Source organism: Variovorax sp. 05T418 (assembly GCF_056396385.1).
The window spans coordinates 1-54,156 of record NZ_JBFTLJ010000026.1 but is presented as its reverse complement, the minus strand read 5'-3'; the positions used below and the strand labels follow the sequence as shown (position 1 = coordinate 54,156).

Genomic DNA, 54,156 nt, shown 5'->3' with positions numbered 1-54,156 from the left:
TTCACGATGTCCACCGAGCCGTCGGCCTTCTTCACCAGCCAGGTCCAGCCCGAGCCGAAGTTGCCCACGGCCGACTTCACGAAGGCTTCCTTGAAGGCGTCGTAGTTGCCCCACTTGGCATCGATGGCCTTGGCCAGCGCGCCCGTGGGGGCACCGCCGCCCTGGGGCTTCATGCAGCTCCAGAAGAAGGTGTGGTTCCAGATCTGGGCGGCGTTGTTGTAGATGCCGCCGCTGGACTTCTTGACGATGTCCTCGAGAGGCATCGACTCGAACTCGGTGCCCTTTTGCAGGTTGTTGAGGTTCACCACGTAGGCATTGTGGTGCTTGCCGTAGTGGTACTCGAGGGTCTCCTTCGAGTACTCGGGTGCCAGCGCGTCAAGGGCGTATGGCAGGGGTGGGAGCACATGTTCCATGGTTTTTTCTCGTGGGTTGGTTGTGGGGAATAAAGGATTCTAGAAAGGAATTACGCGCCCGGCGTCGGACGCGTTCCCGTTTTGCCGGGCACGACGGCCAGGTCGACCGAACCATCGGCGAGCCGCGCGACCACGGCATCGCCCGGGCTCAGCTTCTTGGCGCTGACGATCGCGCGGCCGTCGGGATCGGTGAGCCAGGCATAGCCGCGCTGGAGCACCAGCGCAGGATCGAGCAGCCGCAGGCGCAGGGCGACGCGTTCCAGCCGCTCGCGCCGCTGCGCCATCGCGCGCTCGAGCCTGAGCGGAAAATCGGCAGCAATCGCGCGCGGCACCTGGGCCAGGCGCTCGGCCCTGGACAGCAGCGCATAGCGCAGCCGCTGCGAATGATGCGCGAGCCGCAGCTGCTGGCGCGCCACCAGCCCGGAGGGCCGGCCCAGGCGCGCTGCCGCCTGGTCGAGGCGCTGCCCCAGTACATCGAGGCGCGCACCCAGTGCGCTGTCGAGCCGTTCATCCAGCAGATCGATCGCACCGAGCCACATCGCCTGGGGCGCGCTGACGAGCTCCGCCGCGGCCGTGGGCGTGGGCGCGCGCAGGTCGGCGCAGAAGTCGGCGATGGTGAAGTCGGTTTCGTGGCCGACGCCGCAGATCAGCGGAACCGGGCTTTGGACGATGGTGCGCGCCAGGGCTTCATCATTGAACGCCCAGAGATCCTCGATGGAGCCGCCGCCGCGCACCAGCAGGATCACGTCGACGGCCGGTTCCAGTGCGTACAGCGATTGCAGCGCGCGCACGAGTTCCGCCGGCGCGTTGGCGCCCTGCACCGCCGCCGGCGCCAGCACCACGGGAATGTGCGGCACGCGGCGCCGCAGCGCCGTGACCACGTCGTGCAGCGCCGCGGCGCCGAGCGAGGTGACGAGGCCGACCGCGCGCGGCATGACCGGCAGCGCCCGCTTGCGCTCCGGATCGAAGAGCCCTTCGGCCTCGAGCCGCGCCTTGCGCTGCAGGAATTGCTCGAACAGCGCGCCCTGGCCGGCGCGCTGCAGGCTTTCGACCACCAGTTGCAGGTCGCCGCGCGGTTCGTACACCGCGAGCCGCCCGCGCACTTCGACCTGGTCGCCGTCGCGCGGCGAAAAATCGAGCAGGCCCGCGGCGCGCCGGAACATCGCGCAGCGCAGCTGGCCGGACGAATCCTTGAGCGCGAAGTAACAATGTCCGCTCGACGCGCGCGAGAAGCCGGAAATCTCGCCGCGCACCGCGACCGGGTTGAAGCGCGCATCGAGCGCGTCGGCCACCGCCCGGCACAGCGCGCCCACAGCCCAGATCCGCGGGCCCGGCGTTGGATTCGAGTCACGCAGGTTCACAGGACACCCGCGCGGCCGGCGGCCACTCTTCCACAGTGGGTTGCCCCGCCTTGGTGCCGCGGTCCGGGCACGGAACAGGTGCACGGTTTGTCGTGCAAGCTGTTGATTTCATTGGAAAAAGAACTGCTCAAAATTCAATCGATCTAGCGGGAGGCCCGTCCCATGCGGGTCCGGACAACTTGCGCAGCGGGTTAATCACAAAGTTATCCACAGAATCTGTGCGTCTTCGCTGACATGCAAACAAGCCGCGTGGCGATGGTGGCCTCGGTGGATAATCGCCGCGCATTTGCAGTCTACGGGGCCGGAGGATTCCTTGTTTTCCATCATAGTTGCCGCGGGCTGGCCGATTTGGCCATTGCTCGCCTGTTCGATCATTGCGCTCGCCTTGGTTATCGAACGTTTCACAAGCCTCAAGACCGTGAGGGTCCTGCCGCCCAAGCTGCTCGACGAAGCCATCACCGTGTCGCACGGTTCCGTGCCGGGGCCCGACGTGGTGACCAAGCTCGAACGCAATTCGATGCTCGGCCAGGTGCTGGCCGCCGGCCTGCGGGCGCTCAACGCCAATCCGCGCTGCACCGAGGACGACCTGCGCGCCGCCATGGAGGCCTCGGGCCGCACCGTGGCGCACAAGCTGGAACGCTACCTGCCGGCGCTGGCCACCATTGCATCGGCGGCACCGCTGCTCGGCCTGTTGGGCACGGTCATCGGCATGATCGAGATCTTCGGCTCGCAGTCGCCCGGCAGCGGCGCGGTGGGCTCCGGGAACCCCGCGCAGTTGGCGCACGGCATTTCGATTGCGCTGTACAACACGGCTTTCGGCCTGATCGTGGCCATTCCGACGCTGATCTTCTGGCGCTATTTCCGCAGCCGGGTCGACGAATACCTGCTGAACCTCGAACTGTCGGGCGAGCGCTTCGCGCGCCATTTGAACGCATTGCGCAAATGATGGGCTTCGCATCGCTTGCAACTGCCTGCGCCACGCCGCCTCGCGGAGGCTTGCCATGAGCCGCGGCCGCATGCAGTTTCGCCACGGTGCGCGCGACGAGCCGGAGATCAACCTGATCCCGTTCATCGACGTGCTGCTGGTCATCCTGATCTTCCTGATGCTGTCGACCACCTACAGCAAGTTCACCGAAATGCAGCTTCGGCTGCCGACGGCGGACGTGGATTCGCAGCGCGACTATCCCAAGGAGGTGATCGTGGCGGTCTCCGCCGACGGCCGCTACTCGATCAACAAGAAGCCGGTGGCCGACCGCAACGTGGACACCGTGGCCGCCGCACTGGGCGCGGCCGCCACGGGCGGCAAGGACAGCGTGGTCATCATCAGCGCCGACGCCAGCAGCCCGCACCAGGCTGTGATCACGGTGATGGAAGCCGCTCGCCGCGTGGGACTGGTGCAGATCACGTTCGCAGCCCAGTCTTCGGCGCAGCAAGCAGGGCACTGAGTGCCGTCGCAGGGCCGCAGCACCATCGGCACGACCGGCCCGATCGCTGTGCCGGCCTCGCGGCTGCAGCGCGCCTGGCTGCATCGCGGCGCGCTGGCTTGCCTGCTGTGGCCCCTGTCGCTGCTCTACGCGGCGCTTTTCGGGCTGCGGCGCTGGCTCTACCGGATGGGATGGCGCACGACCGAACGCGTCCCGGTGCCGGTGATCGTGGTTGGCAACGTGGTTGCCGGCGGCGCGGGCAAGACGCCGGTCGTGATGGCGGTCGTGCGGCACCTGCAGGCCCGCGGGCTACAGGTTGGCGTGGTGTCGCGCGGCTACGGCCGCCGCACCGGCGACTGCCGCGAAGTGCTCGCCGAGAGCAACGCCCATGATGTCGGCGATGAACCGCTGCTGATTCGCCGCGCCACCGGCGTACCGGTGTTCGTGGCGCGGCGCCGCATCGAGGCCGCGCGCGCCCTGCTCGCCCGGCACCCGGCCACGCAGGTCATCGTGAGCGACGACGGGCTGCAGCACCTGGCGCTGGCGCGCGACATCGAGATCTGCGTGTTCGACGACCGCGGCGTGGGCAACGGCTGGCGGCTGCCCGCGGGTCCGCTGCGCGAGCGCTGGCCGCGCCCGTGCGACCTGGTGCTCCACAGCGGGGAACGTCCCGCCTTCAAGGGCGGCTACACCGCCACCCGTTCGCTCGCGCGCGACGCCGTGGCGAGCGACGGCAGACGCACGCCACTCGACGCTCTCGCCGGCGAACCGCTGATCGCGCTGGCGGCCATTGCGCGGCCCGAAGCGTTCTTCGGCATGCTGCGGGCACGCGGGCTGACGCTTGCCGAGACGATCGCCCTGCCGGACCACTACGATTTCGAAGGCTGGCAGCGCCCCGCCGGCACCGGGCAGCGCCTCGTCTGCACCGAAAAAGATGCCGTCAAGCTGTGGCCCAGGGCCCCCGACGCGCTGGCGGTGCCGCTGGACTTCGCACCCTCGCCGGAATTCTTCGCGGCGCTCGACGCAAAGCTATCATCGCTCGATGGATACCAAGCTGCTTGAACTGCTCGTCTGCCCCGTCACCAAGGGCCCGCTGACCTGGAACCCGGAGAAGCAGGAGCTCTGCTCGCGCAGCGCACGCCTGGCCTATCCGGTGCGCGACGGCATCCCCGTGCTGCTCGAGAACGAGGCCCGCACCCTGTCCGACGAAGAGCTGGGGCTGTGAGCTTCACCGTCCTGGTGCCGGCCCGGCTGGCTTCGACGCGGCTGCCCAACAAGCCGCTGGCCGACATTGCCGGCCTGCCCATGGTGGTGCGCGTGGCCCGGCGTGCCAGCCAATCCGGCGCCGCGCGCGTGGTGGTGGCGGGCGACGACGCGGCCATCGTCGAGGCCTGCGCAAGGCATGGCGTGGAAGCCATCCTGACCCGCCAGGACCACCCGAGCGGCTCCGACCGCCTGGCCGAAGCCTGCGAGCAACTGGGGCTGGACGGCAGCGACATCATCGTCAATGTCCAGGGCGACGAGCCGCTGATCGACCCTGCGCTCATCGACGCCGTGGCCTCCGCGCTGGCCGCCCACCCGGAAGCCGCCATGAGCACCGCGGCCCACGAGATCGACTCGCTCGACGACTTCCTGAACCCGAACGTGGTGAAGGCGGTGCTCGATGCGCAGGGCAATGCGCTGTACTTCAGCCGCGCGCCCATTCCGTGGTGGCGCGACGGTTCCGCCAACGGTGCGCCGCCTTCCGTGCTGCCCGCACCGGCGCCGCTGCGGCACATCGGCATCTATGGCTACCGCGCCGGCTTCGTGCGCAGCTTTCCTTCGCTGGCACCCGCACCCGTCGAGGCCACCGAAGCGCTCGAACAACTGCGCGCGCTGTGGCACGGGCATCGCATCGCGGTGCACGTCAGCCATGTCGCGCCGGGGCCTGGCGTCGATACTCCCGCAGACCTCGAGCGCGTGCGCGCGGTCTTCGCCGCCGATCCGGCGCGCTGAAAAAGTGCGCTGCTGCGAGGGCGGCAGCGGAAATTCTTCACGCTGTCGCATGCTATCCTCGACGCAATTCCGCCTTGCCCCGCTCCCGGGCTGACGCTGGGCGCGACACAAGATCGAAGAACCCTCCGAGGACACCATGAGACTAATTTTGCTGGGCGCGCCCGGGGCGGGCAAAGGCACGCAAGCAGCCTTCATCTGCCAGAAATACGGCATTCCTCAGATTTCGACCGGCGACATGCTGCGCGCCGCCGTCAAGGCCGGCACCCCGCTCGGGCAGCAGGCCAAGGCCGTCATGGAGTCCGGCGGGCTCGTGAGCGACGACCTGATCATCAACCTTGTGAAGGAACGCATCGCGCAGCCCGATTGCGCCGGCGGTTTCCTGTTCGACGGCTTCCCGCGCACCATTCCGCAGGCCGACGCCATGAAGGCGGCCGGCGTCAAGCTCGACTACGTGCTCGAAATCGACGTGCCGTTCAGCGACATCATCGAACGCATGAGCGGCCGCCGCTCGCATCCTGCGTCGGGCCGTACCTACCACGTCAAGTTCAATCCGCCCAAGGTCGAAGGCAAGGACGACATCACGGGCGAAGACCTGATCCAGCGCAAGGACGACGAGGAAGAAACCGTGCGCAAGCGGCTCGAGGTCTACAGCCAGCAGACGCGTCCGCTGGTCGACTACTACTCGGCCTGGGCCAAGGCCGATCCGGCCTCGGCGCCGAAGTACCGCGCCATCCAGGGCGTGGGCAGCGTCGAAGAGATCAAGCAGCGCGCACTCGCGGCCCTCAGCAGCTGAATCTCGTCGGCTGCGCGCGGCCGCCGTTCAGGCGGCCACCGTTTCCATCAGTTCCAGCATCAGCGCGATGCGCGCCTTGACGGGCGTGAGCGCACCGGCGTCCCGCAGCGGATCGCCGGACTTCGGCAGGATGCGTCCGTTTGCGCAGCGGGTGGCACGCAGCACCGCCACGCCGGCATCCTGAGCCCGCAGCGCCGCAGCCTCCAGCGCATGGTGCACCGTGCCATTGCCGGTCGCGGCCACGACCAGCCCGCGAACCGGCTCGGCAACGCCCGATGCCCGCTCCTGCAGCAGCAGGTCGACGAGCGCGCCGCTTGCACCCGCATGGCTGGTGACGATCTCGACCCGGGGCCAGCGCACCGCCGCGCCTGCCTTTGGCTCAGGAATTTTCGGGACCGCGCCCATCGGCTGCGGCCAGTCGCGCAGGCGCCGCACTGCCCCCTCTTCCACATAGCCGACCGGCCCGGCATCGCCCGATGAAAACGCGTCGGGGCGGTAGGTGTGCACCTTCTGCACATCGAGCGCGCCGTGGATGGCACCCGCGCAGACCACCGTCACGCCGTGCGCCGCCGGCGTGGCCGCCACGGCGATGGCATCGCGCAGGTTCTGCGGACCGTCGGGCGAAAGCGAACTGGCCGGGCGCATGGCGCAGGTCAGCACCACGGGCTTGCCGGCCGCAAGCACCGCCTGGAGGAAGAAAGCCGTTTCCTCGATGGTGTCGGTGCCGTGCGTGATCACCACGCCCGCCACGTCGGCCTCGGCCAGCCAGGAGGCGCAGCGCCTGGCGAGCTGCAGCCAGACGTCGAAAGCCATGTCCTTGCTGTCGAGCTGCGCCACCTGCTCCGCCACGAGCGCCAGCCCTGCGGGCGCATCGATGCCGCCGAGCAGGTCCGCCACACCCACTTCTCCGGCGGTGTAGCCGATGTTGTCGGCACCGCTCGCGGCCCGGCCTGCGATGGTGCCGCCGGTGCCCAGGACCACGATGCGCCGCAGGCCGGAGGAAAGGGAATTAACCATGGGTTGCCAACTTTTAAAAACTGGTTAAAAATACAGGTACTGGATATTCAGCCAGTGCCGCAAGGAACCACATATGCAGTTCGCCGTGAAGCTTACCGCCCGCCAGCAGCAGATCCTGGACTTGATCCAGAGCGCCATCGCCCGTACCGGCGCGCCGCCTACGCGGGCCGAAATCGCCAATGAGCTGGGTTTCAAGTCGGCCAATGCCGCCGAGGAGCACCTGCAGGCCCTGGCCCGCAAGGGCGTGATCGAACTCGTGAGCGGCACTTCGCGCGGCATCCGGCTCAAGGGCGACGCGCTGCGTTCGCTCAACGAGTCGCGCCACCGCGAAGGCGGCCAGTTCTCCCTCTCGCTGCCCGGCATGTCGCAGCTCGCGCTGCCCCTCATCGGCCGTGTGGCGGCGGGCTCGCCAATCCTCGCGCAAGAGCACGTCGACCAGACCTACTACGTCGAGAACACGCTGTTCCAGCGCCAGCCCGACTACCTGCTCAAGGTGCGCGGCATGTCCATGCGCGATGCCGGCATCATGGACGGCGACCTGCTCGCGGTCCAGGCCACCAAGGAGGCGCGCAACGGCCAGATCGTGGTGGCACGCCTGGGCGACGAGGTCACGGTCAAGCGCCTCAAGCGCAACAAGCAGGTCATCGAGCTGCACGCTGAAAACCCCGACTACCCGACCATCGTGGTCCAGCCCGGCGAGCCCTTCGAGATCGAAGGCCTGGCGGTGGGCCTCATCCGCAACACCATGCTGATGTAGGCCGCGCGGCCTGCACCCCATCCGGCCGCAACAGGTGGCGGGCGTATGGCGCTTTGTCGCCATCACCCTGTTGCGTCCATTCAAAGAAATCCTGCCTGTGTTCAACCTCAGACTTTTTTGGAGTTCACATGGGAATCGCCCTCCTCGCCATCGCTGATTTGTGGATGCCGCTGCAATCGCTTGCAAGCCGGCTGCTGCCAGCGCGCCGCCCGGCCCGTCGCGACGCCGCCGGCACATCCGCCGGGTTGCGCTACGTCGCGGTCCGGCCGGCCTGCACGGCCCGCGCGCAGGCGGCAGCGCCCAGCGCAGCGCCGGCGCCCGTGCGGCCGCTGCGCGTCATCCGGGTGGTCGACGGCCGCCAAGGCGACAAACGCAGCACCAACCGCATGGTGATCTCGGGCCGCATGGCCGATGTCTGCGCCGAGCTCGACCGGCTGGCGGCACTCGAGGCGATGGAAGCCATCAGCCCCTCGCCCCGCTCCACCCAGCTGCACTGAACCCGTGCACCCCCGGTGACCGCTACCCGGGGTGGGTATCCAAACGTTCACACGCGCGCCATGCCAATGCTGCGAGGCACAATGGCACGCCATGAACATTGTGATCCTCGACGATTACCAGGACGCCGTGCGCAAGCTGCGCTGCGCCGCCAAGCTGGACGCGTATGCAGCCAAGGTCTACACCAACACGGTCAAGGGCATCGGGCAGCTCTCGGTGCGGCTGAAGGATGCCGACGTGATCGTGCTGATCCGCGAGCGCACCCACATCTCTCGCCAGCTGATCGAAAAGCTCCCCAAGCTCAAGCTCATTTCGCAGACCGGGCGCGTGGGCGGCCATATCGATGTCACGGCCTGCACGGAGCGCGGCGTGGCGGTGGCCGAGGGCACCGGCTCGCCGCAGGCGCCTGCCGAGCTGACCTGGGCACTGATCATGGCGGCCATGCGCCGCCTGCCGCAGTACATCAGCAACCTCAAGCACGGGGCCTGGCAGCAATCGGGGCTCAAGTCGGCCTCCATGCCGCCCAATTTCGGGCTGGGCTCGGTGCTCAAGGGCAAGACGCTCTGCATCTGGGGCTACGGCCGCATCGGCCAGCTGGTGGCGCGCTACGGACAGGCCTTCGGCATGCAGGTGGTGATCTGGGGGCGCGAGGCAAGCTGTGCCAAGGCACGCTCCGACGGCTTCCAGGTGGCGCAGAACCGCCACGAGTTCTTCGCCGCGGCCGACGTGCTGTCGGTGCATCTGCGGCTCAACGAGGAAACCACCGGTCTGGTCAAGCTCGAGGATCTTTCGCGCATGAAGCCGACCGCGCTCTTCGTCAACACCTCGCGCGCCGAACTGGTCGAGGCCGATGCGCTGCTTGCTGCGCTCAACCGCGGCCGGCCCGGACTGGCGGCGGTCGACGTGTTCGAGAGCGAGCCGCCGCTGCAGGGCCATGCGCTGCTGCGGCTGGAGAACTGCATCTGCACGCCGCACATCGGCTATGTCGAGCAGGACAGCTACGAAAGCTATTTCGGCCAGGCTTTCGACAATGTCGTGAGCTTCATCAAGGGCAACCCCACCAACATCGTGAACCCCGGCGCGCTGCAGGTTCGCCGGTGAATCCATGAGCCGCCGGGCCGCGCCCCGGGGCGCACTGTGGGCCTTGCTGGCCGGCAATTTCGTGATCGGCACGGGCGTGATGGTGGTGCCCGGCACGCTCAATGAAATCAGCGCGTCGCTGTCTGTCTCTGTGGCGACTGCGGGCCAGCTGATCACGGTGGCCGCGGTCGTGATGTGCCTGGGCGCGCCGCTGCTGGCGGCAGCTGTCGCAGGCTGGGACCGCCGCCAGCTGCTCGCCCTCACCCTGCTCTGGTACGCGGCCGGGCATGCCATTGCGGCGCTGATGCCGAGCTTCGGTGCCCTGCTGCCGGTGCGCATGCTCACGGTGGTGGCGCCCGCCATCTTCACGCCCCAGGCTGCGGCCTGCGCCGGCATGCTGGTGCCGCCGGAGCATCGCGGCCGCGCCGTGACTTTCGTCTTCCTGGGCTGGTCGCTGGCCTCGGTGCTCGGGCTGCCCATCGGTGCGCTGGTGGGCGGCCATCTCGGCTGGCGCATGGCTTTCGGAGCGATCGCGCTGCTGAGCATCGCCAGTGCGGCATCGATCTGGCTGACCCTGCCGCAGGGCATCCGCCCCGCGGCGCTGACGGCGGCCGCCTGGGCGCGCGTGCTGCGCAGCCCGGTGCTGATGGGCATCGTCTCGGTCACAGCGCTGCAGGGGGCTGGCCAGTTCGTGCTGTTCAGCTATTTCGGGCCGATCCTGAAGCGGGACTTCGGCGCGGACCCCACCATGCTGAGCCTGATGTGGGCGCTGTTCGGCGTGTTCGGCCTTGCGGGCAACATGCTCGTGAGCCGGTTCATCGACCGCGTGGGCGCGGGCCGCATGGTGCTGCTGACGAGTTCGCTGATCGCGCTGAGCCTCTTCCTTTGGCCATGGGCCGGTACGCTGCCGTGGCTGGCGGCGGTGCTCGTGCCCTGGGGGCTGGGCTGCTTCGCGACCAATTCGGCGCAGCAGGCGCGGCTGGTCGGCCTGGCCCCCGCGCTCGCGCCGGGCTCGGTGGCGCTGAACAGTTCCGGCATCTATGTCGGCCAGGCGGTGGGTGCCGGGCTGGGTGGATGGCTGCTTGCCAACGACGCGGTCGCGTGGATGAACTGGGCCGGTTTTGCCCTGCTGCTCGCGGCCATCGGCCTGAGCGTGGCCATCGACCGCAGCCGCCGGCCGGCCTGACCGCGCGGCGGCCCCGCGTAAAACCCGGCATGCCCCTGCGGCCGATGGCTGCAAAATCGAAGGCTGCGCAAACTCCGGGCCCGGTGCCTGCAGGCGGCCCCGGACACCCTCCAACCAGCGAAGATCTTTTCCAATGACAGTCAACTACACCCGGATCGGCGTCGTCGGCGCCGGCGCCATGGGCCGAGGCATCGCACAGATCGCGGCCCAGGCGGGCAGCGAAGTGCTGCTGCTCGACAGTTTTGCAGGTGCCGCCGAACGCGGGCGCGAAGCCCTCGCGGCCCAATGGAACAAGCTGCACGAGAAGGGCAAGATCGACGCCGCGGCGCGCGATGCGCAAATCGCCCGCGTGAAGGCGGTCGACTCGGTCGGGGCACTGGCCCAGTGCGACCTGGTCATCGAAGCGGTGGTCGAAGACCTCGAAGTCAAGCGCAAGCTGTTCCGCGAACTCGAAACAGTGGTCGCGCCCACGACCACGCTGGCCACCAACACCTCGTCGCTGTCGGTCACGGCCATTGCGGCCGGGCTCGCGCATCCGGAGCGCGTGGCGGGCTTTCACTTCTTCAACCCGGTGCCGCTGATGAAGGTGGTCGAGGTGGTGGCCGGCTTCAAGACTTCGGCCGAGGTCTGCAAGCAGCTCGCGGGCTATGCGGTGCAGATGGGCCACAGCGCCGTGCAGGCGCAGGACACGCCGGGCTTCATCGTCAACCACGCGGGCCGCGGCTACGGCACGGAAGCACTGCGCATCGTCGGCGAAGGCGTGGCCGATTTCGCCACCATCGACCGCATCCTGAAGGAGCAGGCCGGCTTTCGCCTGGGCCCCTTCGAGCTGATGGACCTGACCGCGCTCGATGTGTCGCATCCGGTGATGGAATCGATCTACCACCAGTACTACGAGGAGCCGCGCTTCCGTCCGAGCGTGATCACCGCCCAGCGGCTGGCGGCCGGCGTGCTGGGCCGCAAGACCAATGAAGGCTTCTACCGCTACAACGACGGCGTGATGCAGCAGCCCGCCGAGCCGGCGGTGCCGGTGGTGGCGGCGATGCCCTCGGTCTGGGTTTCGCCGCGCGCTGCGCGCCGGGCCGAGCTGCTGCGGCTGGTGAACGCACTGGGCGCGCAGATCGACAGCGGCGCCACGGCGGCGCCCACGTCGCTGATCCTGGTGGCCCCGCTGGGCTTCGACGTGACCACGGTGGCCGCGGTCGAGCGGCTGGACGCCACGCGCACGATGGGCATCGACATGCTGATCGACGATGCCGCCACCAAGCGCCGCGTGCTCGCCACCAACCCCGCCACGCGGCGCGACATCCGCGATGCGGCGCATGCGCTCTTCGCGCGCGATGCAAAGGCGGTGAGCGTGATCCGCGACAGCGGCGGCTTCGTGACGCAGCGCGTGATCGGCACCATCGTGAACATTGCCGCCGACATGTGCCAGCAGCGCGTCTGCTCGCCGGCCGACCTCGAAACCGCGGTCCAGCTGGGCCTGGGCTATCCGCGCGGCCCGCTGGCCATGGGCAACCTGTACGGCCCGACCAACATGCTCGAAGTGCTGTTCAACCTGCAGACCGTCTACGGCGATCCGCGCTACCGCCCCAGCCCCTGGCTGCGCCGCCGCGGTGCGATCGGCCTGAGCCTGCTGCACGAAGAAGAATAAGCAGACCAACACCAAAAAACGAAAGCATCACAGCGATGACCGCCGAACTGAAGAGCACCAGCGAGGGACGCACCATGGTGCTGACGATCGCCAACCCGACCCAGCGCAATGCCCTGGGCCCCGAGATCTACGCCGCAGGCATCGAGGCGCTCAACGGCGCCGAGAGCAGCGATGAGATCCGCAGCGTCGTCATCGTGGGCGAAGCCGCATGGTTCTGCGCCGGCGGCTCGCTGCAGCGGCTGTCCGACAACCGGCAGCGCGATCCTTCGGTGCAGGCCGAAAGCATCGAGGGCCTGCACAACTGGATCGACTCGATCCGCGCCTTCCCCAAGCCCATCATCGCGGCGGTCGAAGGCGCGGCCGCAGGTGCCGGCTTCTCGCTGGCACTGGCCTGCGATTTCGTGGTGGCCGCGCGCGACGCGGTCTTTGCGGCGTCGTACAGCAACGTGGCGCTCTCGCCCGACGGCGGCCTGAGCTGGCAGCTCGCGCGTGCATTGCCGCGCCAGCTGGCCAGCGAGTGGCTGATGTGCGGCGAGCGCATCGGCGCGCCGCGGCTGCATGCGCTCGGGCTGGTCAACGAACTGAGCGAGCACGGCCAGGCGCTTGCAAGCGCCCTGGCGCTGGCGGCCCGGCTCAATGCACGCGCGCCCAATTCGCTGGCCAGCATCAAGGAGCTGCTGAGCGAAGCGCCCGGCGCCACCTTCGCGTCGCAGCTCTCGCAGGAGCGCGACCATTTCGTTCGCAACCTGCACCACCCGAATGCGGGCGTCGGCATTGCCGCGTTCATCGACAAGAAACCACCGCACTACGAGTAGCGGCACGCCGTCGCTCCTGCGACACCCCTCAGTTTTTCAGTCGCCGACAGGACAGACCAATGGACGACCCCATTCTTACCATCGAAGAACGTGAAGCGATCAACAGTGGTCGCTGGTTTTCTTCTCTTTCTCCATCGCTACGGCACGACATCCTCCGATGTGCTTTCGTCAAACGCTTCAAGGACGGCGACCTGATCGCTGCCCGCGGCGACCCTCCCGACCACTGGATCGCCTGCGCCAAGGGCGCGGTGCGCGTCAGCTCGACGGCCGTCTCGGGCAAGCAGGTGACGCTGACCTACGTGGAGCCGGGCATCTGGTTCGGCGACGTGGCGATGTTCGACGGGGACCGGCGCACGCACGATGCCTATGCGCATGGGGACACCACCATCCTGTGCGTGGCGCGGGCCGACTTCCAGAAGATCCTGGCTGCGCACGTGGAGCTGTACGAAGCGCTGATGCGGCTGCAGGCGCGCCGCATCCGCACGCTGTTCGGGCTGGTGGAAGACCTCAACACCCTGCCCCTGCGTGCACGCCTGGCCAAGCAGCTCATCCACCTGGTGCGCAGCTACGGCGTGCCCAACCTGGAAGACGGCAGCCAGATGCGCATCGGCCTGCAGCTGGCGCAGGAAGAACTCGCCCAGCTGCTCGGCGCCTCGCGCCAGCGCGTCAACCAGGAACTCAAGACCATGGAACGCGAGGGCACCATCCGCATCGAGCCGGGCGGCCTGGTCGTATTGGACCGCGCAGCATTGATGCGCGTCTCGGAAGCAGATCATTGACATGAGCCAGGACTTCTCCAACTTCATCGGCACCCGTGCGGTCTCGCAGCAGCATGCCTTCGACGTCGAGGCGCTCGCCGCGTGGCTGGCGAAGAACCTCGACGGCTTCCAGGGACCGCTGACGGTCGAGATGTTCAAGGGCGGGCAATCGAACCCGACCTACAAGCTCGTCACGCCCACGCAGAGCTACGTGATGCGCGCCAAGCCGGGCCCGGTTGCCAAGCTGCTGCCCTCGGCCCATGCGGTGGAGCGTGAATTCAAGGTCATGAGCGGCCTGGCCGGCACCGGCGTGCCCGTGCCGCGCATGCATTGCCTGTGCGAGGACGAAGCCGTGATCGGCCGCGCTTTCTACGTGATGGAGTTCATGCAGGGCCGCGTGCTGTGGGACCAGGCCCTGCCCGGCATGGACAACGCCGGGCGCGCGGCCATCTACGACGAGATGAACCGCGTCATCGCGGCGCTGCACACCGTGAAGTTCGCCGAGCGCGGCCTTGCGGACTACGGCAAGCCCGGCAACTACTTCGAGCGCCAGATCGGCCGCTGGAGCAAGCAGTACAAGGCCTCGGCCGATGGCGCCGGTGAACTGTCGCAGCCGATCGAGGCCATGGAGCGCCTGATCGACTGGCTTCCCGCCCATATGCCGGCGAGCGCGCGCGACGAGACCAAGGTTTCGATCGTCCATGGCGACTACCGCCTGGACAACGTGATGTTCCATGCCACGGAGCCGCGGATCATCGCGGTGCTCGACTGGGAGCTCTCCACGCTGGGCCATCCGCTGGCGGACTTCAGCTACCACTGCATGTCCTGGCACATGCCCCCCACCACGGGCCGCGGCATCGGCGGCGTGGATGTCGCGGCGCTGGGCATACCCACCGAGAGCGAATACATCCGCCGCTACTGCGAGCGCACGCGCATCACCACGCCCGAGGCGCTGGCGCCCGACTGGAATTTCTACCAGGCCTACAACCTGTTCCGCATGGCCGCGATCCTGCAAGGCATTGCCAAGCGGGTCGAGGCAGGCACCGCATCGAGCGAGCAGGCCGTGGCTTCGGCCCGCGGCGCGCGCCCCATGGCCGAAATGGCCTGGCAGTTTGCCCAGAAGGCATAACCGCCCCCACACCCCACCAGGAGACAGACGATGGACTTCGAATACTCGGCAAAAACCAAGGAGCTCCAGAAGCGCGTGAGCGCATTCATGGATGCGCACATCTATCCGGCCGAAGCCGAGTATTCCGCCGAGCTGGCCGCCAACACGGCCGCAGGCAAGCGCTGGACCGCGCTCAAGACCGTCGAGAAGCTCAAGGAAAAGGCCAAGGCCCAGGGCCTGTGGAACCTGTTCCTGCCGGTCGACAGCGCGGCCGCCTCGGGCTACGAAGGCGCCGGCCTCACCAACCAGGAATACGCGCCGCTGGCCGAGATCATGGGCCGCGTGCCATGGGCCTCGGAAGCCTTCAACTGCTCGGCGCCGGACACGGGCAACATGGAGACCATTGCCCGCTACGGCTCCGAAGCCATCAAGGCGCGCTGGCTCAAGCCGCTGCTCGAAGGCCAGATCCGCTCGGCCTTCGCCATGACCGAACCCGATGTCGCCTCCAGCGACGCGACCAACATCTCGACCCGCATCGAGCGCCAGGGCGACGAGTACGTCATCAACGGCCGCAAGTGGTGGATCTCGGGCGCTGCCGATCCGCGCTGCGCCGTCTTCATCACCATGGGCAAGAGCGACCCCGACGCGCCGCGGCATTCGCAGCAGAGCATGATCATCGTGCCGGCCGACGCCAAGGGCATCCGCATCGTGCGGCCGCTCAACGTGATGGGCTACGACGACGCGCCGCACGGCCACGTCGAGATGTACTTCGAGAACGTGCGCGTGCCGGCCGACAACATGCTGCTCGGCGAAGGCCGCGGCTTCGAAATTGCCCAGGGCCGCCTCGGCCCCGGACGCATCCACCACTGCATGCGCCTGATCGGCCTGGCCGAGCGCGCGCTCGAGCTGATGTGCAAGCGCGCCTCCTCGCGCGTGGCCTTCGGCAAGACCGTCGCCTCGCAGACCGTCACGCAGGAGCGCATCGCCGAAGCGCGCTGCAAGATCGACATGGCGCGCCTGCTCACGCTCAAGGCCGCATGGCTGATGGACGTGGCCGGCAACAAGGTCGCCAAGAACGAGATCGCGATGATCAAGGTGGTCGCGCCCAGCATGGCCTGCCAGGTGATCGACTGGGCCATGCAGGTCCACGGCGGCGGCGGCATGTCCGATGACTTCCCGCTCGCCTACGCCTATGCCGGCGCGCGCACGCTGCGCTTCGCGGACGGCCCGGACGAAGTGCACCGCAATGCGATCGCCAAGTGGGAGCTGGGCAAGTACGCGCCGAACAAGGGCGATGCCGACATGCCCGTCACGCGCTTCTGATTTGTGAGGGCCGACGGCGAACCATGCGCCTCGGCCCTTTTCTCTTTCAGAGCTTCTTCTGCAAAAAGACGGCGTGCCCGAACGCCGGATCGAGCTGATAGCCGGCGAAGCCCTCGCGTTCATAGCTGCGCAGCGCCGGCGCATTGCCCGACAGCACCTCGAGCGTGAGCTTGCAGGCGCCGCGCGCGCGGGCCTCCTGCTCCACCCGCGCAAGCATGCGCTGCGCGATGCGCCGGCCGCGATGGCTGGGCAGCACGACCACGTCGTGCACATTGACCAGCGGCTTGCAGGCGAAGGTCGAGAAGCCTTCGATGCAGTTGACCAGGCCCACGGGCGTTGGCCCGTCGTACGCGAGCACGCTGAAGGCTTGCGGCCTCGCGGCCAGCGCCGCAGGCAGCTCGGCCAGCACACCCGCTTCGAGCGGCGTGCCGCCGCCCGCGGGATCGCGTGCGTAGGCGTCGAGCAGGCCGACCAGCGCAGCCGCGTGCGCGGCGTTGCGGTAGTCCGCCAGCACGACCTCGACCATCGTCACCGTGCAGGTTCCAGGGTGGCGGCAAGCCGCTGCGCGCAAGACTGCGCCTGCTTCGCATCGCGCGCCTCGACCATCACGCGCACCAGCGGTTCGGTGCCGCTCGCACGGATCAGCACACGGCCGCTGTCGCCGAGCTCGGCTTCGATGCGGCGCGTTTCGCCGGCCAGCGCATCGTTGTTCTTCCAGTCCTGTCCCGGCGTCAGGCGGACATTGATCAGCACCTGCGGAAACAGCGTGATCTCCGCGAGCAGCTGCGCCACCGTCTTGCCGCTGCGCACGCAGGCCTGCAGCACCTGCAGCGCGCTCACGATGCCGTCCCCGGTGGTGTGGCGGTCGAGCGCCAGCAGGTGGCCCGAGCCCTCGCCGCCCAGGAGCCAGCCGCGCTTTTCGAGTTCCTCGAGCACATAGCGGTCGCCCACCTTGGCGCGCACCAGCTCGATGCCCTGCCCGCGCAGCGCCACCTCGATCGCCTTGTTGGTCATGAGCGTGCCGACCACGCCTGCCGGCTTGTCGCCGCGCGCGATGCGCTCCGCCACCATGAGGTAGAGCAGCTCGTCGCCATTGAACAGCCGCCCGCTGGCGTCGACCAGTTGCAGGCGATCGGCGTCGCCGTCGAGCGCGATGCCGTAGTCGGCCTTCTGCGCCGTGACGGCCTCGACCAGCGCGGCCGGATGGGTCGCGCCGAAGCCCTTGTTGATGTTGAGGCCGTCGGGTGCGCAGCCGATGCTGCTGACCTCGGCACCCAGTTCGTGGAACACATTCGGCGCCACCTGGTAGGCCGCGCCATGCGCCGCATCGACCACGAGCTTCATGCCGCGCAGCGTCAGGTCGTTGGCGAAGGTGCTCTTGCAGAACTCGATGTAGCGGCCCGGCGCGTCGTTGAGGCGGCGTGCCTTGCCGAGATTGGCGGAGTCGACCCACACGGGAGCCTCCTCGAGCGCGGCTTCCACTGCAAGCTCCCATGCATCGTCGAGCTTGGTTCCCTGCGCGCTGAAGAACTTGATGCCGTTATCTGGATAGGCGTTGTGGCTGGCGCTGATCACCACGCCCAGGCTCGCGCGCTGGGCGCGGGTCAGGTAGGCGACGCCGGGCGTCGGCAGCGGCCCCAGCAGCACCACGTCGACCCCCGCGGAGTTGAAGCCCGACTCCAGCGCGGACTCGAGCATGTAGCCCGAGATGCGCGTGTCCTTGCCGATCAGCACCGTGGGGCGCGCCTCGCTCTTCTTGAGCACGCGGCCCACGGCATGCGCGAGGCGCAGCACGAAATCGGGCGTGATGGGCGACTGGCCGACCGTGCCGCGGATGCCGTCGGTGCCAAAGTATTTGCGGGTCATGGATTCGTTCTTGTTCTCGGGTTTTGTTATGGATGTGTCTCTTCGGCCTTCATGGCGCGCCACACGGCGATGGCCGCCACGGTGTCGCGCACGTCGTGCACCCGCACGATGGCCGCGCCGCGGTCCACGGCCAGCACCGCCGCAGTCACGCTGGGCACCAGGCGCTCGGCGGCCGCCGGAATGCCGCTGACCGTGCCGATCGACGATTTGCGCGACCAGCCCAGCAGCAGCGGACAGCCGGCATCGAGCAGTTCGCGCTGGCGCGCCAGCAGCGCAAAATTCTGCGCCACGGTCTTGCCGAAGCCGATGCCCGGGTCCAGCGTGATCCGCGACGGATCGACCTTCAGCGCCTGCAACCGGGCCACCTGCTCCGCCCAGAACGACAGCACCTGGGGCACCACGTCGCCCTGCATGGGCGCGGTCTGCATGGTCTGCGGATCCCGATGCATGTGCATCAGGCAGATGCCGCACGAGGGATGCGCCGCCACCGTTTCGCGCGCACCGGGCCGGCGCAGCGCCCAGACGTCGTTGACGATGTCGGCGCCCAGTTCGAGCACCGCGCGCATGACTTCCGGCTTGTAGGTGTCGATGGACAGCGGCACGTTGAGCTTGACGGCTTCCCGGACCACCGGCAACACGCGTGCAAGTTCCGCATCGAGCGGCACGGCCGGGCTGCCGGGGCGGGTCGACTCGCCCCCAATGTCGAGGATGTCGGCGCCCTCCTTCAGCAACTGCTCGCAATGCCGCAGCGCGGCCTCGGTGGAAGCATGCGCGCCGCCGTCGGAGAAGGAGTCGGGGGTGACGTTGACGATGCCCATCACGCGCGGCTGCGCGAGATCGATTGCAAAACGGCCGGCCTGCCAGACCACCGCGGGGGCCATCGTCATGCGGCACCTTCATCATCGAAAACGGGGCCCATGGCCCCGTTGGTGTTGAACACCGGATTCACTTCAGGCCACTGTGGGTGCCGGATCCGGATTGACTGCCGGCGTGCCGCCGCTGCCGCCACTGCCCGAAGGCGGAATGCGCGGCGTCCAGTCCTTGGGCGGGCGCGGTGCGCGGCCGGCCATGATGTCGTCGAGCTGTTCCGTGTCGATGGTTTCCCATTCGAGCAGGGCCTTGGCCATGACGTGCATCTTGTCGCTGTTTTCCTCGATCAGGCGGCGCGCCAGGGCGTACTGCTCGTCGATGATGCGGCGCACTTCGGCGTCGACCTTTTCCATGGTCTGCTCGCTCATGTTGGTGGTCTTGGTGACCGAGCGGCCGAGGAACACTTCGCCTTCGTTCTCGGCATAGACCATCGGTCCCAGCGCGTCGGTCATGCCGTAGCGCGTGACCATGTCGCGGGCGATGGAGGTCGCGCGCTCGAAGTCGTTGCTGGCGCCGGTGGTCATCTGGTGCATGAACACTTCTTCGGCGATGCGGCCGCCGAACAGCATGCTGATCTGGTTCAGCATGTATTCGCGGTCATAGCTGTAGCGGTCCTGCGCCGGCAGGCTCATGGTCACGCCCAGGGCCCGGCCACGCGGGATGATGGTGACCTTGTGGACCGGATCGCACTTGGGCAGCAGCTTGCCGATGAGCGCGTGGCCGGACTCGTGGTAGGCCGTGTTGCGGCGCTCTTCCTCGGGCATGACCATGCTCTTGCGCTCGGGGCCCATGAAGATCTTGTCCTTGGCCTTCTCGAAGTCCTGCATCTCGACCACGCGCGCATTGCGGCGTGCAGCCATCAGTGCGGCTTCGTTGCAGAGGTTGGCCAGGTCGGCGCCGGACATGCCGGGCGTGCCGCGCGCAATGACGCTCGGGTTCACGTCCTGGCCGAGCGGCACCTTGCGCATGTGAACGCCCAGGATCTGCTCGCGGCCGCGGATGTCGGGCAGCGTCACGTACACCTGGCGGTCGAAGCGGCCCGGGCGCAGCAGCGCGGCGTCCAGGATGTCCGGGCGGTTGGTGGCAGCCACCACGATCACGCCCAGGTTAGTTTCGAAGCCGTCCATCTCCACCAGCATCTGGTTCAGCGTTTGCTCGCGCTCGTCGTTGCCGCCACCCAGGCCGGCACCGCGCTGGCGGCCCACCGCATCGATTTCGTCGATGAAGATGATGCAGGGCGCGTTCTTCTTGGCGTTCTCGAACATGTCGCGCACGCGCGCCGCGCCCACGCCGACGAACATTTCGACGAAGTCCGAACCCGAGATCGAGAAGAACGGCACCTTGGCTTCACCTGCAATCGACTTGGCCAGCAAGGTCTTGCCGGTGCCCGGAGGGCCGACCAGCAGCAGGCCGCGCGGAATGCGGCCGCCAAGCTTCTGGAAGCGCTGCGGGTCCTTCAGGAAGTCGACCACCTCGCGGACCTCCTCCTTGGCCTCGTCGCAGCCCGCGACGTCGGCAAAAGTGACCGTGTTGTTGTTCTCGTCCATCATGCGGGCCTTGCTCTTGCCGAAGCTGAACGCCCCGCCCTTGCCGCCGCCCTGCATCTGCCGCATGAAGTAGATCCAGACCCCGATCAGGAGCAGCATCGGCCCCCAGCTCACCAAGAGCGTCATGAGGAGCGAGCCCTCTTCGCGCGGCTTGACGTCGAACTTGACGTTGTGGTCGATCAGGTCGCCCACCAGGCCGCGGTCGAGCACGGTGGCGGTCGTGCGGATCTTGCGATCCTCGTTGGTGACGGCCACGATCTCTCCGCCGCCCGCACCTTCAGGAATGACGGCGCTCTTGATCTGGTTGTTTCGGACCTGATCCAGGAACTCCGAATAGCTCACCGTCCCTGAGCCGACGCCGCCGCGGGTGTCGAACTGCTTGAACACAGTGAACAACACCATGGCAATGACGAGCCATACGGCAACTTTGGAAAACCACTGATTGTTCAAACGAAGCTCCAGTCGAAAGCGCGTGACAAGATTGTGAAAAGAACGCGCTATGGATACGCAATTGCGCCCCATTTTAGGCTTTTCAAGCTGCGAAAAGCGGGCATTTCCCTAAAGCAGCCATAGCCGGACAAGGGTTTGCGCCCCATGGGCACGCTTTGCGGGGCCCGGCGTCAAGGTATCAAAGCGTTTCCTGAGCCTTCAGACCCATGCCGACAAGGAAGGTTTCCGATGATTTGTCACGCGAGGCCTTGGGTTTGAAGGGCTTCACGGTGCGGAAGTTCGCCTTGAACAGCTTCACCAGCTCGTCATAGCCGCTGCCATGGAAGAGCTTGGCCACCAGTGCCCCCTCGGGCTTCAGGTGGTGCTGGGCAAAGTCGATGGCCAGCTCGATCAGGTGCGCCACGCGGGCCGCATCGGCCGAATGGATGCCCGACAGGTTCGGGGCCATGTCGGAAACCACCAGGTCGGCCTTCCGGCCGGCCAGCACGCCCAGCACCTGTTCCAGCAGTTCCGCCTCGCGGAAATCGCCCTGCAGGAAGGTCACGCCCTCGATCGGCTCCATCGGCAGGATGTCCAGCGCAATGATGGTGCCGTTCAGCTCGCCGGCCGCGGCGCCCTCGGGCGACATGCGCCGGCGCAGGTACTGGCTCCAGGCTCCGGGCGTGGAACCCAGGTCGACCACCAGCTGGCCCGGCTTGACCAGCCCGAGCGATTCGTCGATTTCCTTGAGCTTGTAGGCGGCGCGTGCGCGGTATCCCTCGCGCGTGGCCAGTTTCACATACGGGTCGTTGATGTGGTCGTGCAGCCAGGCTTTGTTGACTTTTTTGCTTTTGGCTTTGGTGCTCATGGAGGTCTTTGTAACGCGTCGATAATACGGGGATGCCCGCCATTCAACTTACCCCTGCCGAGCGCAAGGTGCACCGCGCCGAAGCTCACCACCTGGATCCGATCGTCATGGTCGGTGGAGACGGGCTCACCCCTGCCGTGAAGAAAGAAGCCGACGCGGCGCTCAAGGCCCATGGCCTGATCAAGATCCGCGTCTTCTCCGACGACCGCCTGGCCCGCGATGCCATGCTGCAAGAGCTCGCCGACGAGCTCGGTGCCGCCCCCATCCAGCACATCGGCAAGCTGCTGGTGCTGTGGCGCCCCAAGCCCGAGAAGGAGCGCGTGGTCGATGAAGACCGCATGCCCGGCCCGCGCGACATCAAGGTGCTGAAGTACAGCAAGCGCGGCGGCCAGCGGCCCGAGATCAAGACCCTGCGCGTGCTCGGCAACCAGCGCCTCACGCCCGGCGGCACCATCAAGCGCGCCAAGGCCAAGCGGCCGCTCTCGGCCAAGAAACGCAACCAGGCAGACTGAACTTGGTGCCAGCGCAAGGCGCACAGCGCCACATTCTCTGCATGAAGTGGGGCACGAAATACGGCCCCGAGTACGTCAACCGCCTCTACGCGATGGTGCGCCGCAATCTCAGCGGCGACTTCAAGTTCGTGTGCCTGACGGACGACGGCACCGGCATCCGCCCCGAAGTGACCTGCCTGCCGATCCCGCCGCTCAACCTGCAGCTGGCGCCCGGCCAGCGCGATGGCGCCTGGAAGAAGCTCACCACCTTCGAAAAAGACCTGCACGGCCTGCGCGGCACCGCCCTGTTCCTGGATGTGGACGTGGTCGTGGTCGGCAGCCTCGATGCCTTCTTCGAATACCCCGGCGAGTTCCTGATCATCCACGACTACGCGCGCCCCTGGCGGCGCGAGCGGATCACGGGAAACTCGTCGGTCTACCGCTTCGAGCTCGGCGCCCATGCCGACATCCTGGCGTATTTCCGCGACAACATGGACAAGGTCCAGGCCGAGTACCGCAACGAGCAGACGTACCTGTCCGCCATGCTGCACAAGCAAGGCAAGCTGGGCTACTGGCCCGCGGCCTGGTGTCCGAGCTTCAAGTACCACGGCATCCCGATGTGGCCGGCCAACTACTGGGAAGAGCCCTTCGTGCCCGAGGGTGCGCGCATCATGGTGTTCCACGGCGAATGCAATCCGCCCGACGCGCTGGCGGGCCGGCGCAACCGGGCTTTCCGCTACATCCGGCCGGCGAACTGGGTCGCCAGGTTCTGGAAGGAATGAACGGGAGATAGCGGCAGGGACGGTGCAAGTCGTCCTGCCGCCGTAGGCGTTCAGGCCGTGGCAGGCGCCCGGCCGCCCATGCGCCACAGCAGCGCGCCGGTACAGAGCCACTGGACCACGTACATGCCGCTTCCCACGGCGTGCCATAGCTTGAGGTTGTCGCGCGCGAGTATGCGCGGCGCCACGGCATATTGCTGGAGCAAAGCCAGCAGCAGCGCACCCAGGATCAAAAAGATGGCGGCCATCGAGGCGCTGTCGATGCGCTGGTCCATCTTCGTGCGGAAGTGAACCAAAAGCAGCAGGCCGCAGCCAATCGCGATCCAGCTCTGCGCCTCGAACAGCTGGCCCGCGAAATTGCCGGCCACCGCGGGGTTGCCGAGCCGCGCGAAGAGCATCGGCACCACAATGAAACCGATCGTCGTGAGGCTGCCCCACCAGAAGGCGGCCAGCAGCAGCGCGAGGCGGTCTTTCATCCTGCCTGTCAGATGTAGCGCACCGCCACGATCTCGTAGCGCTTGAGGCCGCCGGGCGCCTGCACCTCGGCGGTGTCGCCTTCTTCCTTGCCGATGAGCGCGCGCGCGATCGGGCTGGAGATGTTGATCAGGCCCAGCTTCAGGTCGGCCTCGTCCTCGCCGACGATCTGGTACTTGACGGCCTCGCCCGATTCTTCTTCCTCGAGTTCCACCGTGGAGCCGAACACCACCTTGCCGCCGGCGTCGAGCTCGGCCGGGTCGATGATCTGGGCGGCCGAAAGCTTGCCCTCGACTTCCTGGATGCGGCCCTCGATGAAGCCCTGGCGGTCCTTGGCGACTTCGTATTCGGCGTTCTCGCTCAGGTCGCCCTGCGCGCGGGCTTCGGAGATGGCATTGATGACCCAGGGGCGGTCCACGGTCTTGAGCTGATGCAGCTCGGCGCGCAGCTTCTCGGCACCGCGCTTGGTAATTGGAATGGTGGCCATGTTTGGTTCTCCATAAAGCGAAACCGCCGAACGCTGCCGTTCGGCGGTCGATTGGGGGACAGGATCAGACGAGTGTGCGTCCGGTCAGCCGGCTCAGGATGGCGAGCGGGCTCGAATCAGGATTGTATTGCTTCGACGCGGGCAGATGAAGGGTCTGCTCGAGCATGTACTGGCCCGCCATGACGGCGTGCGAGGTCTGGTCCGAGAAGCACACCCACACCGACCCCGGCGGAAATTCGGCCCTCTCCTGCGGCGAATTCTCCTGGTAGGCCATGTCCGACTTCATGCCATCGTGCAGCTGCAGCATCAGGTGGTCGTATTCGCTGCGAAACGACTTGGTCACGTGCAGCGCCTGCAGCAGCCTGGCCTGCCAGCGCACATAGGGCTTGGCACGCGGCAGGAAGCGCCTGGCGATGTCCTCGAAAGGCTCGCCCACGCGCCACACGCGCGGTGCGCCCTCGGGGTTGACGTTGGTGAAGACGCGCAGGATGCGCTCGCCGTAGTTGGGCCGCGACGGAAAGGCGTCGACGTGCAGGCGCCGGTCGTCGGCGCGCCACGACTGCACGCGCGTCTCGACCTGTGCCGGCCGGTAGCTGGTCGGCGCCAGGCGCAGTGCCGGCGTGTAGTGCGGCAGCAGGCCGTGGATCAGCTGCTGCGCCTGCGCGCGAAACCGCCCTACCATCGCCGCCGCCGTGCGCTGCACCGCCTCGTCGCCGACGGCGCCCTTGAGCTTGCCGTTGGCATCGAGGCTGATGTTGCGCACGTCGGGCGACAGCAGGCTGGGCGTCAGCAGGCTGCGCTCTTCGGGCAGCAGCTCGAAACCCAGGCGCGGAAAATACAGCACCTTGCCCGCTTCCAGCTGCGCGATCCACGCCTCGTTGGGCGTGGCCGCGCGCCAGTCGCTCAGATCCAGTTCGACGAGCTGCGTTTCCATGGCCACGCTCAGGCGGCAGCCAGCTGCGCGTGCATCTCCTGCACCGAGATCACGCCGAGCTCGTCCATGAAGCCCATGCCCTCGACCGCGGCTTCGGCGCCGAAGATCGTGGTGAAGGTGGTCACGCGGGCCAGCAGCGCCGAGGTGCGGATCTGGCGCGAATCGTTGATCGCGTTGCGGCGCTCTTCCACCGTGTTGATGACCAGCGCAATCTCGTTGTTCTTGATCATGTCCACGATGTGCGGGCGGCCCTCGGTCACCTTGTTCACCGTCGCGCATTCAATGCCCGCGGCACCGATGGCGGCGGCCGTGCCCTTGGTCGCGATGATCTCGAAGCCCAGCTTGACCAGGCCGCGCGCCACTTCCACGGCGCGCGCCTTGTCGTTGTTCTTCACCGAGATGAAGACCTTGCCCGACTTCGGCAGCAGCGTGCCGGCACCGAGCTGCGACTTCACGAAGGCCTCGCCGAAGGTCCTGCCCACGCCCATGACTTCGCCGGTCGACTTCATCTCGGGGCCGAGGATGGTGTCCACGCCAGGGAACTTGACGAACGGGAACACGGCTTCCTTCACGCTGAAGTACGGCGGCGTGACTTCCTTGGTCACGCCCTGCGACTTGAGCGACTGGCCGGCCATGCAGCGCGCCGCCACCTTGGCGAGCTGGATGCCGGTGGCCTTGCTCACGTAGGGCACGGTGCGCGAAGCCCGCGGGTTCACTTCGAGCACGTAGATGACGTCCTTGCCGTCCTTCTGCTGGATCGCGAACTGCACGTTCATCAGGCCCACCACGTTGAGCGCGGCGGCCATCGCGGCGCTCTGGCGCTTCAGTTCGGCAATGGTTTCGGCGCTCAGGCTGTAGGGCGGCAGCGAGCAGGCGGAGTCGCCCGAGTGCACGCCGGCCTGTTCGATGTGCTCCATCACGCCGCCGATCAGGGTCTGGCCCTCGGCGTCGCGGATGCAGTCGACGTCGCATTCGACGGCGTCGTTGAGGAAGCGGTCGAGCAGCACCGGCGAATCGTTGCTGACCTTCACCGCCTCGCGCATGTAGCGCTCGAGGTCGCGCTGCTCGTGCACGATTTCCATCGCGCGGCCGCCGAGCACGTAGCTCGGGCGCACCACCAGCGGATAGCCCAGCGCCGCGGCCTTTTCGAGCGCCTCGGGCTCGGTGCGCGCCGTGGCGTTCGGCGGCTGGCGCAGGCCCAGCTCGTGCAGCAGCTTCTGGAAGCGCTCGCGGTCTTCGGCCGCGTCGATCATGTCGGGCGAGGTGCCGATGATCGGCACGCCGTTGGCCTCGAGGTCGAGCGCGAGCTTCAGCGGCGTCTGGCCGCCGTACTGCACGATCACGCCGAGCGGCTTTTCCTTGTCGACGATCTCGAGCACGTCCTCGAGCGTGAGCGGCTCGAAGTACAGGCGGTCGGAGGTGTCGTAGTCGGTCGACACGGTCTCGGGGTTGCAGTTGACCATGATGGTCTCGTAGCCGTCCTCGCGCATCGCGAGCGCGGCATGCACGCAGCAGTAGTCGAACTCGATGCCTTGGCCGATGCGGTTGGGGCCGCCGCCGAGCACCATGATCTTCTTCTTGTCGGTGGGATCGGCTTCGCACTCGTCCTCGTAGGTCGAGTACATGTAGGCCGTGTTGGTCGCGAACTCGGCCGCGCAGGTATCCACGCGCTTGTAGACCGGGCGCACGCCGAGGGCGCGGCGCTTTTCGCGCACGGCCGTGTCGGTGGTCTTGAGCTGCTTGGCGAGTCGGCGGTCCGAGAAGCCCTTCTTCTTGAGCGCGAGCAGCGTGTCGCGGTCGATGTCGGCCAGCGACTTGGTTTCGAGCTCGAGCTCGATCTTCACGATCTCCTCGATCTGCACCAGGAACCACGGGTCGATCTTGGTCAGCGCGAACACTTCATCGACGCTCAGGCCCATGGCGAAGGCATCGCCCACGTACCAGATGCGCTCAGGGCCGGGCTCGCCCAGTTCCTTCTCGAGCACTTCGCGGTCCTGCGTCTTCTCGTTGAGGCCGTCCACGCCCACTTCGAGGCCGCGCAGCGCCTTCTGGAACGACTCCTGGAAGGTGCGGCCCATGGCCATCACCTCGCCCACCGACTTCATCTGCGTGGTCAGGCGCGAATCGGCCTGCGGGAATTTCTCGAAAGCGAAGCGCGGGATCTTGGTGACCACGTAGTCGATCGACGGCTCGAACGACGCGGGCGTGGCGCCGCCCGTGATTTCGTTGCGCAGCTCGTCGAGCGTGTAGCCCACGGCCAGCTTGGCCGCGACCTTGGCGATCGGGAAGCCCGTGGCCTTGGAGGCCAGCGCCGACGAACGCGACACGCGCGGATTCATCTCGATGACGACCATGCGGCCGTCCTTCGGGTTGATCGAGAACTGCACGTTCGAGCCGCCGGTATCGACGCCGATCTCGCGCAGCACGGCCAGCGAGGCGTTGCGCAGGATCTGGTATTCCTTGTCGGAGAGCGTCTGCGCAGGGGCCACGGTGATCGAGTCGCCGGTGTGCACGCCCATGGGGTCGAGGTTCTCGATCGAGCAGACGATGATGCAGTTGTCGGCCTTGTCGCGCACGACTTCCATCTCATACTCTTTCCAGCCGAGCAGCGACTCTTCGATCAGCAGCTCGTTGGTCGGCGAGGCTTCGATGCCGCGCTTGCAGATGGTCTCGAACTCTTCCGGGTTGTAGGCGATGCCGCCGCCGGTGCCGCCGAGCGTGAAGCTGGGGCGGATCACCGTCGGGAAGCCGACCGACTTCTGCACGGCCCAGGCTTCGTCCATCGAGTGGGCGATGCCGGAGCGCGCCGAGCCGAGGCCGATCTTGGTCATCGCGTCCTTGAACTTCAGGCGGTCCTCGGCCTTGTCGATGGCTTCGGGCGTGGCGCCGATCAGTTCGACCGGCTTGTTGGTGGCCGCGCCGGTGTACTTGTCGAGCACGCCGTGACGCCAGAGGTCGAGCGCGCAGTTCAGCGCCGTCTGGCCGCCCATGGTCGGCAGGATCGCGTCGGGGCGCTCCTTGGCGATGATCTTCTCGACCGTCTGCCAGGTGATCGGCTCGATGTAGGTCACGTCGGCCGTGGCCGGGTCGGTCATGATCGTGGCGGGGTTGCTGTTGATCAGGATGACCTTGTAGCCCTCCTCGCGCAGTGCCTTGCAAGCCTGCACGCCGGAGTAGTCGAACTCGCAGGCCTGGCCGATGATGATCGGGCCGGCGCCGATGATGAGAATGGATTGGAGGTCTGAGCGCTTGGGCATCTTATTTGTCCTTGGTGAAACCGATGCCGCGGCCGCTGTAGGCGCCCGGCTTCGGCTCATCCATCAATTGATGGATCGCGTTGAATACATCGCGAAAGTTCTGGTCGTATCGCTGTTCCAGCGCATTCAGCTTGCGCTTGAGATCGGCATGCTCCGACAGCATGCTGCGCAGCTTGACGAAGGTCCGCATGATCTCGATGTTGACGGCCACCGCGCGTTCGCTGCGCAGCACGCTCGACAGCATGGCCACGCCCTGCTCGGTGAAGGCCACGCTGCGGTAGCGCGCGCCGCCGGAGCCGGGCCTCTCGGGTTTTGAGATCACAAGCTGTGATCTCAAAGCCTCGAGGTCGTGGTTCTCGAGGGTGAAGGCGAAGTCCGCCGGAAAACGATCGAGGTTGCGGCGCATGGCCTGCAACAGCACCCGGGTCTCGACGCCGTAGAGCGCGGCAAGGTCCTGCGCCAGCATGACCTTGAGGCCGCGCAGCACATAGATCTTGCCCTCGGCATCGCGCAATGCGGCGATGACCGAGACGTCGAGCACCGCGGGTGCATCAGCCACGTGCCTGCTCCATGAGCGCGGTGAAGCGGTCGAACAGGTAGCCGATGTCGTGCGGGCCGGGCGAGGCTTCCGGGTGGCCCTGGAAGCAGAACGCCGGCTTGTCGGTGCGCGCAAGGCCCTGCAGCGTGTTGTCGAACAGGCTGATGTGGGTCGCGCGCAGGTTGGCGGGCAGCGACTTCTCGTCGACCGCGAAGCCGTGGTTCTGGCTGGTGATGCTCACTCGGCCGTCGTCCAGGTCCTTCACCGGATGGTTCGCGCCATGGTGGCCGAACTTCATCTTGAAGGTCTTTGCGCCCGAGGCCAGCGCCATGATCTGGTGGCCCAGGCAGATGCCGAAGGTGGGAATGCCGGTCTCGATCAGTTCCTTGACCGCGCTGATGGCGTAGTCGCAGGGCTCCGGGTCGCCCGGGCCATTGGCCAGGAAGATGCCGTCGGGCTTGAGCTTGAGCACGTCGGCCGCGGGCGTCTGCGCCGGCACCACGGTGATGCGCGCACCGCGCTGCGCGATCATGCGCAGGATGTTCTTCTTGACGCCGTAGTCGAAGGCCACCACGTGGAACTTGGGCGTGATCTGCACGCCGTAGCCCGCGCCCAGCTTCCATTCGGTCTCGGTCCATTCGTAGGTCTGCGTGACCGACACCACCTTGGCGAGGTCGAGCCCGGCCATGCTGGGCGCGGCCTTGGCGGCGGCAATGGCCTTGTCGACCAGCGCCTGCGTCACGGCCTCGCCCGCGGCCAGGCCCAGGATGCAGCCGTTCTGCGCGCCGTGGGTGCGCAGGTGGCGCGTGAGCTTGCGGGTGTCGATGTTCGCGATGGCCACCGTCTTGCCGGCCACGAGGTATTCGCTCAGCGTGGCGGTCTTGCGGAAGTTGGAGGCGACGAGGGGCAGGTCCTTGATGATCAGGCCCGCGGCATGGATCTTGTCGGCTTCGATGTCTTCCCCGTTGACGCCGTAGTTGCCGATGTGCGGATACGTGAGCGTCACGATCTGCTGGCAGTAACTCGGGTCGGTGAGGATTTCCTGGTAACCGGTCATGGCGGTGTTGAACACCACTTCGCCGGTCGTGGAGCCGGCGGCTCCGATCGAATTGCCTTGAAAGACCGTGCCGTCTGCGAGCGCCAGGATGGCGGGCGGGAAACTTCCCTTGAGAGACAAAAGCACTGGGTTCTCCGGATGGTTACGGTCGCCCGGAGCCCCAGGCGCGTTGCCTGCGGACTGCTGCTTAAGGGGATTTTGGCGTTAAAGGCGGCCGGGCGACGCTATTGCGAGTAAGCCCCCGATTGTAGCCCGGCGGCATCGCCCTCTCGGGCCTCGGGGGCGGAAAACATTCGCGCCTCATGCCTATGCGGCATTCGAGGATCAGGAAGCCGCCTGGACAAGCGCCGCGGCGCCGCTCGCGTGCAGGCAGATCGCCGCCGCAGCCGCCACGTTCAGCGACTCCTCGCCGCCCGGCTGCGCAATCCGGATGTGATGGCTGGCGCGGGCTTCCAGCGCCGCTGAAACGCCCTGCCCTTCGTGCCCCAGCAGCCATGCGCAGGGATGCGGCAGCCTCGCCTCATGCAGCCAGTCGCCCCGGTGGGAACTGGTGGCCACGAGCGGCACCTTGAGTTCGTCGAGCGCATCGGCCTCCACGCCTTCGATCAGCCGCAGCCCGAAATGCGCGCCCATGCCGGCGCGCAGCACCTTCGGCGCCCACAGGGCGGCCGTGCCCTTGAGCGCGATCACCTGCTTGAACCCGAAAGCCGCCGCGCTGCGCAGGATGGAGCCGGCGTTGCCGGCGTCCTGCAGGCGGTCGAGCACCACGCTGGGCGCATCGGGAAGCAGTTCCGGCCGCGCCGGCAGATCGAGCACGAAGCCCATTGGCGCAGGCGACTCCAGGCCGCTGACGGCCCGCAGCAGATCGTCGTCGACAACTACCGTTTTGATAGCAGAACTCGCCCATTCGGCGGGCGCCGACGGCCAGAAGGACTCCGAAAAGACCGCGACCGCAGGCCGGATGCCGCGCGCAAGCGCCGCCCGGCAGAGATGGTCGCCTTCGAGCCAGACCCGGCCGAGCCTGCGGTAGGCGCCCGGGTCCTGGGCCAGCTTGCGCAGCTCCTTGAGCAGGGGGTTGTCGCGCGAACTGATGTGATTCGCGCCGGTGGGACTGGTCATGCTTCGGCTCAAGGCGCGGTGCGCAGGTCGAGGTGCACAGTCTCGGCCGCCGGAAATTCGGCCGGAACCTGCATCGAGGCCTCGAGCACGAGCGCCGCGGCGCCCTCCGCCGTGCGCGCCAGCGCCGCGGCCACCGGGCTGAACGACCTGCGGTGATGAATGCACGCGCCATGGCGCTGCAGCGCCTCCAGGTGCTCCGGCGTGCCGTAGCCCTTGTGGCCGGCAAAGCCGTAGTGCGGAAACTCCAGGTGCAGTTGCTCGCACAGCCGGTCGCGATGGACCTTGGCCAGGATCGAGGCGGCGGAAATCGCCTTGATCCGCGCGTCGCCCTTGACGATGGCCTCGGCCAGCACGTCGAGCGTGGGCAGGCGGTTGCCGTCGACCAGCACCTTGGCGGGCTTCAGGCGCAGGCCCTCGACTGCGCGGCGCATCGCGAGCATGGTGGCCTGCAGGATGTTGTGGGTGTCGATTTCCTCGACCGTGGCCTGGGCCACCGAGCAGCACAGCGCCTTGGCAAGGATCTGGTCGTTCAGGCGTTCACGCTGCAAGGCCGTGAGCGTCTTGGAATCGGCCAGGCCGCGGATCGGCCGCTGGTCGTCCAGGATGACCGCTGCCGCGACGACCGGGCCGGCCAGTGGCCCGCGGCCCGCCTCGTCGACGCCCGCAACGAGGCCCGGCGCGTCCCACACGAGGGCCGCCTGCTCAGCCTTCAAGAACTTTCTGGATCGCATCGGCGCAAAGTGTGGGCGTATCGCGCTGCAGTTGCACGTGCAGCTCTGAAAATTTTTGTTGCAGCGCCTGCGTTTTCTCGGGCGCGTCGAGCCAGGCGAGCGTGGCGTCGGCCAGCGCCTGCGGCGTGGCGGCCTCCTGCAGCAGCTCGGGCACCACGAATTCACGCGACAGGATGTTGGGCAGGCCGACCCATGGCTGGAGCTGCTTGCGCTGCATCAGGCGCCATGACAGCGCATTCATGTTGTACGCGATGACCATCGGCCGCTTGAACAGCGCCGCCTCGAGCGTGGCGGTGCCGCTGGCGATCAGGGTGGCGTCGCAGGCGGCCAGCGCTGCATGCGACTGGCCGTCGAGCAGTTGCACCCGCCCCGCTGCGCCGCTGGCCTGCAGCAGCGCCTCGACCTCGACGCGCAGCCCCGGCAGGATGGGGGCGACGAAGCGGAGTGCGGGCCGCGCCTTCAGCATCTGCGCCGCGGCGGCGAAGAACCGCGCAGCGAGGTAGCGCACTTCCGAACGGCGGCTGCCCGGCAGCAGGGCCACGACCTGCGCATCCGGCGCAAGGCCGAGGGCCGCGCGCGCCCCGGCGCGGTCGGGCACCATCGGAATCACATTGGCCAGCGGATGGCCGACGTAGCTGCCCTGCACGTCATGTTCGGCCAGCAGTGCCGGCTCGAACGGAAAGATGCACAGCACGTGGTCGGCCGCGGCCCGGATCTTTTCGATGCGGTCGGCGCGCCAGGCCCAGATCGACGGGCAGACGAAGTGCACGGTCTTCATGCCGCGGCTGCGCAGCCCGGCTTCGAGATCGAGATTGAAATCGGGCGCGTCGACGCCGATGAAGAGTTCGGGCCATTCGCGCAGCAGCCGCGCCTTGAGCTGCCGGCGGATGCCCGCGATCTCGGCGTAGTGGCGCAGCACTTCGATGTAGCCGCGCACCGCAAGCTTTTCCTGCGGCCACCAGCTCTGCAGCCCGTGCGCGAGCATGCGGGGCCCGCCGATGCCCATGGTCTGGAGCGAGGGCCAACGCGCCTGCAGGCCGTCGAGAAGAAGGCCTGCGAGCAGGTCGCCGGAAGCTTCTCCCGCGACCAGCGCGAAGCGTCGCTGTTCGTCCTTGCCCATGGCGGCTGTCTCGCTTACTTCAACGCGCGATGCCGCGAGTCGATGTGGCCAGGAACTGCTCCATCAGCGCCACGTCGGCGGCCGCTTCCGGCATTTCGGTGGCCAGGGCGGCGATGCCGGCGCGCGCTTCTTCGAGCGTCTTGCCCTGCCGGTACAGCAGGCGGTGCATCTGCTTGACCGCGGCCAGGCGGGGCGCCGAAAAATCGCGCCGGCGCAGGCCCACCACGTTGAAGCCGCGCACCGCCAGCGGATTGCCGTCGACCAGCATGAAGGGAGGCACGTCCTGCGACACGGCGCTGGCAAAGCCGACCATGGCATGCGCGCCGACCGAGACGAACTGGTGGATGCCCGTCAGCCCGCCGATCGTGACCCAGTCGGCCAGGTGCACGTGGCCGGCCAGCGTGGTGTTGTTGGCCAGCGTGGTGTGGTTGTCGACATGGCAGTCATGCGCAATGTGCGTGTACGCCATGATCCAGTTGTCGTTGCCCACGGTCGTCACGCCCCCCGCCCCCGGCACGCCGAGGTTGAAGGTGCAGAACTCGCGGATGACGTTGCGGTCGCCGATGACCAGCTCGGTGGGCTCACCCGCGTATTTCTTGTCCTGCGGAATGGCGCCGAGCGAGGAAAACTGAAAGATCCGGTTGTCGCGGCCGATGGTGGTGCGCCCTTCGATCACGCAATGCGCACCGATGGTCGTGCCGGCGCCGACCCGCACGTGCGGACCGATCACGGTGTAGGGCCCGACCGAAACGGAGGCGTCCAGCTGTGCCTTCGGGTCGACGAGCGCTGTGGGATGAACCTGCGTCATGCCTTGTCGTAACCGCCGCAGGATCAGTTGATCTGGCGCATCGCGCACATCAGCGTGGCCTCGCAGGCCAGCTCGCTGCCCACCAGCGCGCGGCCCTTGAACTTGGAGATGCCGGCCTTCATGCGCTCGATCTCGACTTCGAGCGTGAGCTGGTCGCCCGGCTCCACGGGGCGCTTGAAGCGCGCGCCGTCGATGGCCGCGAAGTAGTAGACCGTGTTGTCGTCAGGCACGATGTCCAGCGAATGAAACGACAGCAGCGCGGCCGCCTGCGCCATGGCTTCGAGCATGAGCACGCCCGGCATCACCGGACGGTGCGGGAAGTGGCCGTTGAAGAACGGCTCGTTCATTGTCACGTTCTTGAGCGCCGTGATGCGCTTGCCCTTTTCCATGTCCAGCACGCGATCCACCAGCAGGAACGGGTAGCGGTGGGGCAGCAGCTTGAGGATTTGATGGATATCGAGCGTCGTCGTCGTCATGATTTTCTGTTCCTGCATCGTCTTCACTTTTTCTGAGGGGCCTTTTCGAGCGCCTTGAGTCGTTCGCGCAGGCTGTGCAACTGCTTGAGCGTTGCCGCGTTCTTTTCCCAGTTCGCATTGTCGTCGATGGGGAACATGCCGGTGTACTGGCCGGCCTTGCGGATCGAGCGGGTCACCACGGTGGCCGCGGACACGTGCACCCCGTCGGCCACCGTGAGATGGCCGAGCACGATCGCACCGCCGCCGAAGGTGCAGTGCGCACCGATGGTGGCGCTGCCCGCCACGCCAACGCAGCCGGCCATGGCGGTGTGCTTGCCGACACGCACGTTGTGGCCGATCTGGATCAGGTTGTCGAGCTTGACGCCGTCCTCGATGACGGTGTCGTCGAGCGCGCCGCGGTCGATGCAGGTGTTGGCGCCGATCTCGACGTCGTTGCCGATGCGCACCGCGCCCAGCTGCTCGATCTTGACCCAGGCGCCTTCGTGCGGCGCCAGGCCGAAGCCGTCGGCGCCGATCACCACGCCCGGATGCAGCAGGCAGCGCTCGCCGACCACGCAGTCTTCGCTGATCGTCACGCGCGACTTGAGGACCGTGCCGGCGCCGATGCGCGCGCCCCGCTCCACCACGCACAAGGCGCCGATGCGCGCCGTGGCGTCCACCACGGCCTCGGGATGGATCACCGCGGAGGGATGGATGCGGTCAGCCTCGGGCCGCGCATGATGCGCCTTCCACAGCTGCGTGAGGCGCGCGAAATAAAGGTAGGGATCGGCCGCGACGATGAACGCCCCGCGCGAGGCCGCGGCCTCGCGCATGGCCGGCGCGACGATCACGCAGGCAGCCTTGGAGGCCGCCAGTTCCTGCTGGTATTTGGGATGGCTCAGGAAGCTGAGCGCATCGGGCTGCGCATTCTGCAGCGGCGCAAGCCGTTCGATGGACAGCGCCGGGTCCCCGTGAAGCTCGCCCCCAAGGGCGCTGACGATGGCTCCGAGCTGCAGTCCCACGCCGATTCGCGGCGTTACTTGCCGGCCGAAGGAGCAGCGGTCGAGGCGTTCAGGGCCTTGATCACCTTGTCAGTGATGTCGTGCTTGGGATTGATGTAGATCGCTTCCTGCAGGATGGCGTCGTACTTTTCAGCCTCGGCCACCTGCTTCACGACGCGGTTGGCGCGTTCGTAGACCTGCTGGAGTTCTTCGTTCTTGCGCGCGTTCAGGTCTTCCTGGAACTCGCGGCGGCGGCGCTGGAAATCGCGGTCCTGGTCGACCAGCGCCCGCTGGCGCGCGGTGCGCTGGCTTTCGGACAGGGTGGGCGCTTCGCGCTCGAACCGTTCGGAGGCCGTCTTCAGTGCTTCGCCCTGGGCCGTGAGATCCTTTTCGCGCTTGAGGAATTCAGCCTCGAGCTTGGCTTGCGCAACCTTGGCCGGCTGCGCCTCGCGCAGCACGCGGTCCGGATTCACGAAGCCGATGCGAAAGGTTTCCTGCGCCTGGGCGGCAGGCGCCGCAGCCAGCGCGAAAACGGGGACCAACAACGCGCCAACGGCGGCGCGAATCAAATGCTTCATTTAGAAAGACGTTCCGATCTGGAATTGCAAGCGCTGGATTCTATCCTTCGGGATCACAGTGAGGCCGGTATTCGGATCCAGCACTTCCTTTTGGGACTTGATGGGGAAGGCGTAGGCGATGCGCAGCGGGCCCAGCGGCGAGATCCAGCTGATCCCGAGACCCACCGAGGCGCGCAGCTTCTTCTGCGCCTTGTACTGCTCGTCGGTGAGGCCCGGGGCGCGCGAACCGAACACGTTGCCGACATCGAAGAAGGTGTACAGCCGCAGCGTGCGGTCGTTGCCCGCACCGGGGAACGGCGTGCTGAGCTCGGCGTTGAAGACGGCCTTCTTGGTGCCACCCAGCGCGGCGCCTTCGGTCTGGCCGAGGAGCGGCACGTCGCGCGGGCCGAGCGAGTTCTGCTCGAAGCCGCGGATGGAACCCAGGCCGCCGGCATAGAAGTTCTTGAAGATCGGGTAGACCTTGCCGCCCAGGGGCTTGGCATAGCCCACGTCGGCGTTGATCGCAAAGGTGTACTGCTTGTTGATCGCGAAGAACTGCTGGTACTGGTAGTTCGTCTTGACGTACTTCATGTCGCCGGCGGCGCCCAGTTCCAGGTTGGCACGCTGCAGCCGGCCGGTGGTCGGAACCAGCGCGCTGTCGCGGCTGTCGCGGCCCCAGCCGACAGTGAGCGGCACGCCCCACACGCTCTTCTGGTCGCACCCGGTCACGAACAAGCCGGTCGCATCCTTCGAGCACTGGAAGTAGCGCAGGTAGGACGCCGGCGTGAAGAGTCCCGAGAACGAGGTCGACGTGTTCGGATCGAAGGCGTAGCGCTCGAGCCCGACACCGAAGAAGACCGTGTCGACTTCGCTGAACGGCACGCCGAAGCGGATCGAGGCGCCCTGGTTCACCAGCTTGTAGTCGCCGTCGATGTTGGTCGAATACGGGCGCGTGGTGGTGTGATAGACGCTGATCGTGCGCGAGATGCCGTCCTTCGTGAAGTACGGATCGGTGGTGGTCAGCGACAGCGTGCGGTTGTACTTGCTGGTGTTGACCTGCACGCCCAGGAAGTTGCCCGAACCGAAGACGTTCTCCTGCGAGATGCCGAAGGTGAGAGCCACCTTTTCCGCGCTCGAGTAGCCGGCGCCCAGCTGCAGGCTGCCGGTGGGCTTTTCCGCCACGTTGACGACCAGGTCGACCTGGTCGGGCGAGCCCGGGATTTCCTGGGTTTCGACGTTCACTTCGGTGAAGAAGCCCAGGCGGTCCACGCGGTCGCGCGAGAGCTTGATCTTGTCGCCGTCGTACCACGAGGCCTCGAACTGGCGGAACTCGCGCCGGATCACTTCGTCGCGCGTCTTGGCGTTGCCGCCCACCGCCACGCGGCGCACATAGACGCGGCGCGAGGGCTCGGCTTGCAGGGTCAGGGTGACGCGGTTGTTGACGCGGTCGATTTCCGGGCGTGCCTGCACGCGCGCGAACGCATAGCCGAAGGTGCCGAAATAGTCGGTGAAGGCCTTGGTGGTTTCGGTGACCTGCTCGCCGTTGTAGGGCTCGCCGGGCTTGATGGTCACGAGGGACTTGAACTCCTCGTCGCGGCCGAGATAGTTGCCGTCGAGCTTGACGCCGGCCACCACGAACTTCTCGCCTTCCGTGATGTTGACGGTCACCGACAGGTCCTTGCGGTCCGGCGAGATGGCGACCTGGGTCGAATCGATGCGGAACTCGAGGTAGCCGCGCGTGATGTAGTACGAGCGCAGCGTTTCGAGGTCGGCGTTGAGCTTGGAGCGCGAGTACTGGTTGGACTTGGTGTACCAGCTCATGAAGCCGCCGCTGTCCTGGTCGAACAGGCTCAGGAGCGTCGATTCGCTGAAGGCCTTGTTGCCGACCACGCGCACTTCGCGGATGCGTGCGGAATCGCCTTCGGTGACGGTGAACGTGAGATTGACGCGGTTGCGCTCGATGGGCGTGACCGTGGTCACGACCTGCGCGTTGTAGAGGCTGCGGCTCACGTACTGGCGCTTGAGCTCCTGCTCGGCGCGGTCGGCCAGCGCCTTGTCGTAGGGTCGGCCATCGGCCAGGCCCACTTCGCGCAGCGCCTTCTGGAGCGCGGCTTTGTCGAATTCCTTGGCGCCGACGAAATCGACGTCGGCAATGGTGGGACGCTCCTCGACGATCACCACCAGCACGTTGCCGTTGACGTCGATGCGCACATCCTTGAACAACCCCAGGTCGAACAGCGCACGGATGGCGGCCGATCCGCGCTCGTCGCTGTAGGTATCGCCCACTCGCAGCGGCAGCGATGCGAAGATCGTGCCGGGCTCGACGCGTTGGAGGCCCTCGACGCGAATGTCACGCACCGTGAAGGGCTCGACGGCCCAGGCTGCCGTGGCCGCCAACGCGCTGGCCACCACCGCGGCAACGCTACGCAGGCGAAAGCGACTGAAGTTTGTGTTCATCTGTGAATTGGGCCGGCGCGGAAAGGGCCGGCAGAAAGTTAACCAAAGAGCCGCGTGACGTCGTTGAAGAGCGCAACCGACATCATGACCAGCAGCAAAGCGACACCGCCGCGCTGAAGCCGTTCCATCCAGGCGTCAGAGACGCTCTTGCCGGTCAGGCCCTCCCAAAGATAATACATCAGGTGTCCCCCATCGAGGACCGGCAGCGGCATGAGATTGAGCACGCCAAGGCTCACGCTGATCAGTGCAAGGAACACCAGGTACTGGGTCAGCCCGAGGCTCGCGGACTTGCCGGCGTAGTCGGCAATCGTGAGCGGCCCGCTCAGATTCTTGAGCGAGGCTTCGCCGATCACCATCTTGCCCATCATGCGGACGGTCAGCGCCGACACCTCCCAGGTGCGCACGATGCCGCGCCAGACGCCGTCGATCGGGCCTTGGCGCACCGTCACCATTTCGGGAGGCGCACCGACATAGGCGCCGATGCGGCCGACCTTCGCGGCGCCCTCCTCGCGCAGTTCGGGCCTGACTTCCAATTCGATCGACTGGCTGCCGCGCTGCACCTGCCAGGTCTGCGTGCGCGGCTGGTCGCCATCGATCGAGGTGCGGATCGCCTCGCGCAGCTGCTGTCCATCGACGATGGGCACATTGCCGACGCTGCGGACCACATCGCCGCTGCGAAGGCCCGCGCGTTCTGCCGCGCTGCCGGCCATCACCTGGCCGATCTCGGGGCGCGTCAGCGGTGCGAGCACGCCGATCTTGCGGAACATCTGCGGGTCGGCGTCCTTGGCCTCCATGAGGCCGAGCGGCAGCACGACCTGGCGGCCGGGCCGGCCGCCCTCGCCCGCCACTTCGAGCGTCAGGTCGCGGCCGTCGAGCGCGCCGCGCGTCATGCGCCAGCGCAGGTCCTCGAACGACTGCACGGGCTCCAGCTCGCCTTCGAAGCCGGCGCGCGTGATGTGCTCGCCGCCGCGCAGGCCCGCCGCTTCCGCCAGCGATGCCGCCACCGGACGCGCCAGCTTGGCAACAGGCTCCTCGACCCCGATCCAGTTGACGGCCGTGTAGAGCACCACGGCGAGCAGCAGATTGGCAATGGGCCCGGCAGCGACGATGGCCGCGCGGGAGCGCAGCGGCTGCGTGTTGAAGGCGCGGTGCCGCTCCTCGGGCGCCACCGGCCCCTCGCGCTCGTCGAGCATCTTGACGTAGCCGCCGAAGGGAAACGCGCCGATGACGAACTCGGTTTCCTGCCCCGGATGCTGGCGCCTGGGCTGCCAGCGGTAGAGCGTCTTGCCGAAGCCCACCGAAAACCGCAGCACCTTGACGCCGCAGGCGACGGCAACGCGGTAGTGGCCGTATTCATGCACGGCGATCAGGAGGCCGAGTGCAACCACGAAAGCGATGACGGTAAGCATCCGGATCCTCTGTTGGCGGGAGTGTCAGGCCGCGAAGCGCAGCGCCGCGGCATTGGCCGCCGCCCGGGCGCTGGCGTCGAGCGCCAGCAGGTCGGCCAGCGATGCGGGCTTGGAGGGGCTGACGGTTTCCAAAGTTTCCATGTTGACCGCATGAATGCGGTCGAAGCGCAGGCGCCGATCAAGAAAGGCCTCGACCGCGACTTCATTGGCGGCATTGAGCACCGCCGTGGTCCCCGGCGCCGCGCGCAGCGCATGCCAGGCCAGGCCGAGCCCTGGAAACAGCGCCGCATCGGGCGCGTCGAAGCTCAGCGACGCCATCCGGCGGAAATCCAGCCGCGCCGCGCCGCTCTCGATGCGCTCGGGCCAGGCCAGTCCGACCGCGATGGGCACCCGCATGTCGGGCGTTCCCAGTTGGGCAATGACCGATGCATCGGTGAACTGGACCATCGAATGCACCACGCTCTGGGGATGGATCACCACCTCGATCTGCTCGGGCAGCACGCCGAACAGATGGCGCGCCTCGATCACCTCGAGCGCCTTGTTCATCATGGTGGCGGAATCGACCGAGATCTTGCGGCCCATGACCCAGTTCGGATGCGCGCAGGCCTGCTCGGGCGTGACCGTGCCCAGCGTGTCGGGCGCGCGCGTGCGGAACGGGCCGCCCGATGCCGTGAGAATGATCTTGTCGATGCGGCGCGGCCAGGTCGACGGATCTTCGGGCAGCGACTGGAAGATGGCCGAGTGTTCGCTGTCGATCGGCAGCAGCGTGGCACCGCCTTCGCGCACGGTGCGCATGAAGAGCTCGCCGCCGACCACCAGCGCCTCCTTGTTGGCCAGCAGGAGCCGCTTGCCGGCGCGCGCCGCGGCCAGGCAGGGCCCGAGGCCGGCCGCCCCCACGATGGCCGCCATCACGGCATCGACCTCTTCGTGGGATGCTATTTTTTCAATAGCATCGCCGCCACTCAGGACGGTAGTCTTGAGATTGTTCTGTTCTATCTTTTCGGCCAGCAGCGCCGCATGCGGCGCGCTCGCCATGACCGCATAGCGCGGCGAAAACCGCGCGCACTGCGCCAGCAGCTCGTCGACCTTGGTCGACGCGGAAAGCGCGAAGACCTCGAAACGCTCCGGGTGCCGCGAAATGACATCGAGCGTGCTGACGCCGACCGATCCGGTCGAGCCCAGCACCGTGATGCGTTGTTTGGGTGTGTTCACAGGAAAGCCAGCATCATTGCAATGGGAAGCGCCGGCAAGAGGGCATCCACGCGGTCGAGCACGCCGCCGTGGCCCGGCAGCAGGCTGCTGCTGTCCTTGGCGCCGGCACTGCGCTTGATCAGCGATTCGACGAGGTCGCCCACGACGCTGATGGCGGCGAGAAACAGCACGCCGACCAGCAGCAGCCACCAGCCGCGCTCGTACAGCCGGGTGTAGAGGCTGGCCACCGTCGCGCCGGCGGCCCTGTCGGCCCACACCCACGCAAAGGCCAGCACCACGACGCCCGCCATGCCGCCCCACACGCCTTCCCAGCTCTTGCCGGGGCTGATGGCGGGCGCGAGCTTGCTGCGCGTGAACTTGAGGCCGAAGGCGCGGCCCGCGAAGTACGCGAAGACGTCCGCCACCCAGACCAGCACGAGGATCGACAGCAGGAAGTTGATGCCGACCATGCGCGCCTGCACGGCCGCGAGCCACGCCACCCAGAGTGCCAGCAGCCCGCCCACCAGCCGCAGCCCGCGGGGAATGCGGGGCCAGCCCGGCACGGCCACACGCAGCAGCGCGGCACCGCCGAGCACCCAGGCCGCACTGGCCAGCAGCCACATGAGCAGCAGCGATCGATCGAGCAGCCCGAGCCACCAGGAGAGCGCACACAGCGCCACGGTTTCCACGCCGAGGAAGACCGACAGCCGCTGGCCATAGCCGTTGAGGCGGCCCCACTCCCATGCCCCGGCACCGATCAGCACCAGCATCACGCAGGCAAAGGGAACGTGCGACGGGTAGAAGAGCGCCGGCAGCAGGATCGCCAGCAGGACGATGGCCGTGAGGATGCGTTGTTTGAGCATGCGCTGGAGGGTCGGACCGTGAGGCCCTCAGGCCAACTGGCGATCGGGTGCGGAGCCGCTGCCGGCCGTGAGTTGTGCGGAGGTCTTGCCGAAGCGGCGCTCGCGCGCCTGGAAGGCGGCGATTCCCGCATCCAGTTCGGCCTGGTCGAACTCGGGCCAGAGCTTGTCGCTGAAGAAAAGCTCCGCGTAGGCGCTTTGCCACAGCAGGAAGTTCGACAGGCGCTGCTCGCCGCCGGTGCGGATGAGAAGGTCGGGATCGGGCACGTGCGCGAGAGCCATGGCGCGGTCGAGATTCGCTTCGGTGAGCGCCTCGCCCTGCTCGGCCAGCCTGGCCGCGGCGCGGGCAATGTCCCAGCGGCCACCGTAGTTGAAGCAGACGTTCAGGATCAGCTTGGTGTTCTGCGCGGTGGCGCTCTCGGCGTCGACCAGGCCCTGCACCATTTTCTTGGAGAGCCCGGCGCGCTCGCCGACGAAATGCAGCTGCACGCCGTCGCGGCTCAGCTTGGGCACTTCGCGCGCGAGTGCGCCCACCATGATTTCCATCAGGCCCGAAACTTCTTCGGGCGGACGGTTCCAGTTCTCCGACGAAAAGGCGAAGACCGTGAGAATGCCCACCCCGCGGTCGACACAGGCCTTGACGCAGCGCCTGAGCGACTCGACGCCCTGCTTGTGCCCCGCCACGCGAGGCAGGAATCGCCGCGTGGCCCAGCGTCCGTTGCCATCCATGACGATGGCAATGTGGTGGGGAATCTGCAGCGAAGACGAGGCCATGCGCAGCCTCAAACGGCCATGATCTCCGCTTCCTTGGCCGCGACCAGGCGGTCGATTTCCGCGATGTGGCGGTCCGTGACCTTCTGGATCTCGGCTTCGGCGCGCTTCTGGTCGTCCTCGGAGGCGAGCTTTTCCTTCACCAGCTTCTTGACCGATTCGTTCGCATCGCGGCGCAGGTTGCGCGTGGCGATCTTGGCGCTTTCGCCTTCGTTGCGGACCAGCTTGGTCATTTCCTTGCGGCGCTCCTCGCTCATCGCGGGAAGCGGCACGCGGATCAGGTCGCCCATGGAGGCCGGGTTCAGGCCCAGGTCGCTTTCGCGGATGGCCTTCTCGATCTTGGCGCCCATGCCCTTTTCCCAGGGCTGCACGCTGATCGTGCGCGAGTCGAGCACCGACACATTGGCCACCTGGCTCAGCGGAACCTGCGAGCCGTAGTACTCGACGTGGATCGAGTCGAGCAGCGCCGAATTCGCACGGCCGGTACGGATCTTGGTGAGGTTGTTCTGGAACGCGGCAAGCGACTGATTCATCTTGGCATCGGTCGCACTGCGGATTTCTGCAATGGTGGGGGTCGTCATCTCAAATTACTCCTCAGGCATGCACCAGCGTGCCTTCGTCCTCGCCCATGACGACGCGCTTGAGCGCGCCGTTCTTGAAGATCGAGAACACCTTGATCGGCAGCTTCTGGTCGCGGCACAGCGCAAAGGCCGTGGCGTCCATGATGCCGAGATTCTGCGCGATTGCCTCGTCGAAAGTGAGCGTCGAATAGCGCGTTGCGTCCGGATGGGTCTTCGGATCGGCGGAATATACGCCGTCGACCTTGGTGGCCTTGAGCACCAGCTCGGCACCGATTTCGGCACCGCGCAGCGCGGCGGCCGTGTCGGTGGTGAAGAACGGATTGCCGGTGCCCGCGGCAAACACCACGACCTTGCCCTCTTCGAGGTACTGCAGCGCCTTGGGCCGCACGTAGGGCTCGACCACCTGCTCGATGGCGATGGCGGACATGACGCGCGCCACCAGCCCCTGCTTGTTCATGGCGTCGGCCAGGGCCAGCGAATTCATGACGGTGGCCAGCATGCCCATGTAGTCGGCCGTGGCGCGATCCATGCCCACCGAGCCTCCCGCAACGCCGCGGAAGATGTTGCCGCCGCCGATCACGACGGCGACTTCCACACCCATGTTCACCACTTCGGCCACCTCTTCGACCATGCGGACGATGGTGGCGCGGTTAATACCAAAGGCATCGTCTCCCATCAACGCCTCACCCGACAGCTTCAACAAGATTCGCTTGTGGGCTGGGCGGGGATCAGACATGGGCAATTTCCTTACTTGGGTTGGCGGGGGCGAGTGTAGAACGAGGCGGTGAAAAAGCGGCGGCACACACGCGTGCACCTCCGCTTTGGGGCGTAACAGTTTTTACGCGGCGGCCTTGGCGGCAGCCACCTGGGCTGCAACTTCGGCGGCAAAGTCGTCGACCTTCTTTTCGATGCCTTCGCCGACCACATACAGGGTGAAGCCCTTGATGCTGGTGTTGGCGGCCTTGAGCATCTGCTCGACGGTCTGCTTGTCGTTCTTCACGAACGGCTGGTTGTGCAGCGAGACTTCCTTGAGGTACTTCTGCACGCCGCCTTCGATGCGCTTGGCAACGATCTCGGCCGGCTGCGGCTTCTTGCCTTCGGCTTCGGCCGTCTTGCGGTCTTCCTCGGCCTTGCCGGCGGCCACTGCGCGCTCTTTTTCGATCAGGTCGGCAGGCACGTCCGATGCCTGGATGGCGACCGGCTTCATGGCGGCGATGTGCATCGCCACATCCTTGGCCGAGGTGTCGTCGCCTTCGAACTCGACCATCACGCCGATGCGCGTGCCGTGCAGGTACGAAGCCAGCTTGCCGTTGCCGGCAAAGTGCTTGAAGCGGCGGAAGCTCATGTTCTCGCCGATCTTGCCGATCAGGCCCTTGCGCACGTCCTCGAGCGTGGGGCCGAAGCCGTCCTGCTCATAGGGCAGCGCGCCGAGCGCGGCGATGTCCGCGGGGTTGTGCTTGGCGACCAGCATCGCGGCAGCGTTGGCCATGGCCAGGAAGCTGTCGTTCTTGGTGACGAAGTCGGTTTCGCAATTGATCTCGATCATGCCGCCGGCAGCGCCGTCGACGAACGCCGTGACCACGCCTTCGGCGGTGATGCGGCCCGATGCCTTGCCAGCCTTGTTGCCGAGCTTGATGCGCAGCAGCTCTTCGGCCTTTTCCATGTTGCCGTCGGCCTCGGTCAGGGCCTTCTTGCATTCCATCATCGGCGCGTCGGTCTTTGCGCGCAGTTCGCCGACCATGCTTGCGGTGATTGCAGCCATTGTTCTATCTCCGTGTCCAAAAAATCAGATTAAAAAAAAGGGGCACCAAGCCCCTTCTTCAGGCGCGTGAGAGCACTCGATCAGGCCGAGGCGCCCTCTTCGACTTCGACGAATTCATCGCTGCCTTCGGCAATGGCCTTGACCACGTCGCCGGTGGCGCTGTTGCGGCCTTCGATGATCGCGTCGGCGATGCCGCGGGCGTAGAGCGTGACGGCCTTCGACGAGTCGTCGTTGCCCGGGATCACGTAGTCGATGCCTTCGGGCGAGTGGTTGGAGTCGACCACGCCGATCAGCGGGATGCCCAGCTTCTTGGCTTCGGCCACGGCGATCTTGTGGAAGCCCACGTCGATCACGAAGATGGCGTCGGGCAGCGCGGTCATGTCCTGGATGCCGCCGATGTCTTTCTCGAGCTTCTCGATTTCACGGGTGAAGGTGAGCTGCTCTTTCTTGCTCAGGCTGTCGAGGCCGGCTTCCTGCTGGGCCTTCATGTCCTTCAGGCGCTTGATCGAGGTCTTGACCGTCTTGAAGTTGGTCAGCATGCCGCCGAGCCAGCGGGTGTCGACGAAAGGCACGCCGGCGCGGCGGGCTTCGGCAGCCACGATTTCACGGGCCTGGCGCTTGGTGCCGACCATCAGGATCGTGCCGCGGTTGGCGGTGAGCTGCTTGGCGTACTTCATCGCGTCCTGGAACATCGGGAGCGACTTTTCCAGGTTGATGATGTGAATCTTGTTGCGATGGCCGAAGATGAACGGGGCCATCTTGGGGTTCCAGAAGCGGGTTTGGTGACCGAAGTGGACACCGGCTTCCAGCATTTCGCGCATGGTGGTAGACATTGAAAATTACTCCAAAGGTTGGGTCTAAAATCCAGCCCGTTTTGTGCTTCCTTCGAATGGAATCACAACACCTTGATTGGGCCGGTTTGCGGATGTGTTTGGCTGGGTGCGACGAAAGCCGTCACATGTTCAGCGAAACCCAAAGAGTATAGCACGGCCCTCTCTCGCCCTTTCTCCTTGCCCCACCCCGGAACCGAGCCGTCCGCGCCCTCGCAGCCCACCCATGAACGACCTCCACGCCACCCGTCTGAATCTTCTGGCAGGTGGCACCGATGCATGCACCGAAACGGAGCGCGCCATCGGCATCGCCCAGTCCCCGGCCTGCCGCCACGTGTTCACCCGCACGCTGTTCGACGAAGCCCGCCGGCAGGTCGCCGGTTCGGCGCCGCAAAGCCGGCTCGCCGGGCTCGCCTTCACCGCCAAGGACCTGTTCGACATCGAGGGGCAGCCGACCCCGGCGGGCTCCATGGTGCTCTCGCATGCGCCGGCCGCCAAGGCCGATGCCGTGGCTGTGGCGCGACTGCGCGCCGCGGGCGGCGTGCTGGCGGGCCGCACCAACATGACGGAATTCGCCTTTTCCGGCGTGGGCGTCAACCCGCACCACGGCACGCCGGCCAACGCCAGCGATGCGACCACGCCGCGCATCCCGGGCGGTTCGTCCTCCGGCGCCGCCGTGTCGGTCGCCACCGGGGCGGCCTTCATCGGCCTGGGCTCCGACACCGGCGGCTCGATCCGCATTCCGGCCGCGCTGAACGGGATCGTGGGTTTCAAGAGCACCGCCCGGCTGGTGCCGGCCCAGGGCGCGCTGCCGCTGTCGACCACGCTCGACACCGTCTGCGCCATGACGCGCTCGGTGCGGGATGCCATCACCGCGCATGAAGTCCTCGCGGCACGCCGCGTGACCGCCGGTGCGGCCTTGCTGGGCGCATACCGGCTTGCCGTCGTGAAGAACGTGTTCCTGGACGGCATCGAGCCCGCGGTGGCCCGCGCCTTCGAAGATGCGCTGCAAACACTGCGCGATGGCGGTGCCCGGATCGAGGAAATCGAGCTGCCGGAACTCGCGCAGTTGCAGGCCATCAACGCCACGGGCGGTTTCTCGGCGGCCGAGTCCTACGCCTGGCACCGGCTGCTGCTCGAGCGCAGCGGCGCCGGCTACGATCCTCGCGTGGTGCAGCGCATCCTCAAGGGTGCCACCATGAAGGCGCACGAATACATCGATCTCGTGCACGCCCGCCATGACTGGATCACCCGCGTCGAGGCGGCGCTGTCGCCCTTCGATGCGGTGCTGTCGCCCACCGTGCCGATCACCGCGCCCGCCATTGCGAGCGTTGCGCCGGGCGCCGAGCGCGACGACGAATTCTTCCGCATCAATGCGCTCTTGCTGCGCAACCCGTCGATCGTCAACATGCTCGACGGCTGCGCCATCTCGCTGCCCTGCCATGCCGCCGGCGAACTGCCGGTGGGCCTGATGCTGTGGCATGCCGCGCTGCATGACGACGCCGTCCTGGCGGTCGCCCTGCAAGCAGAAAAAGCGCTGCAAAAACAATAGCCTCGCGCACCGATCGACGGGCGGCGGCCATCTCTTCTTACTCAAAAATTCAATGAAAATCGCGATCGTGGGCGCCGGCATCATCGGCGTCACAACCGCCTGGGAACTGGTTTCGGACGGCCATGAAGTTTCCGTGTTCGAGCGCCGCGGCGCCGCCGCCGAAGAATCCAGTTTTGCGAATGCGGGGGTGGTCGCGCCGGGCTACGTCACGCCCTGGGCGGCGCCGGGCATGCGCGCCAAGGTGCTGCGCTCGCTGCTGTCGCCGCACGGCGCCATCAAGCTGCGCTGGCCGCTCAATTCGCGCGACCTCGGCTGGATGTCGCGCTGGCAGAAGGCCTGCAAGCTCGAAACCTACCTGGCCAACCGCGCCCGCATGCAGCGCCTCGCGTTCTACAGCCGCACCCGGCTGCACGAAGTGACCGAAGCACGCGAACTGAGCTACGAACGCAGCGACGGCTACCTCGTGCTGCTGCGCTCCAAGCGCGAGAAAAAACTGGTCCAGCCGGGCCTCGAGGTGCTGCGCGCGACCGGCAGCGTCTTCAAGGAGGTCGATGCCGACGAGGCCCGCCGGATCGAACCCGCGCTCAACACCGACACGGAGCTCGCAGGCGCCATCCACCTGCCCGAGGACGAAGTGGCCAACTGCCGCCAGTTCGCGCTGCTTCTCAAGTGGGAAGCCGAAGCGCTCGGCGCCCAGTTCCATTTCAATTGCGACATCGCGCCGATCCACCGCGCGGCGCCCACCTCCATTTCGCTCGCGAGCGGCTCGCAGCCGCTGCGCTTCGATGCGGTGGTGGTGTGCGCCGGTCTTGCCTCGGCCACGCTGCTGCGGCCGCTCGGCTTGCGGATTCCGCTGGCGCCGGTGTACGGCCATTCGATCAGCGCGCCAATCCGCGAATCGCTCAACGCGCCGCGCAGCGCCGTGATGGACGAACGCTACAAGGTTGCGATCTCGCGCCTGGGCCAGCGCGTGCGCGTGGCCGGCGGCGCCGAGATCGGCGGCTCCCTGAGCTCCATGAATGCGTCCGCCGTGCAAACGCTCTACAAGGTGCTGCACGACTGGTTTCCGGGCGCCGCAACGCTGCAGTCGGGCGTGCAGCAATGGAAGGGCGCGCGCCCGATGCTGCCCGACGGTCCGCCGGTGCTTGGTGCCAGCGGCGTGCCGGGCGTCTGGCTCAATCTGGGCCACGGCTCGAGCGGATGGGCGCTGTCGTGCGGCAGCGCACGCGTGGTGGCCGACCTGATCGGCGGCCGCGACGCGGGCGTCGACCTCGAAGGCCTCGGCGTCGAGCGGCTCGTCCAGTAGGCACGACGGCGGCTGCGCAGCCGCAGCTTCAGGCGGGCAGAATCGGCCCATGCAACGCATCACGCCTGCCACCGCCTGCGGCCTGTTCGACATTGCGGCAACACGTCGCATCGAACAGAAAGCGGCCGCCGCCCTGCCTCCTCATGCGCTGATGCAGCGCGCGGGCCTGGCCGTGGCGCGCCTCGCGATGGCGCTGGCGCCGCATGCGCGGACGATCTGGATCGCCTGCGGACCGGGCAACAACGGCGGCGACGGCTTCGAAGCTGCTGCGCAGCTGCAGCAGCGCGGCTTCCTGCCGATCGTGACCTTCGCGGGCGATGAAAACCGGCTGCCGCCGGATGCCGGCGCCTCGCTGCAACGGGCCCGCGATGCCGGCGTGATCTTCGCGCCGGAGCCGCCTGCGGGCTGCGAGCTGGCGATCGACGCGCTGCTCGGCATCGGGTCGAGCCGACCGCCCGCGAATGCCATGGCCGATTGGTTGCGGCGGATGCATGCGATGGCCGCGCCGGTACTCAGCGTCGATGTGCCCTCCGGCCTGAATGCCGACACCGGCGTTTCGAGCGCCGCGCCTCATCCGGGTGCTCTTTCGTCCCGCTTCTGCCTGAGCTTCCTGACCCTCAAGCCCGGCCTGTTCACGGCGCAGGGCCGCGATGCGGCGGGCACGGTCTGGTTCGACGACCTGGGCTGCAGCAGCGCCGGTGAGCCGCCGGTCGCGCGCCTGGCGGGCGCACCGGCGGATACCCCGCGCAGCCACGCCTCGCACAAGGGCAGCTATGGCGATGTCGCGGTGATCGGCGGCGCATCCGGCATGGCGGGCGCCGCGCTGCTGGCCGGCTCCGCCGCGCTGCATGCGGGCGCGGGCCGCGTGTTCGTCGGCCTGCTCGACGCGAGCGCGGCCCCGGTCGACCTGGCGCAACCCGAGCTGATGCTGCGTGACGCCAGGTCGCTCGATCTCTCGGGCATGACGGCGGTCTGCGGATGCGGCGGCGGCACGGACATCCGCGCGGTGCTGCCGCGCGTGCTGGCGACGGCGGCCGCGCTGGTGCTCGACGCCGATGCATTGAACGCCATCGCAGTCGACGGCGCGCTGCAGGCCCAGTTGGCATCGCGTGCGCGGCGCGGCAGGCCGACGGTGATCACTCCGCATCCGCTCGAGGCCGCGCGTCTGCTGGACTGCGCGGCGGCCGACATCCAGGCCGACAGGCTCGCAGCCGCCCGCAAGCTCGCATCGCGCTACGGCGTGGTCGCCGTGCTCAAGGGATCGGGAACGGTGATTGCCGAAGGCGGCGGCACGCCGCCGGTGCTCAACCTGACCGGCAACGCGAAGCTCGCAACCGCCGGCACCGGCGACGTGCTCGCGGGAATGATCGGCGCCGCACTGGCGGCGCAGCGGCCGCCGTTCGAGGCGGCGCGCGAAGCCGTCTGGCGCCACGGCCGCATGGCCGACGCCTGGCCGGCCGGCGCGCCGCCGCTGACGGCCGGCGCACTGGCGCGCCAGGCGCCCTGCTGACGGGTTCTAGCCGCGCCCGACGAAGGGCATCTTCGTCGCCATGACCGTATGGAACAGCACGTTGGCCTCCAGTGGCAGGTTCGCCATGTAGAGCACCGACTGGCCCACGATCTTCACGTCCATCAGCGGCTCGATCGCGAGCTCGCCGTTGGCTTGCGGCACGCCCTTGGCCATGCGCGCGGCCAGTTCCGTCATGGCGTTGCCCACGTCGATCTGGCCGACCGCGATGTCGTACTTGCGCCCGTCGAGCGAAGCGGTCTTGGTGAGGCCCTCGACCGCATGCTTGGTCGCGGTGTAGGCCGCGGAATTGGGCCGCGGCGCGGTGGCCGAGATGGAGCCGTTGTTGATGATGCGGCCGCCGCGCGGCGTTTGCGCCTTCATCGTGCGGAACGCCTGCTGGATGCAGAAGAACATGCCGCTCAGGTTGATGTCGACCACGCCGCGCCACTGCTCGGGCGTCCAGTCTTCGAACGGCCCCGGCGGATTGCCCACGCCGGCGTTGTTGAACAGCAGGTCGACCCGGCCGAAGCGCTCCACCGCGGCGGCGAACAGCGCCTGCACCGATTGCGCATTGGCCACGTCGGTGGGCACTGCGAAGGCGCGCGCACCGGCGCCGGACTCTTCCGCCACCTGTTCCAGCGGCTCGAGGCGGCGCCCCGCCAGGGTCACGCTCCAGCCGTCGGCCAGCAGCGCCAGCGCCGCAGCGCGGCCGATGCCGGTGCCGGCGCCCGTGACGATCGCAATGCGGCCCTTGTTGTTTTCCACGCTCATGCTCGTTGTCTCCTTCTCGGTTTGTCTGTATGGATGGGATGCAATGCTGCGGCGCGCATCATGCGCGCCGCGGCTTGCGGCCCTTCATCTTGTTGGCGGCCTTCTTGACGGCCGACTTGAAAGCCTGCATTGCCGACTGGGGGCCCGCCGCCGCGACGGTCGCGCTGCGCTCGACGCGCTGCTCGGACACGGCTTCGGCCTTGTGGCGCGAACTGCGCTTGGCCGATGCCTTGACCGGCACGCCGGCCGGGGCTGCGCCCTTGTCCTTCATGGCGCGCGTGGTGAGGTCTTCGCCCTCGCGCACCAGGCGGAAATCGATCTTGCGCCCGTCCAGGTCGACACGGCTCACCTGCACCCGCACGCGGGTGCCGATGGCGTAGCGAATGCCGGTGCGCTCGCCGCGCAGTTCCTGGCGCATCTCGTCGAACTTGAAGTATTCGCCGCCGAGTTCGGTGATGTGCACCAGCCCCTCGACGTACATCGCATCGAGCGTCACGAAGATGCCGAATGTGGTGGCCGCGGTGACGACGCCGCCGTACTCTTCGCCAAGGTGCTCGCGCATGTACTTGCACTTGAGCCAGGCTTCGACGTCGCGGCTGGCTTCGTCGGCGCGGCGCTCGTTGGCGCTGCAATGCAGGCCGGCCGCTTCCCAGGCCAGCACTTCCTTGGTCGGCGCGACGGTGGCTTTCTGCGGCTTGGTGGTCGGCGCCTTCACGCGCGAAGCCAGCCGCTTGGCGAGCTTGGCATGCGCCTCGCCCGGCGTCGGCAGCATCGGCAGCTGGTAGCGCGTCTTGCCAAGAATGGCCTTGATCACGCGGTGCACCAGCAGGTCGGGGTAGCGCCGGATCGGGCTCGTGAAGTGCGTGTAGGCCTCGTACGCCAGGCCGAAATGGCCGCTGTTGATGGGCGTGTAGATCGCCTGCTGCATCGAGCGCAGCAGCATGGTGTGGATCTGCTGCGCGTCGGGGCGCTCCTTGGTGGCTTCGGCAATCGCCTGGAACTCGCCGGGACGCGGATCGTCGGTGATGCTCAAGCCCACGCCCATGGCCTTCAGGTAGCCGCGCAGGATTTCCTTCTTCTCGGGCGTCGGGCCTTCGTGCACGCGGAACAGGCCCGGGTGCTTGCCTTCGGCGATGAAGTCGGCGCTGCACACGTTGGCCGCGAGCATGGCTTCTTCGATGAGGCGGTGCGCCTCGTTGCGCGTGCGGGGCACGATCTTCTCGATGCGGCCCGCGTCGTCGCAGATGATCTGCGTCTCGGTGGTTTCGAAGTCGACCGCGCCGCGCTTGCCGCGCTGCTTGAGCAGCGCCTTGTAGACGTCGGCCAGGTTCAGCAGGTCCTTGACGCGGTCCTTGCGCTTGGCAGCCTCGGGGCCGCGCGTGTTGCCAAGAATGGCGGCCACTTCGGTGTACGTGAAGCGCGCATGGCTGAACATCACGGCCGGGTAGAACTGGTAGGCGTAGATCTCGCCGTCGGCGGCCACGAGCATGTCGCACACCATGCACAGGCGCTCGACCTCGGGGTTGAGCGAGCACAGGCCGTTCGAGAGCTTCTCGGGCAGCATCGGAATCACGCGGCGCGGAAAGTAGACGCTGGTCGCGCGGTCGTAGGCATCGATGTCGATGGCCGAGCCGGTCTGCACATAGGCGCTGACGTCGGCAATGGCCACCAGCAGGCGCCACCCCTTGCCGCGGCCGACCTTGGCGGGCTCGCAGTACACGGCGTCGTCGAAGTCGCGCGCGTCCTCGCCGTCGATGGTGACCAGCGGAACGTCGGTCAGGTCGATGCGCCCCTTCTTGTCGGCGGGGCGAACCTTCTCGGGCAGCGCCTTGGCTTCGGCGAGGCAGGCCTCGGAAAACTCGTGCGGCACGCCGTACTTGCGCACCGCAATCTCGATCTCCATGCCGGGGTCGTCGATCTCGCCCAGCACTTCCTTCACGCGCCCGACCGGCTGGCCGAACAGCGCCGGCGGCTCGGTGAGCTGCACCACGACCACCTGCCCCACCTTGGCGGGGCCGGTGGCGCCCTTTGGAATCAGGACGTCCTGTCCGTAGCGCTTGTCTTCGGGCGCGACGAGCCAGACGCCGCCTTCATGCAGCAGGCGGCCGATGATCGGCTGCTCGGGGCGCTCGACGATTTCGACCACCCGCCCCTCGGGACGTCCGCGCCGATCCTGCCGCACCACGCGCGCCTTGACACGGTCCTTGTGCAGCACTGCACGCATCTCGTTCGGGGGCAGATAGATGTCGGCTTCGCCGTCGTCGCGCTGCACGAAACCGTGTCCGTCGCGATGCCCTTGAACAGTTCCTTCAAATTCATCCAGCAGACCGCTGGAAGTGCCATTATTTTTGATATGATTCTCTCTTTCCTGAAATTCAAAACATAACTGCTTCGGCAGCTATGTGGGCCCAGATGGCGGAATTGGTAGACGCACTAGTTTCAGGTACTAGCGAGTAACATCGTGGAGGTTCGAGTCCTCTTCTGGGCACCACCCCTACCAAGCTGAAACCCCTGTGAATCATCGATTTACAGGGGTTTTTTCTTTTCCCTGGGAACATGATCGAGGGATGTTCTCCCTCACGGATGCCGATCGCGGCCAAGCTTGGCCGCACCGACGGTTGTGTGCCGCGTTCGCGCACGGCGTCGTGATCCTGAAGCGGAACATTCTGCGAAGCGCTTGTCGGCGGCACGGATTCGAACAAATGGAACGGGCTTCGTCTCATGGAATGATGCAGCAACCCGCTCCTGAAGAAGCGGCTTTCCACCATTCTGACGCAGTACATCGACGAATGATCGCGCAGAGTCTCGAGAAGCAGAGCAACCGAATCAATAACACCGTGTTGGCAGTAGAGGTGAACCGCACAACCCAAGCCGATGAGCGCGGTATGGGCTCGCAGCAGTGGATCGCCGGCGGATCTGCGTGGGTTGCGACGGCTTTGAAGCCGAGGTGCACCTTAACACGCGAAGCAATGCACCGGTTCGACAGCGTGTGAGCATGGCCATTTTCCAACGCATCAGGCAATGGGCGTCGCGCATCAAGCGCGATGGCGTGACCCTGTGGTTCGCCTACCGCCATCCGGGCACGCCCTGGTTCGCCAAGCTGCTCGCGGCCTTCGTCGTCGCCTATGCGCTGAGCCCGATCGACCTCATCCCGGATTTCATTCCCGTTCTGGGCTACCTCGACGACGCCTTGCTGCTGCCCGGCCTGATCTGGCTGAACATCCGGCTCATTCCGGCCGATGTACTCGAGGAATGCCGCCAGCGCGCCGACCTGTGGATGAAGGAGCAGGGCGCGAAGCCCCGAAGCATTGCGGGGGCCGTGCTCGTCCTGGCGGTCTGGATCGGTGCTGGTGCTGCGCTCTGGGCCTGGTTCGGCAGGCAAAAGTAGGCCGTCAATGGCGGCAACAACTCTCGACATCGTGAATTTTACTGTATATTTGTAAGGGGTATCCTCTTAGCTCCAGCAACTGAGAGAGCACTGGATGGATGTACAGATATTAGCGCCGACAGCGGGCAAGGACTACCCCCAGACCTGGAATGAATTCCTGGACTGGTTTTCCACGGAGGATGACTGTCTCGCCTACCTGGA

At 67.0% G+C, this 54,156-nt stretch carries 54 protein-coding genes, 1 tRNA gene and 1 pseudogene; 24 read left to right on the top strand and 32 right to left on the bottom strand.

Annotated elements, in window-relative coordinates:
* Nucleotides 1-413, bottom strand: a 413-nt coding sequence (locus AC1DMS_RS30565; protein ID WP_478182088.1) for a superoxide dismutase, incomplete at its 3' end; no start/stop codon positions are given.
* A 50-nt stretch (nt 414-463) separates the two neighbouring features.
* Complete coding sequence (gene xseA, locus AC1DMS_RS30560) at nt 464-1,774, bottom strand: exodeoxyribonuclease VII large subunit (protein WP_012747751.1); 1,311 nt, start codon at nt 1,772-1,774, stop codon at nt 464-466.
* Nucleotides 1,775-2,087: 313 nt separating this feature from the next.
* Here xseA and AC1DMS_RS30555 point away from each other — a divergent pair, with 313 nt between their 5' ends.
* The 6 genes from AC1DMS_RS30555 to adk all read left to right on the top strand — a co-directional run bounded on the left by AC1DMS_RS30555 (nt 2,088) and on the right by adk (nt 5,986).
* A complete protein-coding gene (locus AC1DMS_RS30555; protein WP_012747750.1) occupies nt 2,088-2,720 on the top strand; it encodes a MotA/TolQ/ExbB proton channel family protein in 633 nt (210 codons plus the stop codon).
* A 70-nt stretch (nt 2,721-2,790) separates the two neighbouring features.
* The gene (locus tag AC1DMS_RS30550) at nt 2,791-3,219 is read left to right on the top strand and encodes an ExbD/TolR family protein (protein ID WP_026284063.1); all 429 of its coding nucleotides are present in this window, start codon (nt 2,791-2,793) and stop codon (nt 3,217-3,219) included.
* A 24-nt stretch (nt 3,220-3,243) separates the two neighbouring features.
* Nucleotides 3,244-4,260, top strand: coding sequence for a tetraacyldisaccharide 4'-kinase (lpxK, locus tag AC1DMS_RS30545; RefSeq protein ID WP_208856322.1), 1,017 nt, complete (start codon nt 3,244-3,246; stop codon nt 4,258-4,260).
* On the top strand, nt 4,241-4,423 hold the full coding sequence (locus tag AC1DMS_RS30540) for a Trm112 family protein (protein ID WP_007836935.1): 183 nt from the start codon (nt 4,241-4,243) through the stop codon (nt 4,421-4,423). Before lpxK ends, AC1DMS_RS30540 begins: the two co-directional genes overlap by 20 nt.
* Nucleotides 4,420-5,193 (top strand): 3-deoxy-manno-octulosonate cytidylyltransferase, encoded by a 774-nt coding sequence (gene kdsB / locus AC1DMS_RS30535; protein ID WP_012747747.1) that lies wholly within the window; start codon nt 4,420-4,422, stop codon nt 5,191-5,193. The genes AC1DMS_RS30540 and kdsB overlap by 4 nt, the downstream gene beginning before the upstream one ends.
* A gap of 136 nt (nt 5,194-5,329) precedes the next feature.
* On the top strand, nt 5,330-5,986 hold the full coding sequence (gene adk / locus AC1DMS_RS30530; protein ID WP_012747746.1) for an adenylate kinase: 657 nt from the start codon (nt 5,330-5,332) through the stop codon (nt 5,984-5,986).
* Nucleotides 5,987-6,013: 27 nt separating this feature from the next.
* Here adk and AC1DMS_RS30525 read toward each other — a convergent pair whose 3' ends face one another.
* The gene (locus AC1DMS_RS30525) at nt 6,014-7,003 is read right to left on the bottom strand and encodes an asparaginase (RefSeq protein ID WP_012747745.1); all 990 of its coding nucleotides are present in this window, start codon (nt 7,001-7,003) and stop codon (nt 6,014-6,016) included.
* A 73-nt stretch (nt 7,004-7,076) separates the two neighbouring features.
* Between AC1DMS_RS30525 and lexA the strand changes: the two genes are divergently transcribed.
* The 9 genes from lexA to AC1DMS_RS30480 all read left to right on the top strand — a co-directional run bounded on the left by lexA (nt 7,077) and on the right by AC1DMS_RS30480 (nt 16,179).
* Nucleotides 7,077-7,760 carry a transcriptional repressor LexA gene (lexA, locus tag AC1DMS_RS30520; RefSeq protein ID WP_012747744.1) on the top strand — a complete coding sequence of 228 codons (684 nt, stop codon included), beginning with the start codon at nt 7,077-7,079 and terminating at the stop codon, nt 7,758-7,760.
* 128 nt (nt 7,761-7,888) lie between these two features.
* Nucleotides 7,889-8,257, top strand: a complete 369-nt coding sequence (locus AC1DMS_RS30515; RefSeq protein WP_012747743.1) for a hypothetical protein — start codon at nt 7,889-7,891, stop codon at nt 8,255-8,257.
* A 91-nt stretch (nt 8,258-8,348) separates the two neighbouring features.
* On the top strand, nt 8,349-9,356 hold the full coding sequence (locus AC1DMS_RS30510; RefSeq protein ID WP_012747742.1) for a D-2-hydroxyacid dehydrogenase family protein: 1,008 nt from the start codon (nt 8,349-8,351) through the stop codon (nt 9,354-9,356).
* Between the two features lie 4 nt (nt 9,357-9,360).
* On the top strand, nt 9,361-10,521 hold the full coding sequence (locus AC1DMS_RS30505) for an MFS transporter (RefSeq protein WP_012747741.1): 1,161 nt from the start codon (nt 9,361-9,363) through the stop codon (nt 10,519-10,521).
* Between the two features lie 133 nt (nt 10,522-10,654).
* Entirely contained in the window at nt 10,655-12,175 is a 1,521-nt protein-coding gene (locus tag AC1DMS_RS30500; RefSeq protein ID WP_012747740.1) for a 3-hydroxyacyl-CoA dehydrogenase, read from the top strand.
* Nucleotides 12,176-12,210: 35 nt separating this feature from the next.
* On the top strand, nt 12,211-12,990 hold the full coding sequence (locus AC1DMS_RS30495) for an oxepin-CoA hydrolase, alternative type (protein ID WP_012747739.1): 780 nt from the start codon (nt 12,211-12,213) through the stop codon (nt 12,988-12,990).
* Between the two features lie 59 nt (nt 12,991-13,049).
* A complete protein-coding gene (locus AC1DMS_RS30490) occupies nt 13,050-13,769 on the top strand; it encodes a Crp/Fnr family transcriptional regulator (protein ID WP_012747738.1) in 720 nt (239 codons plus the stop codon).
* 1 nt (nt 13,770) lies between these two features.
* Nucleotides 13,771-14,877: a phosphotransferase gene (locus AC1DMS_RS30485; RefSeq protein ID WP_012747737.1), complete on the top strand. Its 1,107-nt coding sequence runs from the start codon at nt 13,771-13,773 to the stop codon at nt 14,875-14,877.
* A gap of 30 nt (nt 14,878-14,907) precedes the next feature.
* A complete protein-coding gene (locus AC1DMS_RS30480) occupies nt 14,908-16,179 on the top strand; it encodes an acyl-CoA dehydrogenase family protein (protein ID WP_012747736.1) in 1,272 nt (423 codons plus the stop codon).
* Nucleotides 16,180-16,225: 46 nt separating this feature from the next.
* On the opposite strand, the gene AC1DMS_RS30475 is transcribed toward AC1DMS_RS30480, so the two are convergent.
* The 5 genes from AC1DMS_RS30475 to AC1DMS_RS30455 form a co-directional block, all read right to left on the bottom strand.
* Nucleotides 16,226-16,705, bottom strand: a complete 480-nt coding sequence (locus AC1DMS_RS30475; protein WP_012747735.1) for a GNAT family N-acetyltransferase — start codon at nt 16,703-16,705, stop codon at nt 16,226-16,228.
* Nucleotides 16,706-16,707: 2 nt separating this feature from the next.
* Complete coding sequence (gene glmM, locus AC1DMS_RS30470) at nt 16,708-18,045, bottom strand: phosphoglucosamine mutase (RefSeq protein ID WP_012747734.1); 1,338 nt, start codon at nt 18,043-18,045, stop codon at nt 16,708-16,710.
* A 26-nt stretch (nt 18,046-18,071) separates the two neighbouring features.
* Complete coding sequence (gene folP, locus AC1DMS_RS30465) at nt 18,072-18,932, bottom strand: dihydropteroate synthase (RefSeq protein WP_012747733.1); 861 nt, start codon at nt 18,930-18,932, stop codon at nt 18,072-18,074.
* 63 nt (nt 18,933-18,995) lie between these two features.
* Nucleotides 18,996-20,912 carry an ATP-dependent zinc metalloprotease FtsH gene (gene ftsH / locus AC1DMS_RS30460; protein ID WP_012747732.1) on the bottom strand — a complete coding sequence of 639 codons (1,917 nt, stop codon included), beginning with the start codon at nt 20,910-20,912 and terminating at the stop codon, nt 18,996-18,998.
* Nucleotides 20,913-21,090: 178 nt separating this feature from the next.
* Nucleotides 21,091-21,759 carry an RlmE family RNA methyltransferase gene (locus AC1DMS_RS30455; protein ID WP_012747731.1) on the bottom strand — a complete coding sequence of 223 codons (669 nt, stop codon included), beginning with the start codon at nt 21,757-21,759 and terminating at the stop codon, nt 21,091-21,093.
* Nucleotides 21,760-21,791: 32 nt separating this feature from the next.
* Here AC1DMS_RS30455 and AC1DMS_RS30450 point away from each other — a divergent pair, with 32 nt between their 5' ends.
* On the top strand, nt 21,792-22,271 hold the full coding sequence (locus AC1DMS_RS30450) for a YhbY family RNA-binding protein (protein WP_012747730.1): 480 nt from the start codon (nt 21,792-21,794) through the stop codon (nt 22,269-22,271).
* A 41-nt stretch (nt 22,272-22,312) separates the two neighbouring features.
* Nucleotides 22,313-23,032, top strand: a complete 720-nt coding sequence (locus tag AC1DMS_RS30445) for a hypothetical protein (protein ID WP_049826162.1) — start codon at nt 22,313-22,315, stop codon at nt 23,030-23,032.
* 50 nt (nt 23,033-23,082) lie between these two features.
* Here the strand turns inward: AC1DMS_RS30445 and AC1DMS_RS30440 are convergent, their stop codons facing one another.
* The 22 genes from AC1DMS_RS30440 to rpsB all read right to left on the bottom strand — a co-directional run bounded on the left by AC1DMS_RS30440 (nt 23,083) and on the right by rpsB (nt 45,431).
* Nucleotides 23,083-23,505 carry a DUF4149 domain-containing protein gene (locus AC1DMS_RS30440; protein WP_012747728.1) on the bottom strand — a complete coding sequence of 141 codons (423 nt, stop codon included), beginning with the start codon at nt 23,503-23,505 and terminating at the stop codon, nt 23,083-23,085.
* 8 nt (nt 23,506-23,513) lie between these two features.
* Nucleotides 23,514-23,990: a transcription elongation factor GreA gene (gene greA / locus AC1DMS_RS30435; protein WP_012747727.1), complete on the bottom strand. Its 477-nt coding sequence runs from the start codon at nt 23,988-23,990 to the stop codon at nt 23,514-23,516.
* A 64-nt stretch (nt 23,991-24,054) separates the two neighbouring features.
* Entirely contained in the window at nt 24,055-24,924 is an 870-nt protein-coding gene (locus AC1DMS_RS30430; RefSeq protein ID WP_012747726.1) for a Kdo hydroxylase KdoO, read from the bottom strand.
* An 8-nt stretch (nt 24,925-24,932) separates the two neighbouring features.
* Nucleotides 24,933-28,181: a carbamoyl-phosphate synthase large subunit gene (gene carB / locus AC1DMS_RS30425; RefSeq protein ID WP_012747725.1), complete on the bottom strand. Its 3,249-nt coding sequence runs from the start codon at nt 28,179-28,181 to the stop codon at nt 24,933-24,935.
* Nucleotide 28,182: 1 nt separating this feature from the next.
* Nucleotides 28,183-28,740: an ORF6N domain-containing protein gene (locus tag AC1DMS_RS30420; protein WP_012747724.1), complete on the bottom strand. Its 558-nt coding sequence runs from the start codon at nt 28,738-28,740 to the stop codon at nt 28,183-28,185.
* Entirely contained in the window at nt 28,733-29,902 is a 1,170-nt protein-coding gene (gene carA / locus AC1DMS_RS30415) for a glutamine-hydrolyzing carbamoyl-phosphate synthase small subunit (RefSeq protein ID WP_012747723.1), read from the bottom strand. The genes AC1DMS_RS30420 and carA overlap by 8 nt, the downstream gene beginning before the upstream one ends.
* Nucleotides 29,903-30,100: 198 nt before the next feature.
* The gene (locus AC1DMS_RS30410) at nt 30,101-30,895 is read right to left on the bottom strand and encodes a TrmH family RNA methyltransferase (RefSeq protein WP_012747722.1); all 795 of its coding nucleotides are present in this window, start codon (nt 30,893-30,895) and stop codon (nt 30,101-30,103) included.
* An 8-nt stretch (nt 30,896-30,903) separates the two neighbouring features.
* A complete protein-coding gene (rnhB, locus tag AC1DMS_RS30405) occupies nt 30,904-31,626 on the bottom strand; it encodes a ribonuclease HII (RefSeq protein WP_012747721.1) in 723 nt (240 codons plus the stop codon).
* A complete protein-coding gene (gene lpxB / locus AC1DMS_RS30400; RefSeq protein WP_012747720.1) occupies nt 31,598-32,746 on the bottom strand; it encodes a lipid-A-disaccharide synthase in 1,149 nt (382 codons plus the stop codon). Before lpxB ends, rnhB begins: the two co-directional genes overlap by 29 nt.
* A 19-nt stretch (nt 32,747-32,765) precedes the next feature.
* The gene (gene lpxA / locus AC1DMS_RS30395) at nt 32,766-33,554 is read right to left on the bottom strand and encodes an acyl-ACP--UDP-N-acetylglucosamine O-acyltransferase (protein ID WP_012747719.1); all 789 of its coding nucleotides are present in this window, start codon (nt 33,552-33,554) and stop codon (nt 32,766-32,768) included.
* Nucleotides 33,555-33,577: 23 nt separating this feature from the next.
* Entirely contained in the window at nt 33,578-34,030 is a 453-nt protein-coding gene (gene fabZ, locus AC1DMS_RS30390) for a 3-hydroxyacyl-ACP dehydratase FabZ (RefSeq protein ID WP_012747718.1), read from the bottom strand.
* A 23-nt stretch (nt 34,031-34,053) separates the two neighbouring features.
* Nucleotides 34,054-35,031, bottom strand: coding sequence for a UDP-3-O-(3-hydroxymyristoyl)glucosamine N-acyltransferase (gene lpxD / locus AC1DMS_RS30385; RefSeq protein ID WP_012747717.1), 978 nt, complete (start codon nt 35,029-35,031; stop codon nt 34,054-34,056).
* 14 nt (nt 35,032-35,045) lie between these two features.
* On the bottom strand, nt 35,046-35,588 hold the full coding sequence (locus AC1DMS_RS30380; RefSeq protein ID WP_012747716.1) for an OmpH/Skp family outer membrane protein: 543 nt from the start codon (nt 35,586-35,588) through the stop codon (nt 35,046-35,048).
* Nucleotides 35,589-38,024: an outer membrane protein assembly factor BamA gene (gene bamA, locus AC1DMS_RS30375; RefSeq protein ID WP_012747715.1), complete on the bottom strand. Its 2,436-nt coding sequence runs from the start codon at nt 38,022-38,024 to the stop codon at nt 35,589-35,591.
* Nucleotides 38,025-38,062: 38 nt separating this feature from the next.
* The gene (gene rseP / locus AC1DMS_RS30370) at nt 38,063-39,433 is read right to left on the bottom strand and encodes an RIP metalloprotease RseP (protein ID WP_012747714.1); all 1,371 of its coding nucleotides are present in this window, start codon (nt 39,431-39,433) and stop codon (nt 38,063-38,065) included.
* A 24-nt stretch (nt 39,434-39,457) separates the two neighbouring features.
* Entirely contained in the window at nt 39,458-40,645 is a 1,188-nt protein-coding gene (gene ispC / locus AC1DMS_RS30365; protein ID WP_012747713.1) for a 1-deoxy-D-xylulose-5-phosphate reductoisomerase, read from the bottom strand.
* Nucleotides 40,642-41,487 carry a phosphatidate cytidylyltransferase gene (locus AC1DMS_RS30360; RefSeq protein ID WP_012747712.1) on the bottom strand — a complete coding sequence of 282 codons (846 nt, stop codon included), beginning with the start codon at nt 41,485-41,487 and terminating at the stop codon, nt 40,642-40,644. Before AC1DMS_RS30360 ends, ispC begins: the two co-directional genes overlap by 4 nt.
* Nucleotides 41,488-41,514: 27 nt before the next feature.
* Complete coding sequence (gene uppS, locus AC1DMS_RS30355) at nt 41,515-42,258, bottom strand: polyprenyl diphosphate synthase (protein WP_012747711.1); 744 nt, start codon at nt 42,256-42,258, stop codon at nt 41,515-41,517.
* 8 nt (nt 42,259-42,266) lie between these two features.
* On the bottom strand, nt 42,267-42,836 hold the full coding sequence (gene frr, locus AC1DMS_RS30350) for a ribosome recycling factor (protein WP_012747710.1): 570 nt from the start codon (nt 42,834-42,836) through the stop codon (nt 42,267-42,269).
* 13 nt (nt 42,837-42,849) lie between these two features.
* A complete protein-coding gene (gene pyrH, locus AC1DMS_RS30345; RefSeq protein ID WP_012747709.1) occupies nt 42,850-43,572 on the bottom strand; it encodes a UMP kinase in 723 nt (240 codons plus the stop codon).
* A 102-nt stretch (nt 43,573-43,674) separates the two neighbouring features.
* On the bottom strand, nt 43,675-44,598 hold the full coding sequence (tsf, locus tag AC1DMS_RS30340; RefSeq protein ID WP_012747708.1) for a translation elongation factor Ts: 924 nt from the start codon (nt 44,596-44,598) through the stop codon (nt 43,675-43,677).
* An 80-nt stretch (nt 44,599-44,678) separates the two neighbouring features.
* The gene (gene rpsB, locus AC1DMS_RS30335) at nt 44,679-45,431 is read right to left on the bottom strand and encodes a 30S ribosomal protein S2 (RefSeq protein ID WP_012747707.1); all 753 of its coding nucleotides are present in this window, start codon (nt 45,429-45,431) and stop codon (nt 44,679-44,681) included.
* Between the two features lie 223 nt (nt 45,432-45,654).
* On the opposite strand from rpsB, the gene AC1DMS_RS30330 reads away from it, so the two are divergent.
* Genes AC1DMS_RS30330 through AC1DMS_RS30320 form a run of 3 tightly spaced genes read left to right on the top strand, consistent with a single transcriptional unit; the run spans nt 45,655 to nt 49,796 of the window.
* Complete coding sequence (locus tag AC1DMS_RS30330; protein ID WP_012747706.1) at nt 45,655-46,980, top strand: amidase; 1,326 nt, start codon at nt 45,655-45,657, stop codon at nt 46,978-46,980.
* Nucleotides 46,981-47,032: 52 nt separating this feature from the next.
* On the top strand, nt 47,033-48,286 hold the full coding sequence (locus tag AC1DMS_RS30325; RefSeq protein WP_012747705.1) for a D-amino acid dehydrogenase: 1,254 nt from the start codon (nt 47,033-47,035) through the stop codon (nt 48,284-48,286).
* Between the two features lie 49 nt (nt 48,287-48,335).
* The gene (locus AC1DMS_RS30320; protein ID WP_012747704.1) at nt 48,336-49,796 is read left to right on the top strand and encodes a bifunctional ADP-dependent NAD(P)H-hydrate dehydratase/NAD(P)H-hydrate epimerase; all 1,461 of its coding nucleotides are present in this window, start codon (nt 48,336-48,338) and stop codon (nt 49,794-49,796) included.
* 6 nt (nt 49,797-49,802) lie between these two features.
* Here the strand turns inward: AC1DMS_RS30320 and AC1DMS_RS30315 are convergent, their stop codons facing one another.
* Nucleotides 49,803-50,567 carry an SDR family oxidoreductase gene (locus tag AC1DMS_RS30315; RefSeq protein WP_012747703.1) on the bottom strand — a complete coding sequence of 255 codons (765 nt, stop codon included), beginning with the start codon at nt 50,565-50,567 and terminating at the stop codon, nt 49,803-49,805.
* Between the two features lie 58 nt (nt 50,568-50,625).
* Nucleotides 50,626-52,893 (bottom strand): ribonuclease R, encoded by a 2,268-nt coding sequence (gene rnr, locus AC1DMS_RS30310; RefSeq protein ID WP_049808409.1) that lies wholly within the window; start codon nt 52,891-52,893, stop codon nt 50,626-50,628.
* Nucleotides 52,894-52,973: 80 nt separating this feature from the next.
* Between rnr and AC1DMS_RS30305 the strand changes: the two genes are divergently transcribed.
* The 4 genes and pseudogenes from AC1DMS_RS30305 to AC1DMS_RS30290 form a co-directional block, all read left to right on the top strand.
* A tRNA-Leu gene (locus tag AC1DMS_RS30305) sits at nt 52,974-53,058 on the top strand.
* Nucleotides 53,059-53,080: 22 nt separating this feature from the next.
* The gene (locus AC1DMS_RS30300) at nt 53,081-53,560 is read left to right on the top strand and encodes a hypothetical protein (protein ID WP_167313229.1); all 480 of its coding nucleotides are present in this window, start codon (nt 53,081-53,083) and stop codon (nt 53,558-53,560) included.
* A 2-nt stretch (nt 53,561-53,562) separates the two neighbouring features.
* Entirely contained in the window at nt 53,563-53,955 is a 393-nt protein-coding gene (locus AC1DMS_RS30295) for a YkvA family protein (RefSeq protein WP_012747702.1), read from the top strand.
* Nucleotides 53,956-54,049: 94 nt separating this feature from the next.
* Nucleotides 54,050-54,156: pseudogene (locus tag AC1DMS_RS30290) on the top strand (IS1595 family transposase); the annotation flags it as partial.

What these genes read in the sequence shown, in the direction of transcription:
- pyrH (WP_012747709.1), bottom strand. Translation starts at nt 43,572, where the DNA reads ATGTCTGATCCCCGCCCAGCCCACAAGCGAATCTTGTTGAAGCTGTCG.
- AC1DMS_RS30495 (WP_012747739.1), top strand. Translation starts at nt 12,211, where the DNA reads ATGACCGCCGAACTGAAGAGCACCAGCGAGGGACGCACCATGGTGCTG.
- lpxB (WP_012747720.1), bottom strand. Translation starts at nt 32,746, where the DNA reads ATGGGCAAGGACGAACAGCGACGCTTCGCGCTGGTCGCGGGAGAAGCT.
- AC1DMS_RS30320 (WP_012747704.1), top strand. Translation starts at nt 48,336, where the DNA reads ATGCAACGCATCACGCCTGCCACCGCCTGCGGCCTGTTCGACATTGCG.
- AC1DMS_RS30360 (WP_012747712.1), bottom strand. Translation starts at nt 41,487, where the DNA reads ATGCTCAAACAACGCATCCTCACGGCCATCGTCCTGCTGGCGATCCTG.
- AC1DMS_RS30490 (WP_012747738.1), top strand. Translation starts at nt 13,050, where the DNA reads ATGGACGACCCCATTCTTACCATCGAAGAACGTGAAGCGATCAACAGT.
- rpsB (WP_012747707.1), bottom strand. Translation starts at nt 45,431, where the DNA reads ATGTCTACCACCATGCGCGAAATGCTGGAAGCCGGTGTCCACTTCGGT.
- AC1DMS_RS30515 (WP_012747743.1), top strand. Translation starts at nt 7,889, where the DNA reads ATGGGAATCGCCCTCCTCGCCATCGCTGATTTGTGGATGCCGCTGCAA.
- lexA (WP_012747744.1), top strand. Translation starts at nt 7,077, where the DNA reads ATGCAGTTCGCCGTGAAGCTTACCGCCCGCCAGCAGCAGATCCTGGAC.
- AC1DMS_RS30380 (WP_012747716.1), bottom strand. Translation starts at nt 35,588, where the DNA reads ATGAAGCATTTGATTCGCGCCGCCGTTGGCGCGTTGTTGGTCCCCGTT.
- AC1DMS_RS30510 (WP_012747742.1), top strand. Translation starts at nt 8,349, where the DNA reads ATGAACATTGTGATCCTCGACGATTACCAGGACGCCGTGCGCAAGCTG.
- frr (WP_012747710.1), bottom strand. Translation starts at nt 42,836, where the DNA reads ATGACGACCCCCACCATTGCAGAAATCCGCAGTGCGACCGATGCCAAG.
- AC1DMS_RS30330 (WP_012747706.1), top strand. Translation starts at nt 45,655, where the DNA reads ATGAACGACCTCCACGCCACCCGTCTGAATCTTCTGGCAGGTGGCACC.
- AC1DMS_RS30440 (WP_012747728.1), bottom strand. Translation starts at nt 23,505, where the DNA reads ATGAAAGACCGCCTCGCGCTGCTGCTGGCCGCCTTCTGGTGGGGCAGC.
- AC1DMS_RS30410 (WP_012747722.1), bottom strand. Translation starts at nt 30,895, where the DNA reads ATGACCAGTCCCACCGGCGCGAATCACATCAGTTCGCGCGACAACCCC.
- carB (WP_012747725.1), bottom strand. Translation starts at nt 28,181, where the DNA reads ATGCCCAAGCGCTCAGACCTCCAATCCATTCTCATCATCGGCGCCGGC.
- AC1DMS_RS30505 (WP_012747741.1), top strand. Translation starts at nt 9,361, where the DNA reads ATGAGCCGCCGGGCCGCGCCCCGGGGCGCACTGTGGGCCTTGCTGGCC.
- adk (WP_012747746.1), top strand. Translation starts at nt 5,330, where the DNA reads ATGAGACTAATTTTGCTGGGCGCGCCCGGGGCGGGCAAAGGCACGCAA.
- bamA (WP_012747715.1), bottom strand. Translation starts at nt 38,024, where the DNA reads ATGAACACAAACTTCAGTCGCTTTCGCCTGCGTAGCGTTGCCGCGGTG.
- AC1DMS_RS30550 (WP_026284063.1), top strand. Translation starts at nt 2,791, where the DNA reads ATGCAGTTTCGCCACGGTGCGCGCGACGAGCCGGAGATCAACCTGATC.
- fabZ (WP_012747718.1), bottom strand. Translation starts at nt 34,030, where the DNA reads ATGACGACGACGACGCTCGATATCCATCAAATCCTCAAGCTGCTGCCC.
- AC1DMS_RS30445 (WP_049826162.1), top strand. Translation starts at nt 22,313, where the DNA reads ATGAAGTGGGGCACGAAATACGGCCCCGAGTACGTCAACCGCCTCTAC.
- AC1DMS_RS30430 (WP_012747726.1), bottom strand. Translation starts at nt 24,924, where the DNA reads ATGGAAACGCAGCTCGTCGAACTGGATCTGAGCGACTGGCGCGCGGCC.
- AC1DMS_RS30540 (WP_007836935.1), top strand. Translation starts at nt 4,241, where the DNA reads ATGGATACCAAGCTGCTTGAACTGCTCGTCTGCCCCGTCACCAAGGGC.
- folP (WP_012747733.1), bottom strand. Translation starts at nt 18,932, where the DNA reads ATGACGATGGCCCCCGCGGTGGTCTGGCAGGCCGGCCGTTTTGCAATC.
- AC1DMS_RS30500 (WP_012747740.1), top strand. Translation starts at nt 10,655, where the DNA reads ATGACAGTCAACTACACCCGGATCGGCGTCGTCGGCGCCGGCGCCATG.
- lpxA (WP_012747719.1), bottom strand. Translation starts at nt 33,554, where the DNA reads ATGACGCAGGTTCATCCCACAGCGCTCGTCGACCCGAAGGCACAGCTG.
- AC1DMS_RS30455 (WP_012747731.1), bottom strand. Translation starts at nt 21,759, where the DNA reads ATGAGCACCAAAGCCAAAAGCAAAAAAGTCAACAAAGCCTGGCTGCAC.
- AC1DMS_RS30525 (WP_012747745.1), bottom strand. Translation starts at nt 7,003, where the DNA reads ATGGTTAATTCCCTTTCCTCCGGCCTGCGGCGCATCGTGGTCCTGGGC.
- rseP (WP_012747714.1), bottom strand. Translation starts at nt 39,433, where the DNA reads ATGCTTACCGTCATCGCTTTCGTGGTTGCACTCGGCCTCCTGATCGCC.
- AC1DMS_RS30295 (WP_012747702.1), top strand. Translation starts at nt 53,563, where the DNA reads ATGGCCATTTTCCAACGCATCAGGCAATGGGCGTCGCGCATCAAGCGC.
- AC1DMS_RS30480 (WP_012747736.1), top strand. Translation starts at nt 14,908, where the DNA reads ATGGACTTCGAATACTCGGCAAAAACCAAGGAGCTCCAGAAGCGCGTG.
- rnhB (WP_012747721.1), bottom strand. Translation starts at nt 31,626, where the DNA reads ATGCGATCCAGAAAGTTCTTGAAGGCTGAGCAGGCGGCCCTCGTGTGG.
- AC1DMS_RS30315 (WP_012747703.1), bottom strand. Translation starts at nt 50,567, where the DNA reads ATGAGCGTGGAAAACAACAAGGGCCGCATTGCGATCGTCACGGGCGCC.
- tsf (WP_012747708.1), bottom strand. Translation starts at nt 44,598, where the DNA reads ATGGCTGCAATCACCGCAAGCATGGTCGGCGAACTGCGCGCAAAGACC.
- uppS (WP_012747711.1), bottom strand. Translation starts at nt 42,258, where the DNA reads ATGGCCTCGTCTTCGCTGCAGATTCCCCACCACATTGCCATCGTCATG.
- AC1DMS_RS30325 (WP_012747705.1), top strand. Translation starts at nt 47,033, where the DNA reads ATGAAAATCGCGATCGTGGGCGCCGGCATCATCGGCGTCACAACCGCC.
- AC1DMS_RS30475 (WP_012747735.1), bottom strand. Translation starts at nt 16,705, where the DNA reads ATGGTCGAGGTCGTGCTGGCGGACTACCGCAACGCCGCGCACGCGGCT.
- greA (WP_012747727.1), bottom strand. Translation starts at nt 23,990, where the DNA reads ATGGCCACCATTCCAATTACCAAGCGCGGTGCCGAGAAGCTGCGCGCC.
- AC1DMS_RS30450 (WP_012747730.1), top strand. Translation starts at nt 21,792, where the DNA reads ATGCCCGCCATTCAACTTACCCCTGCCGAGCGCAAGGTGCACCGCGCC.
- AC1DMS_RS30485 (WP_012747737.1), top strand. Translation starts at nt 13,771, where the DNA reads ATGAGCCAGGACTTCTCCAACTTCATCGGCACCCGTGCGGTCTCGCAG.
- glmM (WP_012747734.1), bottom strand. Translation starts at nt 18,045, where the DNA reads ATGACCCGCAAATACTTTGGCACCGACGGCATCCGCGGCACGGTCGGC.